Source organism: Mesorhizobium sp. M1169, from assembly GCF_040318345.1.
GTDB lineage: Bacteria > Pseudomonadota > Alphaproteobacteria > Rhizobiales > Rhizobiaceae > Mesorhizobium.
Map to the genome: position 1 here is coordinate 56,146 of NZ_JAMYME010000021.1, position 48,365 is coordinate 104,510.

The window sequence follows — 48,365 nt, forward strand, 5'->3', positions numbered from 1 at the left end:
TCTCGCCGACCTTGGCCAGGCGTTCGCCGAAACCGCGCCAGCCGGCTGTGTCGGCCGGCCTGAACTCGGCGTTCAGGAACGGGCAGATGAGCAGCGTGATGCCGAGCGCGTCGGCCGTCCTGCGCACGCCGTCGAAATCCTTCTCGAGCGCGTCGATCGAGAAATGCCCGGTCGGCATGGCGAGCCCGTTCTTGTCGAGCTCGGCACGGAACGCCTTGGGATCGTTATAGACGCCGCCGAACCCTTCGACTTGGCTGTAACCAAGCTCCCCCAGCATCTTGAGCACGCCCTCCCAGGGCTGGAAATTGCGGGCGCTGTAAAGTTGGAATGACCAGTTCATCGTCTCTGTCCGTTTTCTTGTGGATGGTTAGTTTTGGGGGGATGAGTCTTGGGGGAATGGAAGAGTCTTGGGAGGCTAAATCATGCTCTAGAGGCGGTTGCCTGTGACGGCGTCGAAAAGCGAGGCGCGCATCGGGTCAAAACCGATGCCGACCGCCTCGGCGTTGTTTGGCGTGCGCTCGGCTGTCACCCGCACCGTGAAATTCTGGCCGGCGAGCTTCAGCCAGACCAGCGTGTCGGAACCCATGGGCTCGACGACCTCGACATTTGCCGTGGCTGCGAACGGCCATCCCGTGCCGCTGTTGAACGCCACGTGCTCGGGGCGGATGCCGAACACGGCCGGCCCTGGCACCGGGTCCTTCTCGAAAGCATAGGTGGCAAGCGGTATCCGCACATCCTCGGCGACGAAGTGCCAGTCGCCTGCCGCTTGCTCCAGTCTGCCGTCGAGGAAGTTCATTGCCGGCGAACCGAGGAAGCCGGCGACAAACCGGTTGACCGGCCGGTTATAGATGGTCTGCGGCGCATCGAGCTGCTGGATGACGCCGCCCTTCATCACCGCGATACGGTCGGCCAGCGTCATCGCCTCGATCTGGTCGTGGGTGACGTAGATCATGGTGTTCTCGAGCTTGCGATGCAGCAGCTTGATTTCGACGCGCAATTCCGCGCGCAGCTTGGCGTCGAGGTTGGAGAGCGGTTCGTCGAACAGAAAGACATCGACGTCACGCACAAGTGCGCGCCCGATCGCCACGCGCTGGCGCTGGCCGCCGGACAGCGCCGCCGGCTTGCGATGCAAAAGCGGTTCGATCTGCAGGATCTCGGCAGCCCGGGCGATGCGCTTGGCGATCTCGTCCTTGGCGAGGCCGGCAACGCGCAGCCCGAACGACAGGTTCTTCTCCACCGTCATCTGCGGATAGAGCGCGTAGGACTGGAACACCATGCCGATGCCGCGATCCTTGGGCTCTTCCCAGGTGACGTTCTTGCCCTTGATGAAGATGCGGCCTTCGGAAACGTCGAGCAGCCCGGCAATGCAGTTTAGCAAGGTCGACTTGCCGCAGCCGGACGGGCCGAGCAGCACGATGAATTCGCCTTCGGCAACATCGAGGTTGAGCGTCTGCAGCACCGATATCGCACCGAAATTCAGCGACAGGTTCTGGATCGAGACGCTGGTGCCGTTTGCCGCAATGCTGCCGTTTGCGTTCATCGCCATCATCCTTTCACCGCGCCGGCGGCGATGCCGCGCACAAACAATTTTCCGGACAGGAAATAGACGATCAGCGGCACCAGGCCGGTCAGGATGGTGGCTGCCATGTTGACGTTGTATTCCTTCACGCCTTGCACCGAGTTGACGATGTTGTTGAGCTGCACCGTCATCGGATAGGTGTCGGGGCGGGTGTAGACGACGCCGAACAGGAAGTCGTTCCAGATGCCGGTCACCTGCAGGATGATGGCGACGACGAAGATCGGCAGCGACATCGGCAGCATGATGCGGAAATAAATGCCCCAGAAGCCGGCGCCGTCGACACGCGCTGCCCGGAACAGCTCCTCCGGCATGGAGGTAAAGTAGTTGCGGAACAACAGTGTGAGGATCGGCATGCCGAAGATGGAATGGACGATCACCAGGCCGCTGAGGCTGCCGTAAAGGCCGACTTCGCGCAGGATGATGACGATCGGATAGATCATCACCTGATAGGGGATGAAGGCGCCGACGATCAGGATGATGAAGAAGGTGTCGGCACCTTTGAAGCGCCAGTTGGCAAGCGCATAGCCGTTCACCGAGGCGAGCGCGATCGACAGGATCACCGACGGGATCGTGATGCGCACGGAATTCCAGAAGCCACGCGACAGCCCGTCGCAGTTGAGCCCGGTGCAGGCGCTCGACCAGGCCTTGACCCATGGCTCGAAGGTGATCTCCATCGGCGGCGAGAAGATGTTGCCGAGGCGTATCTCGGGCATGCCTTTGAGCGACGTCACCACCATCACATAGAGCGGCAAAAGATAGTAGAGCGCCACCACGATCAGCGTGCCGTAGAGGAAGATGTTGCGGCGCGAGAATGTGTGGCGCGGCTTCGGCCCGCTCGGCCCGTAGGCTTCGAGCCCGCCGGCGCCGGCAATGGCGGGCAATGAAACGGCTTGGTCAGACACGCTTCTTGCCTCCAAACTCGAGATAGGCCCACGGCACGATGACGATGATCACCGACAGCAGCATCATCGTCGAGGCGGCGAACCCCTGACCGAGGTTCTGGGCGAAGAACATGTAGTCATAGACATATTTGGCCGGGACTTCGGAGGCGATGCCGGGCCCGCCGCTGGTCTGGGCGACAACCAGGTCATAGATCTTGACGATACCGGCAGCGATGATGACAAGCGTGGTGATGAAGACCGGCCGCATCATCGGTATGATGATGAACAGATAGGTCTTCCAGGTCGGTATCCCGTCGACCCGCGCTGCCTTCCAGATATCCTCGTCGATCCCGCGCAGGCCGGCCAGCATCAGGCACATGATGAGCCCGGTGCCCTGCCAGAGAGCGGCGATCAATATGCCGTAGATGACGATGCTGGAATCATAGAGCGGATTGAAGCTGAAGCTCGTCCAGCCGAGGCTGCGCACCACTCCCTGGATCCCGAACTCGGGGTTGAGCAACCACTGCCAGACGAGGCCGGTGACGATGAAGGAGAGGGCGAAGGGATAGAGGAAAATGGTCCGGAACGTGTCCTCGAACCGGATCTTCTGGTCGAGCAGGGCGGCAAGCAGGAAGCCGATCACCAGCGAGAACAGCAGCGACAGCACGCCGTAGATCAGCAGGTTCTCGATCGAGACCAGCCAGCGCGGCACCGACCACAGCCGGTAGTACTGGTCGAGCCCGACGAAATGCAGCCGTGGCAGGAGCTTCGAACTGGTGAAGGAATAAAGCACCGTCCACGCGCTGCCGCCGACAAAGATCACCAGCGCGGTGAGGATCATTGGGATCGAGGCGATTTTCGCATTGAGGTTGCGAAAGAGTTGGCTAGGGCGTTCGCTCTTGCTCATCTGCACAGCCGCTTTGGATCGGGTAAGGGCCGGAGGGTCAAGAGGCCTTGACCCGAGCTCCCGACCCTGCGTTTGCAGGGGCGGGAGTGAGGCGGTCGGTCGATCGCTCAATCGGCCGAACCGACAATGGCGGCGAAGCGCTTCTGCGCATCTTCCACGGTCATGTCCTGCTTGGCGAAGAACTCGGAGAAAAGATCCTCCTTCTGCTTCTGGGTATCCTGCGAAAGCAGCTGGTCGGTCCAGGGCATGATATTGCCCTTGGCGAGAATTTCGAGCCCCTTCTTCATGCAGTCGTTCGCCGCCTTGAGGTCGACGTCGCCGCGCACCGGCAGCGAGCCTTTCTTGAGATTGAAGGCGACCTGCGTCTTGGGATCGAGCAGCGTGTGGGCCAGCACTTCCTGTGCCTTCGATTTTTCGGGATCCTTCAGCAGCGGGAAGTAGAAAGCGTCGCCGCCGGTGGCGATCATCTCGTTGAGACCGAGGCCCGGAAGGCAAGTATAGTCCTTGCCGGCGACCTGACCGGCAACCTGGAACTCGCCCTGCGCCCAGTCACCCATGATCTGGCCGCCCGCCTTGCCGGTGATGACCAGATTGGTGGCCTGGTTCCAGTCCTGCACATTGGTGTTCTTGGCCATCTTGCGGGCATCGTCCGCGGCCTTGAAGACCTTGGCGACCTCGGGCCCGGCGGCGAATTCCGCGTCCTTGTCCTTGTAGACCTTGAGGAAGGCGTCGGTGCCGCCGACCGCCGCAAGCAGCACGTCGAAAGCGCCGGAGGCCTGCCAGGGCTGGCCGCCGACCGCGAGCGGCTGGATGCCTGCTTTTTCAAGCGCGGGCGCCGCAGCGACATATTCATTCCAGTTCTTCGGCACCGGCACGCCGGCCTTTTTGAAGGCCGCATTCGACAGCCACAGCCACTGCCAGGAGTGGATATTGACGGGCACGCAATAGATCTTGCCGTCGAGGGTACAGCCATCGAGCAGGCTCTTCGGCTGCACGATTTCCGTCCACTTTTCCTTGGTGGCGAGATCGGTGAGGTCGCGCATCAGCCCGGCCTGCACCAATTCTTCCGCCTGCCGGCCGTGATTGAACTGGGTCGCGCCCATCGGGTCGCCGCCGGTGATGCGGCTGATCATGATTGGCCGCGCCGTGCCGCCGGAGCCGGCGATGGCGCCGTCAACCCAGTGATTGCCGGTTGCGTCGAAAGCCTTGGCGAGTTCGGCGACCGCTGCCGCCTCGCCGCCGGAGGTCCACCAATGGGTGACTTCCAGATCCGTCGCGGCCGCCGGGCCGGCAAATTGCAGCGCGACCGTCGTAGCCAGCGCAGCAGTCATGAGTTGGTATCGCATTTCGTTCCTCCCAGAATCTGAAACGTTACAGATTTTCGATACGGCAATTGCTTAAGGCGCGCAACCCCTCAGGCGAAGGTGGCATCAAGTTTTTTCGAAGCGCGAATAAAATCGGGCGGCTCGTCGGCCTACCGCATCGCAACAAGAGGGGTTGCACTGCAAAATGCAATGCTGCGACGCCAGAAAACCGGAAAAGCTCCTTCTGTCGCTCTTTTTTGCGCCGACCGGAGTGCCGCTCGTTTTGCGCCTGTCACCAGTGATATCGCCACGGCAGTGACAATCTGTAACGTTTCAGTATATAGCGGTCTCATTCGGTGAAGGCCCGCGGCGTACCCGCGGCCCGCCGATTGCCGGCCTGCCCGGCAACTGCTATGCGCCTGACGGGGCGGGATGAATGAACAGGCATCAAAAAGAGAAGGCCGACGAAGCGTCGGGCCGGGGCCGGCCGACACTGAAGACGCTCGCCTTCATGACCGGGCTGGGCGTCACCACCGTGTCGCGCGCGCTGAAGGATGCGCCCGAGATCGGCGCCGAGACCAGGCGGCGCGTCCAGCTTGTCGCCAAGCAGATCGGTTATCGGCCCAACCGTGCCGGCGTCCGCCTGCGCACCGGCAAGACCAATGTCATCAGCCTGGTGCTCAACACCGAGCACGAGATCATGAGCTTTGTCTCGGATATCATCTACGGCGTTTCCGAAGTCATTGCCGACACGCCCTACCATTTGATCGTGACACCCTACTCGCGCTCGCAGGATCCGCTCGACCCGATCCGCTACCTCGTGGAAACCGGTTCAGCCGACGGCGTCATCATTTCGCGCACGCAGCCGAACGATCCGAGGGCCCGTTATATGCTGGAGCGCGGCATCCCCTTTGCCACGCATGGCCGCACCGATATGGGGCTGATCCATCCCTACCATGATTTCGACAATTACGCTTTCGCAGCCGAGGCAGTGCGCCATCTGGCCGGCCTCGGCCGCCGCCGACTGGCTCTGTTGGCGCCGCCGGTCGAGCTGACCTATCACGGCCACACGCTCGCAGGCTTTGCCGATGCGCTGAGCGAGGTCGGCGCCAGCGAGATTCCGTTCAACACCGTTTCGATCGATCATTCGATCGAGCAGATCAGAATGCGGACCGCGCAGCTGATGCGCCGCGAAAGCCGCCCGGACGGTTTCATCAGCAGCGCCGCCGCCGCGACGCTCGCCATCGTCGCCGGCATCGAAGACGCCGGCCTCAAGCTTGGCCGCGATGTCGATGTGGTGTCCAAACAATCGTCGGAGCTTCTGCACCTGTTTCGCAGCGAATTGCTGGTCGTGAACGAGAACTTCCGGCTGGCCGGCGCCGAGCTCGCCCGCTCGGTGCTGGGCTGGATCGGCGGCGCCGCACCCGGCACCCTGCAAAGCCTGAGCGAGCCGGGCGAAGTGCAGGCCTATCGCCGTCCCGACTAGAGCGGGACATGTTCAAATTGAAACTGGGCTCCATCTATTTGTCTTAGCCACATTTCTGCGACGCCAAATGATTCCACTTGGCTGCAAAATGCGCGCTGCCGACTGGCAGCCTTGGGGCCGGAAGCAGAACGGTCCCGTATTCGTTGGACATTGGCAATAAGCTCCCGTTCCCTTGCCGACACCCTTCATGCGTGAGACACGATATTGTGGTGAGGGACCATTCACATGACTTCATCGCCGTGAACGGAACGAGCGGGCTTGCATAGTCCACCCAAACTCAACTACCGGTATTTCGGGCAATACGATGGGGGAAGTATGAAGCCTTACACACGGTCGATTATCGAACTATTCGATGGCAAGAAGCGATTTCTGATCCCGCTCTATCAGCGTCAGTATGCCTGGAAAGCCACTCCTCAGCTTGATCTGCTGTGGGAAGATATCGAGCGCGCGGTCTCCAGGCTTATGGAGGACCGCTCCACCCTCACTCCGCATTTCATGGGTGCCATCGTCATCGCCCAGATAAAGACCTTTGGGAAACAGGTTCAGGCCTTCGAGATTATCGACGGACAACAGCGGCTGACTACTTTCCAGCTGCTCCTCGCGGCACTTCGAGACGTCGCTAAGTCCCATGGCTCCAGATACGAGGCCGAGGTCCAGAAGTACCTCCTGAACGATGGCGTGATGGAGAGCCCCCACGTCGAGCGGTTCAAGCTCTGGCCGTCGATCACGGACAGGCGGTCGTTCGTCTCTATAGTCGACCCCGCGACCGACCTGGACGCAATCGCTCCGCGGCCGAATGACGAAGACGGTGTGGTCAGGCGATCCGTAGCCGCTCACGTGTACTTCAAAGATCGCATCGAACAGCAGGTGACCGAGGACGGCGAATTCGAGGAGCACCGCCTAGAAATCCTGTTCGAGGCATTGAAGGAAGGATTGGCCGCCGTATCGATCGAACTGGAAAGCGGAGACGATCCCCAGACCATCTTCGAGACACTCAACAGCCGGGGTGTGGACCTCAACCCGGGCGACTTGATGCGCAACTTCATTTTCCAGCGGGCAAAGGGTCTCGGCCAAACCGACCATTCCCTCGTGGTAGACAAGCTCTACGTGAAGCACTGGCTTCCGCTCGACAAGGCTTTCTGGAGCCAACCTGCATCCCGAGGCCGACAAACCCGCACCCGCCTTGACTGGATGCTTTCTGACCACCTTGCAATGCATATCGGCAACCTTGTGTCGATCGAGGGGCTCTTCGAGAGCTATCGCCGATGGATTCTCACCGATCGGCCGTTCCTGAACGTCACGGCGGAACTGGAGTCCATCTCGGCCACCGCCGCTATCGAAAAGCGTCTTTTCGATCGGGGCGTGAACGACCCGATCGGCAACTTTGGGCGCTTCGCCGACGCGTTTGACGTGTCGACTGTCATGCCATTGGTCATCTTCCTTGCCACCGAGCCGAGCGTGGCACCCGAGATCGACCGGGCCCTAGAGATTCTCGAAACCTATATCCTCCGCCGCGACATCTGCGGCCTGACGAACAAGAACTACAACAGGCTGTTCGTTGGCCTGATCGATCGTCTCCGCGAGGCCGACGGCGACAAGATTGATGAGATGTTGACATACCTTTCCAGTCGTCGATCGGACATTGACCGATGGCCGACAGACGAGGAGTGGCGAAACGCATGGCTCGGCCGCAATCAATATAAGGGGGCTCGACAGTCTCGACTGAGATACCTCTTTGAAGCGATCGAGATGGCCAAGCGGTCGGCATTGAACGAGGCCATTGAGATCAAGTCTGCGCTGACGATCGAGCACATCATGCCCCAACGCTGGCGGGAAACGTGGCCAGTCCCAGGGTTCGATCAACTCGACGATGACGATACCGACATCGAATATCTTGCCCGGCAGGCGGAACGCGATTCGGTCATCGATAGGCTCGGCAACTTAACGCTGCTCACGGGCGCGCTGAATTCGGCGGTGTCGAACGGCCCCTAGTCGGTGAAGATGGCTGCGGTACGATCCCACTCCAGCCTCGCACTGAATCGCGATCTTAACCAGTTCGACAGCTGGGATGAGGAATCCATCACCGCGCGCGGGCTATCTCTTTTCGAGAACGCCAGCCGCATCTGGATGGCCCCCGCACTGCAGGTCGATCTAGAAAACGAGAGAACCTCCGGCGCAGCGGGCCTTCCGGCGGACGGCACTGCTTGCCGGTTCACCTACACCGGCCGCCGATATGAAGGTCGGATCGAGAACGGCGTACTTGTCGTCGACGGCGTTGATCGGCAGTTCGGATCGCTTTCCGCAGCATCCCGATTTATCACGCGGACGCATCGCAACGGCTGGAATGACTGGCACTTTCGAGACGATCAGGGCGGGTGGCTCCTGGCGGATGATTGGCGGCGTCACCCGACGGCGGAATAAAACAAGTCAGTGTTCGTGCTGGTTACTCCGGACGAATAAGAGGGAGAAGCCTTTTGAACGACACGACGCATGACCGGATCGCATCGATAGCGGATCAGACGCTTCGCCACTTTGCGGAAACAGCGGAACGGGTACGACAGGCGTTGGCCGAGCCGCGTCCGGACATGGCTAATGCGTTCGCGTCCTTCAACGCCGCCACGGACGACGCAGTGATCAACAAAATGGGTGAGGTAACAGGTTCTCGCGTTCGAGAGCTTCGCTCTCTCCTGTCGGAGCCAGCCGTCGCCCGTGTCGTGGCCGAGGATGAGGATGGCAATCGGCGCGTTTACTTCGTATCGCGTGCGACACCGCACCGGTCCCCGTCGGACGGAAGTCATGCCGTCAGCTACAATGCGATGCCACTCGGCCGACTGGCCGCCCTCAAGATCGGTGGCGAGCTCGAAGCTCCGTCCCGAAATGGACCGATCACGCTGACAGTGATCGAAAAGACTCTCCTGACCCCTAGGGAAATCCGAGGCGAGTGGGATTCTCACAAGTCGGTGGTGGAGGGCGAGCAGTTCGGACCTTTCACTGTCCCTTCTCTACTTGCCCTGCTCAAAGGCCTAGGCGTTCCCGCAGACGAACTGGATGCCCTGGATGCGCTGCTGGCCGAAGACAAGGCCGCCGGCCTCGTTCTGGAAGGGCTGAGGCGCGACGCAATTGCCAAGATGGAACTGCGAGATCTGGCCATCCTTGACGAGTATCAGGATGAAATCTTCCGTCTACCACTCGATACCCACCTTGTCCTTCTGGGCCCTCCCGGAACCGGAAAGACCACGACGCTGATCAAGCGGCTGGGTCAGAAGCTTGACTACCCCAATCTCACGGAAGAGGAGCGCGACGTTATCGCCCGCACCAGCGCCGGGCCGGCTCGTCATCAAGGCAGCTGGATAATGTTCACGCCCACGGCACTGCTCAAGCAATACGTTAAAGAGGCATTTGCCCGCCAAGGCGTAGCGGCTTCCGATGAGCGTATTCAGACTTGGGACGACTATCGTCGCGACCTCGCTCGCAACCATTTTACGATCCTTCGCTCTGGATCCCACGGTCAGTTGGTGATGCGGGATGAGCTAGCATCGCTGGCGCCTGGTACCATCGTGGGACAGCGCCAGTGGTTCGAGGACTTTTTTGACTTCCAGATCAACCTATTTTGGGAAGACCTTCGTAGTCACGCCGATATTCTCGCGCGCGATACTGCGGCTCCCGTCAGGCAGCTTGGACTGCGTGTTCAGGCCGTCCTTCCCTCTTCGTCAAACGGGGCTAATCCGCGGGCGACCGTCGCGCTGAATGATCTGTCTGAGCCTCTATATGCTCTTATCACCCAATTGCGGACCGACACCGATAAGGCTGTTCGGACGGCTATCGCAAAAGCGTTCCAAAGCGAGCCGTCGCTTTTGGAGGGACTGATGACGTTCGTCGCTACACTCGACGCTGTTGATGACCCCGATGATGACGACTTCGATACGGACGAGGACGAGGAGCCCCGCCGCGTTCGCGTTGGTCGTGACGCCGCCGTAGAAGCATTGATCAAAGCTCTAAAGGCGAAAGCGCGCGCCACATCGAGCGGCCGAACGGTTGGCCGACGCTCCCGCAGTGGACGGATAGTCGATTGGTTCGGTGAACGAGGACCTGATCGTGAGGCGTTGCGCAAGATCGGCCTGGATCTGGCAGTTCAGACTTCGCTTCGCCGATGCCTCTCCCCCGTACGGCGGCTTATCAACGCAATGTCGGCCCGCTACCGGCGGTTTCGCCGAGAGCGGCAGGGAGAGATGCGCTGGTACACAGCTGAAGGCTTCCTGCCTCACGAACTGCACCCGCTTGAAGTGGACGTTATTCTGTTGGCGCTTCTTCGGACTGGTGCCGATCTCCTTTCCGATCGGAGGATAGCACGCGCCGTGGAGGAGCCTTCGTACGCTACGCTGAATCTAGTGATGTCGCTCTATCGTACTCAGGTTCTCGTCGACGAGGCTACCGATTTCTCGCCGATCCAACTCGCCTGCATGGGCGCTCTCTGCGACCCGTCGTCCGACTCCTTCGTCGCCTGCGGCGACTTCAACCAGCGGATAACCGACTGGGGCAGCCGAGGGAACGATGATCTCCGGTGGGTGTTCTCGGATTTCGACATCCGGTCCGTCTCCATCTCATACCGCCACAGTCGCCAGCTGAACGAACTGGCGCGAGACATCGCCCACATCTCCGATCCGGATGCGGAGGAGGCACAGCTGCCGGAGCGTGTAAACAACGAAGGCTTCCGCCCCGTCATGGGCACCGGCATGAACAGCATAGGCGATACCGTTGATTGGCTAGCAGACCGGATTGGAGAGATTGAGCGGCTGGCCGACGAGTTTCCTCCGATTGCGATCCTCGTGACGAGTGAAGACGAAGTCATCCCATTCGCCGATGCGCTCAACCGCAAATTGGCCGATACCAACATCCGGGTCGTGCCTTGTCCGTTTGGACAACTCGCGGGCCAAGACAGTGACATCCGCGTTTTTGACGTCCGCCACATCAAAGGCTTGGAGTTCGAAGCAGTGTTTTTTGTCGGAGTTGATCGCCTCGAACGGTCTCAGCCCAACCTGTTTGAGAAGTTTCTCTACGTTGGTGCAACTAGGGCGGCGCTGTTTTTGGGCGTCACAACCGTGGGGGCGGGCCTGCCCGATCGTATTCGGCCCCTTGAGCAAGCATTTGCCGGAAACTGGTCCTGACAACTCGCGAGATACCGACTGGATCGTCGAGGATAATGCTTGCTTTCGGATGACGCCGCTCGCGCCCCACTGCATCTAGGCGATGCTGGACGCGCGAGGCCGATCCAAAGGCCCTGCGCGATGTCGCCCAGTTGTTGGAATAAAGCCAAGCGTCGCCAGTGAAGGCTCCCGCGCAAGAGTGTCCACTTTGGACCTCGGCCAACGCTGCTTTGATGACCGACATGGCGCTAACCCGCCGCTCCGCTCCCCCACGGGCCATGGAAAGCGCCCTGCCCATCGATGCGCTCGAAGCCGTGCGCGCCGAAGAAATCGCGCTGCGCCTGGATCAGGTTCGAAGTGCCGCGGCCCTGCCGGTAACTGTCGAAATAGGCAAGTGCAGATGACAGGGCCGGCACCGGCGAGCCGGCTTCGGCCGCCCTTGCGACGACACGGCGAAGCGACGGATGTGCCTCCTGCATCAATGAGACGAAAGCCGGCGCCATCAACAGGTTGGTGGCTGCGCCGCCGCCGCCGAAGGCCTCCGCCATCGTATCCAGCAATTGCGAGCGGATGATGCAGCCGGCCCGCCAGATCTTGGCGATGACCGGCATCGGCAGGTTCCAGTTGAATTCCTTCGACGCGCCGCTCATCACCGCGAAGCCTTGCGCGTAGGCGGCGATCTTGCCGGCAAACAGCGCCAGCTCGAGATCGGCGAGCAGGGCGTCCCTGTCTCCGGAAATCTTGCTCACGCCGCCGCCATAGACCTTTTCGGCGGCCAGCCGCTCGTCCTTGATCGACGACAGTACGCGTGCCGCCACAGCCGCCTCGATCGCGGTGGCCGGGATGCCGAGCTGCTGCGCCTCGATCACCGACCATTTGCCGGTGCCTTTCTGGCCGGCGCGGTCGAGGATGATGTCGACCACCGGTTTGCCGGTCTTGGGATCGTCGGCGGCCAGCACCTTGGCGGTGATCTCGATCAGGTACGAATTGAGCCTGCCCGCGTTCCACTGGGAAAACACCTCAGCGATCTCTTTCGGCCCCATGCCGAGCCCGTCGCGCAAGATGCCGTAGATCTCGGCGATCATCTGCATGTCGGCATATTCGATGCCGTTGTGGATGGTCTTGACGAAATGGCCGGCGCCGTCGGTGCCAAGCCACGCCGCGCAAGGCTCGCCCTTGAACTTGGCCGAGATCGCGGTCAGCACCTTTTCGACGCGCTTCCAGGACTCTTCGGTGCCGCCGACCATGATAGAGGGACCGTGGCGTGCGCCCTCCTCGCCTCCGGACACGCCCATGCCGATGAAGGTCAGGCCCGAATCGGTAAGCTCGGAGAAGCGCCGCATCGTATCGCGGAAATTGGCATTGCCGGCGTCGATGACGATGTCGTTGGCCGACAGCACGCCGCGCAATGCCGCGATCTGCTCGTCGACCGGCTTGCCGGCCAGCACCATGATGATGATCGGCCGCGGCGGCCGGATCGCGGCGGCCAGTTCTTCGAGGCTGTAGCAGGGCACCACCCTATCCCGAAGCGCGCCGGCATTTTCGACAAAGGCATCGGTGCGCGCCGCGGTGCGATTGAAGACGGCTATGCGGTGCCCCTTCTCGGCGATATTGAGTGCCAGGTTGGAGCCCATCGTGCCAAGGCCGATCAGGCCTATTTCGGCTTTTTCCATCGTTTCTTCCCTGCTTTCGGATCTTGTTGGTTTGAGCCCGCGATTGGGTTGGACGCCCATTCTTGATGGCGATGATTGACGGGGGTTCGCGGCCGCGTCAACCGCCTCGCCGAATTGTCTTGCGTGGACCAGCGCTGTCTTCATGGCCGGATATCGATCGGCGCTTCGATCTTCACCATCTCGAAATCCGAGACCAGGATATCGAGCCGGGCCGTCCACCGGCCGGAGACCGGAATGACGAGATCGTCGACGCGCCAGGTGCCGTCGCCAAGCCTCGTCGCCGGGCGTTTTATCGGCTCGACACCGGAATCAGGCTTTGACAGGACCAGCGTTACCTGCTTGGCGTCGAGCGGGCCGAAATCGCCGGTCATGATGAAGATCGAAGCGGCAACAGGTCCGGTGTGCCCGGGCGCAATGCTGAGATCGGCCATCGCTTGCAGCGTGTGGATATGCACCGACGCCGGCTGTGCCGCGGCGATCGCCAGCGCGCGCGGCGGCGGCGTGAAGCGCCAGCCGGCGGCAACGCCGAAGATCGCCAGCACGATCAGCACCTCGATAAAGATCGAGCGGGCCAGCCGCCGCTGGACTTCCGTTTCGCCCGCCTCAGCCGGGGCCGTAAGCTTGAAGCGATTGACGGCGGCGAGCGTGAACAGAAAGACGAGCAGCACCAGCTTGAACAGCAGCAGCCGGCCATAAGCGGTATGGACCAGCGCCGACGGCGTTTGCACCTGGATGACGGCGAGCACGATGCCGGCTGCCGCAAGCACCGCCACGACGAACAGGATCGCTCGTGAAAACCGGCGCAGCAACGGCCCGGCTTTGTCCGGCTGCCGTTTCAAGGCAAGACCGAGCGGCGCCAGCGCCCCGGACCAAATCGCGATACCAGTGGCGTGCAGAAACACCATCGGCCGGGTCAGCCATTGCGGCTCGGCGGCACTGGCATGCCCGCTGGCGGCAAGTGCTGCGCCAACGCCAACCAGTCCGGCCAAGGCCAGCGGCTTTGCGTCGGCGGGCGGCATGACCAGCGATAATAGGCTCAGGCCGAGCGCCATCAGCGCGATCAGCACCGTCCAGCCGAAGCTGGTGCCAAGCCCGGTCTGCCAGATGACCGGCTGCGCCAGCCGGGCAAGCGGGGCGCCGAGTGCATCCAGCCCCTGGAAACCGAGCGACAAAAGTGCGGCGGCCAGCCCGCACAGGATCGCGGCGACGATCATGTTCTGGCCGGATCGGCCGCCTTGCGCCAGCCAGCCTAGCGCAAAGGCACCGCCGACACCGAAAAACAGGCCGATGTATAGAAAAACCTTGCCGATCCAGATCGCCGTTCGAAGCGCCCGGTCGACAGCTTCGGAGGCGGCCGGCGCAGCACTCGGCGCACCGACCGAGAACAGCACCGAGCCGCCGACCGGATGGCCGTCGGCGGAGATTACCCGCCAGCTCAGCACATGCGTGCCCGACGTCAGCGCCTGCGGATTGTCGATCTCGACGGTCTGGCCACTGAGCCGGAAAGAGCTCAGCGGGATCGACGTCCCGTCGGGCCGCACCAGTGTCAGCACCAGCGGCGAAACCGGCTCGCTGAAGGTCAGCGACATCTGCGACGGGCTCTGCGCCAGCACCGCACCGTCAGCCGGCTCGGCCTTGATCAGCGCCGCGTGGGCGAAGGCTGGATCAGGCATGGCAATTACGGCGAGCAGCACGACGACGGCCAGCAGCCCAGCCACAAGCCGGCCAGAATAGTTGCCGGCCATGCAAGCTTGCCGCAGGAAGGATGCCGCGCTCATCTCACCGCCAAGAGCAGCGGCGCGCTCATCCGCCAAAGCGCGCCGCTGGAGCTCACTTCGGCAGCAGCTTGAGGCCGGGCGCCGGAAATTCCAGCGAGTCCTCAGCCTGCCCGGCCGCCGGAATTTCGATCCAGCGATCTGCAATGCCGTCACATTCCTGCACCACCGGGAAATGCAGCGTCTGGCCTGCCGGCAGGTCGGACGCCAGCGTCGCGCGAAAGACGAATTCGTCGTAGAACTCGTCCGGCAGGCTGCCGGCGCTCCAGTCGATCTCCTTGACGCCGTTGGTCACTGCCTGGCCGTAGAGCTGGTAGGACTTCTCGTATTTGCCGTTCTTGACCTGCAGCGTCCAACCCGGCTTCGGCATCGGTTTGACCGAAAGCACCCCTTCCGGGATCTGCACGCGCACGGCGGTCGTCGCCTTGCCCTCGCAGCCATGCGGCACCCGAAGAACCGCCTTGTAGGTCGAGCCCACCGCCGCCTCCGGCGTTTCGAGCGTGATGTGGGCAAAGGCCGCGCTGGTCCCGAGGACAAGAAGCACGCAGCCGGGCAAAAGAGATTTCTTCATGACGGTACCTCTCGAAGCGGCCAAGTCAGTCGTCGTCCTGGGGCGCCGCGCTGCCGATGCCTTGCACGGCGAATTCAATCTGCAGAGGCCCGGCTTTTTCGAAGGTCAGCGTGGCGGAGAACGTTTCGCCCTCCTTGGGCTGCCGCTTCAAATCCATGAACATCAAATGATAGCCGTTAGGCGCCAGCGCGACCTTGCCGCCAGCCGGGATTTCGAGGCCGCCGGTGACCGGCCGCATGGTCATGACGCCATTGCTGACGCCCATCTCGTGCAGTTCGGCCTTGGCCGAAATGTCGGAGGTGATCGACAGCAGGCGATCCGCCGCACTGCCGGTGTTGGTGATGGTGAAGTAGCCGCCGGCCACCTTGGCGCCGGCTGGCGTGGCGCGCGACCAGGGGTGCCCGATCTCGAGATCGCCAAGCTTGAACTCGTGTGCCAACACCGTCTGGGCGCTGGCGAACAGGAGGGCAAGAACGCAAAGGGCGATGCCGAGACGCTGCTCGAAACGACCCAGTGCGAAGCGCCTGCGGCTGGATGCGGCAGCGCGAAAAGAGTGAGACATGATTGCTCCGTGGACTTTAAGGGGGATCGCGCCGATGGCCGGTCGCGAACGATGTCAATAAACGCGCCGGCAAAGCGTTGCGCGGCGCGAACCAGAACGGATCAGGCCGTCGCCGGTGGTGCACGCGGATTGGATGGAGTGCGGGCGCGGGCGAAATCGCGATGCCGGAAGGCCGGCAGGATAAAGGCGATGGTTTCGACGGAAAGGCTGCGAGCCAGGCTCCCGGCGGCATCGGGTGGCGCGTAGACCGCCGAAACGAGGTTGCAGCCAAGCATGCAGCAAGCCGGCATGTGCTGCTGATGCGGATCGCCGGCGGGGAGTTGCGCCGCACCGTCATGGGTGCAGATCGTGTTGCCGAAAGCATCGAATTGCGAGGCGTTCGGCGCGACGCCGGACGCAAACGCGCCGAACATCGACTGGAGCATGAAAAGCCAGGCCGCGGCGAACGCGACCGGCATGCTCCATCGTCTCCGGCGTATGGTCAAGAACCAGCCTCTTCACGCAGCAACGTCAGCTCTCTAGCACGGAGCCGGCGGCCGGAAAATCGCCAAAACGTTGCTGCGGCAACGCAACACAATCACGCGCGTTGCGGCTGCCTGCCCTCGGGAATCGACGTCAGCAGCGTGTGGCGGGCCGATTTCAGGTGCTTGCGGCAGGCGGCGTCGACCTTGGCGAGATCGCGCGATTTGAGCGCGGCGATATAGGCGAGATGCTCCTGGACCGCGACTTCGTTGCGCTCGCGCTCCTGCGCCTTGTTCCACTGGTAGTGGTAGTGGAAGATCATGGCGATGACGTCGTAGAAATCGACGATGAAGCGGTTGTGCGACGCCCGATGGATCAGCCGGTGAAAGCGCTCGTCAAGCTCGGAGAATTCGTTGAAGCGCACGGCGATCTCGCGCTTCAGCCGGTGATGCTCGTCTTCCAGGCGGTCGAGGTCGGCCCACACCGGGCTGTCCTCGGGCAGAGCGGCAAAGGCTGCGGCCGAGCGCAGTTCGAACATCTCGCGGATTTCGGTCAACTCCAGCGCGAAGGCGCGGGTAAAGCCTTTCAGCACCCAGTGGCTGTTGCGGCGCTTCTCGATCAGCCCGAAGCGCGAGAAGCGGATCAGGAATTCGCGCACGCTGGTGGTGCCGACGCCGATCTCACGCGCCAGTTCGAGCTCGTTGATCTGCATGCCGGCTTCGGCACCGCTGGCAAGCAGCCGCCGCATGAAGGAGCGCTCGATGATCTCGGCCAGCGTGTCGGTTTCTTCCTCGGGGAAGAAATCGTCCGGTCGCGGTTCGCGCAGGACCGTCTTGCTGCGCTTGTTCCAATCGATCAGCCCGGTTTCTTCCATGCGCGCAAGGATAGTGCGGACCGTCGTGCGGCTGACGCCGAGCAGCGTACCCAGCTCCGGCTCCGAAGGCAGGCTCCTGGTTTCGTCGAGCAGCCTCAGACCGCGATTATAGGCGTCCTTGTAAACGTTGTTGCTCTTCGACATCCCCTGCCCCGTGGCGCATCGGCGTTTGCGGCCAGTGTGAAGCGTTTCTCGCGCATGAAACCGGTACCTTTTCGGAAAACATCATGCGCAACGCTAGTTTTGGTTGTAGAGCCTACTTCTCGCATCCAAAGACGCGTCGCGCTCTGGCGAAAAAACAATTGACGCAAAAATGTTTTTTCACGATAAAAGACATTATATGTTAAGAGCCGCGTGTCAATCCGCTCGCGCACCCAGGAACACACCCAGGAAGCTCCCGTGAACGCCGCAAACAGCATTCTTCTGTCTCCCGCCGACAATGTCGCGGTCGCCAATGGCCGCATCGAGATCGGCACCGTGCTGCCGGGCGGCGCCGTCGCCGCCGCAGTGATCGAGCCGGGCCACAAAGTGGCGATCAAGCCGATTGCGGCCGGCGAGGCCGTGGTCAAATACGCCCAGGCGATCGGCCGCGCCACGCAAGACATCGCGCCCGGCGAGCATGTCCATTCGCACAATCTGGTCTTCGAAAGCGGGCGTTTGCCGGTGGTGCCGCCGAGCGAGGCAGTGCATGCGACCGAGGCCGACCGCGCCCGCACCTTCATGGGCTACCGCCGCGCCGACGGCCGCGCCGGCACGCGCAACTTCATTGGCATTCTCGCCAGCGTCAATTGCTCGGCCACCGTCTGCCACGCCATCGCCGACGCGGCGAACCGCACGCTTTTGCCGCAATATCCCGGCATTGACGGCTTCGTCCCGATCGTCCACGGCCAGGGCTGCGGCATGAGCGCCACCGGCGACGGCATGATGGTGCTACACCGCACGCTGGCCGGCTACGCCCGTCATCCGAATTTTGGTGGTGTGCTGATGGTCGGGCTCGGCTGCGAGGTCAACCAGCTCACCCTCTACGGCCAGAAGGGCGTTGCCGCGGGAAAACGTCATTTCAACATCCAGGAAGCCGGCGGCTCGCGCAAATCGGTCGAGAAGGCGCTGGTCGTGCTGGCCGAGATCGCCGAGGAGGTCGGCAAGCTTCAGCGTGAGCCGATCCCGGTCAGCGAGATCGTCGTCGGCCTGCAATGCGGCGGCTCCGACGGCATGTCCGGCATCACCGCCAATCCGGCGCTGGGTGCCGCGGTCGACATTTTGGCCGGCGTCGGCGGTGTCGGCATCCTCTCCGAGACGACGGAGATCTACGGCGCCGAGCACCTGCTCGCTTATCGCGCCGCAACCCCCGAGATCGCCGCCAAGCTCGACGGTTATGTGAAATGGTGGGAAGACCACGTCGCCAAGCATGGCGCATCGATCGACAACAATCCCTCACCGGGTAACAAGCGCGGCGGCCTGACCACCATCCTGGAAAAGTCGCTCGGCGCGGTCGCCAAGGGCGGCCAGACGCCGCTCAACGGCGTCTTCGGCTATGCCGAAAAGGTCACCGGGCACGGGCTGGTGTTCATGGACACGCCCGGCTACGACCCGGTCTCGGCCACCGGCCAGGTGGCGGGCGGCGCCAACGTCATCGTCTTCACCACAGGCCGCGGCTCCTGCTTCGGCTGCCGGCCGACGCCGTCGATCAAGGTCGCCAGCAACTCGACCATGTATCACACGATGGAGGAGGACATGGACGTGAATTGCGGCGTCATTGCCTCGGGCGAAAAGACCATCGCCGGCATGGGCCGCGAGATCTTCGAACTGATCGTCGAGACGGCTTCGGGCCGCAAGACCAAGAGCGAAGAGTTCGGCTACGGCGACAACGAGTTCGTGCCGTGGCACCTCGGAGCGACGCTCTAAGCCGGTCGCAAACACCTGACGTGATTGCCAGGTGTCACAGTTCGTACACCCCGAAAAAGAATGAACATTCCATATTGACTGTATGATGGAATTAATATTCCATGTGACATATTGGAGGAGATTGGCAGCGGAGTTCCGAGGGAGCAAGTTTTCCCGCCCAGCCATTCGAGCGGCCATCAAACATCGCTTGCGCCGACCGAGGTGATGCACTATCAAAATGCGGTAAATGTTTTTTATTGATAAAGTTCCGTTTGGGCCGCGCCATCCGAATGGAGCTTCCGTAACATTCACCGGGCGACTTAGGGAGGACTCCTAATGAAATTCGTGACCAGCATTCTCAATCGCCGCGCCTTCGTGGCACTCGCAGCCGCCTCGATGCTTGCCGGCGTGATGCACTCGGCCCCGGCATCCGCGGCCGACGCGACCATTCCGATCATCGTCAAGGACACCACGTCCTTCTACTGGCAGATCGTTCTGGCGGGAGCCCGCAAGGCCGGCAAGGACCTCGGCGTCAACGTGCCGGAGCTTGGCGCCCAGGCCGAGACCGACGTCAACGGCCAGATCTCGATCCTTGAAAATGCCGTCGCCGGCAACCCGGCGGCCGTCGTCATTGCGCCGACCGAAGCCAAGGCGCTCGGCAAGCCGATCGACGAGGCCGCCACCAAGGTCAAGATCATCGGTATCGACTCTGGCGCCGACTCCAAGGCCTTCACCTCGTTCCTGACCACCGACAACATCCAGGGCGGCCGCGTTGCCGCTGACGGCCTTGCCGCAGCCATCGGCGAAGCCAATGGCGGCAAGGTCGAGGGCGACGTCGCCCTGATCACCGCTCTTCCGGGCGCCGGCTCGCTCGAACAGCGCGCCCAGGGTTTTAAGGAACAGCTCGCTGCCAAATATCCGGGCCTCAAGCTGGTCGCCGACAAATACGCCGACGGCCAGGCCACCACCGGCCTCAACATCGCCACCGACCTGATCACCGCCAACCCCAACCTCAAGGGCATCTTCGCCTCCAACCTGATCATGGCGCAGGGCGTCGGCCAGGCGATCGCCGAGAACAGTCTTGCCGGCAAGGTCGGGCTGGTCGGTTTCGACAGCGACGAGAAGCTGATCAAGTTCCTCAACGACGGCGTCATTTCGGCTCTCGTCGTCCAGGATCCGTACCGGATGGGCTATGACGGCATCAAGACGGCGCTCGCCGCCTCGAAGGGCGAGAAGGTCGAGGCCAATGTCGACACGGGCGCCAATTTGGTCACCAAGGCCAACATGAAGGATCCGAAGATCGACGCGCTGCTCAACCCGAAGCTCGACTGAGCATAGCCTCAGGTGAACTGTTTCCGGGGCCTTTTCGCCCCGGAAGCATCCCACTCGTGCCAATCGCGAGGCCAATCTTTGGGGGCCAATCTGGGAGGATTGTCATGATGTCGACGGCGCAGGAACTCCATCCGGCCCCAACGCTGGAACCGGGCAGGACCATCCTCGAACTCCGCGGGCTGGAAAAGCGCTATCCCGGCACCCATGCGCTGAAGCCGGTCGATCTCGCCTTCAAGGCCGGCGAGATCCACGCCATCGTCGGCGAGAACGGCGCCGGCAAATCCACCCTGATCAAGCTTCTGACCGGCGTCATGCCGCGCACCTCCGGCGACGTCATCTGGGAGGGCAAGCCTGCCGCATTGGCAACGCCGCATGAGGCGATGGCGCTCGGCATCAATGCCGTGCATCAGGAAGTCGTCCTGTGCCGCCATCTCACCGTCGCCGCCAACATGTTCCTCGGCGAGGAGGATTCCCGCTTCGGCATCCTGCAGCAGCGGGCGATGGTCAGGCAGGCGCAGAAGATCATCGACGATCTCGGCTTCGACCTGCCGGCCCATGTCATGCTGGGTGACCTGACCATAGGCCAGCAGCAGTTGATCGCCGCCGCCCGCGCCACAGTGCGCGGCACCAAATTCCTGATCTTCGACGAGCCGACCGCCTATCTTACCCGCAAGGAGGCCGACCAGCTGTTCACGCTGATCCGCCGGCTGAAGGGCGAAGGCGTCACCATCATCTACATCAGCCATCGCATGGAAGAAGTGTTCGAGCTCGCCGACCGCGTCTCGGTGCTGCGCGACGGCACGCTGGTCGGCACCAGGGACATTGCCGAGACCAATGACGCCGAGCTGGTCAAGATGATGATCAACCGCTCGATCGAGCAGGTCTACCACAAGGAGCATTTCACCCCCGGCGCGACCATCGTCGAAACCAGGAACCTGTCCGGCAAGGGTTTCGAAAATGTCTCGATGTCCGTCCGCGCCGGCGAGATCGTCGGCCTCTACGGCCTGATCGGCGCCGGGCGCAGCGAGTTCGTCACCACGCTCTATGGCCGCCACCGCAAATCGGCCGGCCAGATCCTCTGGGAGGGCAAGGAGGTCAAGGTCAATTCCGAACATGACGCGATCAGGCTCGGCATGGCGCTGGCCCCGGAAAGCCGCCGCGACCAGGGCCTCTGCCTCAACCTGCCGGTCGGACTCAACCTCAATCTGCCGATCTACAAGCGCATCTCCAGCAATCTGCTGATCTCCCGCGCGCAGGAAAAGGCGCAAGCCGATCGCCAGATCGCCGACCTGCGCATCAAGACGCCGACGCGCGGCGCGCTGGCCTCCAGCCTGTCCGGCGGTAACCAGCAGAAGATCGTCATCGGCAAATGGCTCGCCCATGGCGCCAAGCTATTCATCTTCGACGAGCCGACTGTCGGCGTCGACGTGGGCACCAAGGCCGAGATCTACCGCCTGTTCGGCGCGCTGTTGTCCAAGGGAGCCGGCATCATCCTGATCTCGTCCTACCTGCCCGAGGTTTATGAACTCGCCGACACGCTGCACGTGTTCCGGCGCGGCAAGCTGGTGGCCACGCACGGCTTTCGTACCGCTGACCACGAGGAGATCCTCACCCAGGCGCTGGCCGAGAAACAAGAAAAACCGGGAGGACGGATATGAGCACCGAGGCGATCGCTGCCGAAAGGCCGAAACGCAACTACAACGCCCTGTTCGGGCTGACACTGCTGGCGCTGCTGGTTCTTTTATGGATCATCCTGTCGGTGGCGACGCCGAGCTTCGCCTCGGCCAACAACATCTCGAACCTGTTGCGGCAAGGGTCGATGATCGCCATCCTGGCGGTCGGCCAGACCTTCGTCATCATCACCGGCGGCATCGATCTTTCCGTCGGCGCCGTGGTCGGCTTCGCCACTGTCATCGTCGCGATGCTGATCAACGCCGGGACACCGGTTTTCCTCGCCATCCTGATCACCTTGCTGGTCGGCGTCGCCATCGGCATGTTCCATGGGTTCGGCATCGTCAAGATGGGCCTGCCGCCCTTCATCATCACCCTGGCGACGCTGACCTCGCTGCGCGGCATCGGTCTGTTGATGACCAACGGCAACTCGATCTCGATCAACAACGACGCCTTCCAGACGTTCTCGCGCAGTTCCTTCGCCGGCGTCCCCAATCTGTTCTGGATGGTGATCCTGGTCGGTATCCCAGCCTACATCTTCCTGCACCACAGCCGCTGGGGCCGCTATCTGTTCTCGGTCGGCTCCAACGCCGAGGCGTCGCGCCTGTCAGGCGTCAACGTCCAGCGCACCATCTACATGGCCTACACGCTGTCGGGGCTGTGTGCGGCCTTCGTCGGCGTGCTGCTTGCCTCGCGCATCGGCATCGGCAATCCGACGCAGGCCGAGGGCTGGGAATTGCAGGCGATCGCCTCCTCGGTGATCGGCGGCACCTCGCTGTTCGGCGCTGTCGGCTCCGTGCACGGACCGCTGCTCGGCGCCTTCATCCTTGCCACCATCAACAACGGCGCCAATCTGCTCAACGTCAACGCCTTCTGGCAGCGCATCATCACCGGCGTGCTGATCATCGTCATCGTCTATTTCGACGGGCTGCGCCGCCGCGGCAAATAGACTGCCTCCCAACAACCGCCGGCCTCGCGACAGCAGGGCCGGCGGTGCCATGAACCGACTGGATTGAAGCATGAAAGCCGTCGTCTGCCGCTCGCCCGGCGAACTTGTCCTCGAAGATCGTCCGGCGCCTGGCGCGCCCCCCGCCGGCTGGGCGCTGGTCGCCGTCAGCCATGTCGGCATCTGCGGCACCGACTATCACATCTTCGAAGGCAAGCACCCGTTCCTCGCCTATCCCCGCATCATGGGCCACGAGGTTTCTGGCACCGTGATCGAGGTTGGCGAGGACGTCGATCTCGCCGTCGGCGAAGCGGTGATCGTCAATCCCTATCTCGCCTGCGGCAAATGCATCGCCTGCCGGCAAGGCAAGCCGAATTGCTGTGTCATGATCGAGGTGCTCGGCGTCCACCGCGACGGCGCCATGTGCGAGCAGATCCTGGTGCCGGCGCAAAATCTTTATCCGGCAAACGGCCTGTCGCTGGCCGATGCTGCCGCCGTCGAATTCCTGGCGATCGGCGCCCATGCCGTGCGGCGCTCGCTCGCTGATCCAGGTGCGCGCACACTGGTCATCGGTGCAGGCCCGATCGGGCTCGGCACGGCGCTGTTCGCCCGCATCGCCGGGCTAGACGTGATGCTGCTCGACATGAGTGCGGAGAGGCTGGGTTTCGCCGAAAGCGAACTCGGCTTCGCGACCCTCGACGGCTCGCGGGGCGCTGCTGCCGACCTGGTGCGGGAAGCAACCGGCGGCGACGGCTTCGACGTGGTTTTCGATGCCACCGGCAACACCCGGTCGGTGCAGTCGGCCTTCGCCCATGTCGCGCACGGCGGGGCGCTGGTCCTGGTCAGCGTCGTCAAGGACGACATCGCCTTTTCCGATCCCGAATTCCACAAGCGCGAGATGATGCTGATCGGCAGCCGCAACGCCCTGCGTGCCGATTTCGACCATGTCGCCGCCTCGATCCGCAACGGCGCGCTGCCGCTGGCAAAGCTGGTCACCCACCGCACCACGCTTGGCGAGACGCCGCACGACCTCGCCCGCTGGGCGCATGAGAAGTCCGGCCTGATCAAGGCCGTCATTCAAGTCGGATGATGCCAGGGCTGCCGCATCTCAGAGCGCCGACAATTTGAGCTCGATCCGCTCGGCCGGGAAGCGCGACTCCGAAAACTGTATCGGCTGACCGTCGGGCGTGACGTTGACGGCGACCGTCACTAGCACGATGGCGCCGGGCTGCAGGTCGAGGTCAGCAAGGTCGGCGGCATCGGCATGGCGCGCCGACAGCACGGTCGATTGCCTGAGATAGTCGTCGATGCCGAAACGTGCCAGCGATGCGGTGATCGAACCGGTTTCCGCCATGGCGGCATCGATGCCGGCAAAGCGCCTGGCATCGAACCAGCCGGCCGCGCGGGATACCGGCATTCCATCGGCTTCGCCGCGCGTTTCCAGGCGTATCACATCGGCCCCCGTCGCAAGGCCTAAGCCCTCTGCGACACGACGGTTGGCCGGCTCGATCGATGACGCGAGCAAGGTGATATGCCGCTCGGACGCCTGTCCTTGCAATCCCTCGGAAAAGCGGGTGCGGGCGCCGATCGGATAAGACAGCAGCTTGCGCGGCAGCACGAAGGTGCCGCGCCCCTGCTCCGCCCTGAGCACACCCTCCTGCACCAGCGCTGCGATAGCGCTACGCACCGTGTGGCGGTTGACGCCATAGCGTCCGGCCAACGCGATCTCCGGCGGCAGCGCGGCATTCTCGGGAAAATCGCCGGCGGCGATCGAATGCAGGATCTGGTCGGCGATCTGCCGCCACAGCGCGACACCGCTGCGCCGCTCGATGCTGTTGGCTCGTCCGATCATCTCCCGCCCCAATTCCTCGCGCCGATCTTTCGGTCCGTGTCACGTGCCCGTCATGGACACGCGCTAGATAATGGATATAATTTGTATAGTTGTCTATATCAATAGACAAATGAAGGCAGACGAGGAGCACCGGCCATGCGAGGACGGGAAGCGCGAGAGCAGGCCGAGCGCAAGGCCGTGATGGCGACGCTGGCGCAATCGGCCGGCGACGACATCGTCCGCCTCTGGGACGAAGCCGGCCTGCCTTGCGAAGCGGAACTTCTGCGTGGCCCCGAAACCGGCCTGGTTACGGTACGCGGCCGCATCGGCGGCGGTGGTGCCCCTTTCAATGTCGGCGAGGCGACGGTCACCCGTGCCACGGTGCGGCTTGCGTCCGGCCATGTCGGCCACTGCTACGCGCTCGGCCGCGACAAGCAGAAGGCAAGGCTGGCGGCAATCGCCGATGCGCTGTGGCAGGACCCGGCCCACCGCAATGAGGTCGAGACCAGGATCGTTGCGCCCTTGCAGGCGGCACTGGCCAAGGCGTGAACAGCGCCGCGCCGAGACGGCGGCGACCAAGGTCGATTTCTTCACCATGGTGCGCGGAGAAGACTGATGGATATCGCCACTCAATCCATTGAAGGCGGCTTCGCCGATCCGGTATTCAATGCCCAGACCGTATTCCGTGCCGTCATGGACGCGATGGCGCGGCCGGGCAGCGTCCAGCCCTTGCCGGCCCTTGCCCACCCACCGGCGCCGCTGTCGGCCACCGCCGGCGCCGTTGCGCTGGCGCTGTGCGACAACGACACGCCGCTCTGGCTCGACCCGGCTTTGCAGGTGTCGGCGGTGAAATCCTGGCTTGGCTTCCATACCGGCGCGCCGCTGGCCAACACCCCGGCCGACGCGCATTTCGCGCTGATCGCCACGCCGGCCGAGATGATGGCGCTCGACGGGTTTTCGCAAGGCACCCAGGATTATCCCGATCGTTCGACGACGCTGATCCTCGAGGTCGGCGATCTCGTCTCCGGCGCTCCGCTGCTGCTCGAAGGCCCGGGCATCGAGAAGACGGCGACGATCGCGCCGGCGCAAATGCCGCGCCATTTCGTCGAGCAATGGAAGCAGAACAACCAGCGTTTTCCGCGTGGCGTCGATATCATCCTCGCCACGTTCGACGCAATTGCCTGCCTGCCGCGCACGACGCGCATCAAGATGATGGAGGCGTAGCATGTATGTTGCGGTAAAGGGTGGCGAGACGGCCATTCGCAATGCTCACAAACTGCTCGCCGACCGCCGGCGCGGCGACCGTTCGGTGCCCGCACTTCGTCTAGACCAGATCGTCGAGCAGCTGGCGCTCGGCGTCGATCGGGTGATGAGCGAAGGTTCGCTCTACGACAGGGAACTGGCGGCATTGGCGATCGTCCAGGCGCGCGGCGACATGATCGAGGCGATCTTCCTGGTTCGCGCCTATCGCACCACGCTGCCGCGTTTCGGCTACACCAGGGCGATCGACACCGGCACGATGCTGGTCGAGCGGCGAGTGTCGGCGACCTACAAGGATCTGCCCGGCGGCCAGTTGCTCGGCCCGACTTTCGACTACACCCACCGGCTGCTCGATCCCGAACTTGCTACCGGCGGCGATGTCGCCGAGCCGGAACAGCGTGCAGGCGAAGCAGAGGCGATGCCGCGCGTCTCGGCCATCCTCGCCCGCGAAGGCCTGATCGAGCCCGACGGCGACATGCTTGGGGATCATACCCCCGGCGACATCACCCGCGAGCCGCTGGAATTCCCGATGGCGCGGGACATCCGCCTGCAGGCGCTGTCGCGCGGCGACGAGGGGTTTCTGCTGGCGCTTGGCTATTCAACCCAGCGCGGCTACGCGCGCAACCACCCGTTTGTCGGCGAGGTTCGCATCGGCGAGGTCGAACTGGAGCTCGAGGTGCCGGAGCTGCCCTTTGCCGTGCCGCTCGGCAGCATCCGCGTCACCGAGTGCCAGATGGTCAACCAGTTCAAGGGCTCGGCAAAGGCGCCGCCGCAATTCACCCGCGGCTATGGCCTCGTCTTCGGCCAGAGCGAGCGCAAGGCCATGGCCATGGCGCTATGCGACCGCGCGCTGCGCGCCTCGGAGTTGGGTGAGGATGTCATCGCCGCAGCGCAGGATGAGGAGTTCGTCATCTCGCATTCCGACAATGTCCAGGCGACCGGCTTCGTCGAGCATCTGAAGCTGCCGCATTATGTCGACTTCCAGGCCGAGCTCGACCTCGTGCGCCGCATGCGCACCGAGCACGACGCCCGCGAAAATGCCGGCAAGGCCGAAGAAAAGAAGGAGGCAGCGGAATGAGTGCACAACCAGCGGACATCGCCACCTACAACTTCGCCTATCTTGACGAGCAGACCAAGCGGATGATCCGCCGCGCCATCCTCAAGGGCATTGCCATCCCCGGCTACCAGGTGCCGTTTGCCTCGCGCGAAATGCCGATGCCCTATGGCTGGGGCACCGGCGGCGTGCAGGTCACCGCTTCGATCATTGGCCCGGACGATGTGCTCAAGGTCATCGACCAGGGCGCCGACGACACCACCAATGCGGTTTCGATCCGCGCCTTCTTCAAGAAGGTCGCCAATGTCGCCGTCACCACCGAGACGGCCAAGGCGACCATCATCCAGACGCGCCACCGCATTCCCGAATATCCGCTGAGTGCCGGCCAGGTGCTGGTCTATCAGGTGCCCATCCCCGAACCGCTGCGCTTCCTCGAACCACGCGAGACGGAGACGCGCAAGATGCATGCGTTGGAGGAATACGGTCTGATGCATGTAAAACTCTACGAAGACATCGCCAGGCATGGCCGCATCGCCACCACCTACGCCTACCCGGTCAAGGTTGAGGGCCGCTATGTGATGGATCCCTCGCCGACGCCGAAATTCGACAATCCGAAGATGCACCGTTCGCCGGCTTTGCAATTGTTCGGCGCCGGCCGCGAAAAGCGCATCTACGCGCTGCCGCCCTTCACCGATGTGGTCAGCCTCGATTTCGAGGACCATCCGTTCGAGGTGCAGACCTTCGACCAGCCCTGCGCGCTGTGCGCGGCCGAGAACGTCTATCTCGACGAGGTCATCCTCGACGACCATGGCGGCCACATGTTCGTCTGCTCCGATACCGATCATTGCGAGAGGCGGCGCAACGCCCCTACCTCCCCCTTGTGGGGAGGTCGCGCCGAAGGCGCGGGTGGGGGTACTGCCACCGCCTCACCCCCCACCCCGGCGCTACGCGCCGACCCTCCCCACGAGGGGGAGGGTAAGGAGAAGCAATGACAGACGAACCGCTGCTGCGCGTTTCGGCGCTGTCCAAATTCTACGGCTCGCGCGTCGGCTGCGAGAACGTCACTTTCGACCTCTGGTCGGGCGAAGTGCTGGCGGTGGTCGGCGAATCCGGTTCCGGCAAGACGACTTTGCTCAACTGCCTGTCAACTCGACTGCTGCCCAGCTCCGGCACCGCCAGCTACCGGATGCGCGACGGCCAGTTTCGCGAACTTTACCGCATGAGCGAGGCCGAGCGCCGCTTCCTGATGCGCACCGATTGGGGTTTTGTCCATCAGAACCCGGCCGACGGGCTGCGCATGACGGTGTCGGCCGGCGCCAATGTCGGCGAGCGGCTGATGGCGGTCGGCGACCGCCACTATGGAAAAATCCGCGCCACCGCGGTCGACTGGTTGTCGCGTGTCGAGATCGACGAAGACCGCATCGACGACGAGCCGCGCGCCTTTTCCGGAGGCATGCGCCAGCGCCTGCAGATCGCCCGCAACCTCGTCACCGGGCCGCGGCTGGTGTTCATGGACGAGCCAACCGGCGGCCTCGACGTCTCGGTGCAGGCGCGCCTGCTCGATCTGTTGCGCGGCCTAGTCACCGATCTCGGCCTGGCGGCCATCGTCGTCACCCACGATCTCGCCGTAGCACGTCTGCTGTCGCAGCGCATAATGGTGATGAAGGACGGCCGCGTCGTCGAAAGCGGCCTCACCGACCGCGTCCTCGACGATCCGCGCGCGCCCTACACCCAGTTGCTTGTGTCCTCGATCCTGCAGGTGTGACCATGGGACGCATTTGCCTGGCACCTACCCCCACCCCGCTGCTTCGCAGCGACCCTCCCCACAAGGGGGAGGGTAAAACGCCGGCGCCCTACCTCCCCCTTGTGGGGAGGTCGGACCGAAGGTGGGGGTACTCCGGCCCGCAGACAAATGACGATTGGAGAACCCTCTGATGGCAACCCCGCTCGTTGTCTCCGATGTCGCGAAGAGCTTCACCATGCATCTGCGCGACGGCATCAAACTGCCGGTGGTCGCCGGTGTCTCGTTCGCGATCAGGGCCGGCGAATGCGCCGTGCTCGGCGGCCCGTCCGGCGCCGGCAAGAGCTCGATCCTGAAGATGCTTTACGGCAATTATGCCGCCGACGAAGGCCAGATCATCGTCCAGCACGAGGGCGGGCTGATCGATCTCGCAACCGCCAGCCCGCGCACCGTGCTTGCCGTGCGCCGGCTTACCATCGGCTATGTCAGCCAGTTCCTGCGCACCGTGCCGCGTGTCTCTGCGCTCGATGTCGTGGCCGAACCGCTGGTCGAGCGCGGCGAGGAGCGCGAGGTCGCGCACGGCAAGGCACGCGCCTTGCTGGCGCAGCTCAACCTGCCGGAGAAGCTCTGGGCGCTGCCGCCGGCGACGTTCTCCGGCGGTGAACAGCAGCGCGTCAACATCGCGCGCGGCTTCATCACCGAGCACCCGATCCTGCTGCTCGACGAGCCGACCGCTTCGCTCGACGCCAGGAACCGCGACGTGGTGATTTCCCTGATCGCCACCAAGAAGGCGGCGGGCGTCGCTTTGCTCGGCATCTTCCACGATCACGACGTGCGTGAGGCGGTGGCCGACCGTATCATCGACGTGACCGCCTTCGCCGCCGGAAAAATTGCCGCATGACCAGGAAACTGTCGGAGGCGCCGCTGATCCACGAGACGGCGGAAGTCGAGAACTCGACGCTTGGCCGCTGGACCGAGATCGCCGAGCGCTGCCGGGTTTCCGAAAGCACGCTCGGCGACTATTCCTACATGATGCAGGACTGCGGCGTCTGGTGCGCAACGATCGGCAAATTCGCCAACATCGCCGCAAGCGTGCGCATCAACGCTACCAACCATCCGACCTGGCGGCCGACGCTGCACCATTTCACCTATCGCGCCTCGGATTATTGGGACGACGCCGAGCACGAGAGCGAATTCTTCGCCAAGCGCCGCGCCAAACGCGTCACCATCGGCCACGACACCTGGCTCGGCCACGGCTCGACCATCCTGCCCGGCGTCACCGTCGGCGATGGCGCTGCGGTCGGTGCCGGCGCGGTGGTGTCGAAGGACGTCGCGCCCTACACCGTCGTCGCCGGCGTGCCGGCCAAGCCGATCCGCGAACGCTTCGACCGCCGCACCGCGGAGCGCTACCAGGCGCTCGCCTGGTGGGACTGGGACCATGCAAGGCTGCGCGCCGCGCTCGACGATTTTCGGGAATTGTCGGCGGAGGCGTTTCTGGAGAAATATGGCGGCTGAGGGTCGTGAATGGTGAATGGTGAATGTGAATGGGGGCAGCGGACAGGTTTCGAGGCTCAGGGAAGCCTCTCTTGCCACCATTCACCATTCACCATTCACCATTCACTATTCACCATTCACCATTCGAGCTTCTCGCGCCGAGTTGATCCCGCCCCGCTCCAGGCTGTGGGCAGTAACAAAACTGACATCGTTCCGACACCGCAGGTTCATGCGGCTGCGCTAGCCAGGGTAAACAGACCTTCAATTGCGATTGGACTGGAGCCTGCACCATGTCAGCTACGCTCGAAATCCGCGGCGTCACCCGCCGGTTCGGCAAGAACACCGCCGTCAGCAATGTTCACATCGCGATTCCGCAAGGCCAGATGGTCGGCATCATTGGCCGCTCCGGCGCCGGCAAATCGACGCTGCTGCGCATGATCAACCGCCTCATCGATCCCAGCCAGGGATCCATCCTGTTCGACGGCGTCGAGGTCTCCGGGTTGCGCGGCTCGCCGCTCCGGCGATGGCAGCGCGACTGCGCCATGATCTTCCAGCAGTTCAATCTCGTGCCGCGCCTCGATGTGCTGACCAATGTGCTGCTCGGCCGGCTCAACCACCGCTCGACGCTGTCCAACCTATTTGGCATGTTCTCCCGCGGTGAATGCGCCGAGGCGGTTGCAGCCCTCGAGCGCCTCGACATCGCCCGCACCGCCCTGCAGCCGGCCGGCACGCTTTCCGGCGGCCAGCAGCAGCGCGTTGCGATTGCGCGCGCCATGATGCAGCAGCCGAAGGTGTTGCTGGCGGATGAGCCGATTGCCTCGCTCGATCCGCTCAACGCCAAGGTGGTGATGGATTCGCTGCAGGATATCAATTTGCGCGAGGGCATCACCGTCATCACAAATCTGCATACGCTGGATACGGCCCGCACCTACTGCAACCGCATCATCGGCATGGCCGCCGGCAAGGTCGTCTTCGACGGCCCGCCTGAAGCCCTCAACCGCGAGGCCGTGCGCATGGTCTACGGCGCCGACAGCAATGGCGGCGAAATCTCCGAGGCCATCACCTCCACCAGTGTCGCCATCAAACAGAAAATCGCTGCATCCGCCGGACCGCTCGAGCCCGCATTCCCGGGATATTGAGAACGGCCCGATCGCCCGCCCGCGTCAAAGGCACCTGTCAAAAAATTCGAACGCTACCGGCGCGAGGCCGGGACCAACAGGAGAGAGATAATGTTCAGGAAGATGGTTTTTGGCGCCGTTTCATTGCTCGCCATCGCGGCAAGCGCCGCTCACGCCCAGGATATCAAGGAATTCCGCATCGGCATCCTTGGCGGTGAAAACGAAGCGGACCGGCTGCGCAACTTTCAGTGCCTCGCCGATCACCTGAAGTCCGAATTCGGCTTCGAGAAGGTCTCGCTGTTCCCGGCCGCCGACTATGACGGCGTTATCCAGGGCCTGCTCGGCGGCACGCTCGATTTCGCAGAGCTTGGCGCGTCGGGCTATGCCAGCGTCTACCTCAAGGATCCGAACGCCGTGACCCCGATCCTCACCACCCAGCAGACCGACGGCGCGACCGGCTATTATTCGATCGGCCTTGCGCTGAAGTCGTCCGGCATCACCGACATCAAGTCGGCCAAGGGCAAGAAGCTCGGCTATGCCGACCCGGATTCGACCTCCGGCTACCTGATCCCGCTGACCCAGATCCCGAAGGACACCGGCGCTTCGAACGAAACCTTCTTCGCCTCGACCCAGTTCAATGGCGGCCACGAGAACAACCTTCTCGCGGTTCGCGACGGCAAGGTCGATGTTGCGGTTGACGACTCCTCGGGCATCGGCGACTTCAAGAACGGCTACACCTCCGGCACCTTCCACAAGGAAGTCGCCAAGGGCGCCGTGGACCCCAACGATTTCGTTGAAGTCTGGCGCTCCGGCTTGATCCCGAACGGCCCGCTGGTCGTGCGCACCGCACTCGGCGGCGACATGAGCGCCAAGCTCGCCAACTTCTTCACCGGCCTGCCGGCCAAGGACAAGCCTTGCTTCGAGGCCATCGAAGGCGGCGATTTCACCGGCTATGTTCCGGTGAAGCCGGACTTCTACAGCGTCATCGTCGAAGCCCGCAAAGCCGCGATCGGCGGCTGACGACAATTTCGAAAAGGACGGTGTCCATTAGAGCGACGTGCGTCCACTTGGACGCACAAAGTACGCTCTAACACTTAGATGCCGCATCGTGCTTTCCGAAAGTCGACTTTCGGGCCGATGCGGTCGCCGCCCTTTTTGTGTGTCCGCTCGTGACCCCGTATGACCTTCGCCGCTACAATTCGTTCAGACGCGGTCCGGCAGGCAGCAGACGCCTGGCGACGCCAGACGTCCTTGCGACGGTTCTACACGGCGCTCGGCATCGGCTCACTGCTTGTCGCCATGTGCACAGCCATGTGGTTCGCCGACGAGGCCAATGCCGGACATTTCTTCGATCGGCTGCCGCACATACTGGATTTCCTTAGTTGGCTTGTTCCCAAGGACTGGAACGACGTCTGGCGGGCGCTGTTCGACATCGCATCGCCGCATGACAAGGGCAGCCAAGAGTTCAACTTCCCGCTTGGCCGCGTCTATCTCTGGGGCGGCTTTTATCTACCCGAATATTTCGAGCTGATGCTCACCACGCTTAACGTGGCGCTGGTTTCCACTTTCATCGGCTTTGTCTTTGCGGTGCCCTTTTCCTTCATCGCCGCGCGCAACTTGACGCCGAGTCCGGTGCTCAGGCTCGTCGTCAAGCGCTTCATGGAACTGCTTCGCGCCTTCCCCGAGATCGTCATTGCCGGCCTGTTCGCAGCTATCCTCTCGACTGGCCCGGTCGCAGCCATTGTCGCCATCGGCCTGCATTCCATCGGCGCCCTCGGCAAGCTCTTCTACGAGATCAACGAAAACATCGACATGCGCGCCGAAGAAGGCCTGCGCGCGGTCGGCGCCAACTGGTTCGAGCGCGTGCGCTTTGCCGGCCTGCCGCAAGTGCTGCCCAATTTCATGTCCTACACGCTGCTCAGGATCGAGATCAATGTGCGTATCTCGACCATCATCGGCGCGGTCGGCGGTGGCGGCATCGGCGAGGAACTGAAGCTCTCCATCTCGCGCGGCTTCGGCGCCAAGACGCTGGCATTGGTGCTGCTGCTGTTCACGACGATCTTCCTCGTCGACCAGTTTTCCGCCTGGCTTCGTCGCAAGCTCGTCGGCGAGCAGGCATTCATGATGGGTGCCTGACCATGATCCCAAAAAGTGGATTCCGGTTTTTGGAAAAGATCATGGCAAATCAACAAGAAGACTGCCCATGGCCGCATTGACCGCCGATGAAATGCGGTCGATCGAGGAGCGCTTTCCCCAAGTGTTCCGGCGGCCCTTGTACAAACGCTTCGGCCCGCTGGTCCTGTTCACCGGCATCCTGCTCTATCTCCTCTACGCCTTGTGGTTCTTCAGCCTGCCGCAAGTGCTGAGGGAATCGCACTGGGAGCGCCTGCCGCTCTTCCTGACGCAATGGATCAGCTACGATCTGCAGCCGGAATTCCGTCTCGACCAGCCTCGCATCACACCCAGATACCCGCGTTTTTCGGCGCTCGGCGAAGACCCGCATCCCGATTGGGTCATCACCAACGCCAACGGCTCCTACACCGTCCTGATCGACGGCCGGGCCAAATCGGTCACCTTCGACAAGGCCGAAGCGACGCTTGTCGCCAATGGCCAGGCGGTGCCGATGTCGTTGACCAGCGGCAAACCGGTAATATCCGGCCCGGTGCCGGAGTGGATCACCGCGCATGACGATGAGATCGTCGCCAGGATGGGCTTTGCCGGCGAGGTCCGCATAACCGTCGATCGCGTCAAGATCCGCAAACGCTTCCTCGGCTGGGCGAATTTCGTCTTCGACACACGCTCGCCCTTCTTCGGCAAGTCGCCCGGCGAGGTGGTCTCGTTGCTGATGTCCGGACCCCAGCTCAAGCCGGGCACATCAAACATTGCGCTGGCCGCCGACAATATCTGGAACAACGCCCAATGGCAGCATGGCGACGTCTGGACGAAGCTGTTCCAGACCATCGTCATGGCGTTTCTCGGCACCTTGCTCGGCGGCATCGTTGCCTTCCCGCTCGCCTTCTTCGCCGCCCGCAACATCACCCCGAGCGGCCTGCTTAGCCAGGTGCTAAAGCGGTTCTTCGATTTCATGCGTTCGGTCGACATGCTGATCTGGGCGCTGTTCTTCACCCGCGCCTTCGGCCCGGGCCCGCTTGCCGGCAGCGCCGCGATTTTCTTCACCGAGATCGGCACGCTCGGCAAAGTCTATTCGGAGGGCCTCGAAAACATCGACGACAAGCCACGCGAGGGCATCCAGTCGACCGGCGCCAACGGCTTGCTGGTGCAGCGCTATGGCGTGCTGCCGGAAGTGATCCCGGTCTTCATCAGCCAGACACTCTATCAGTGGGAATCCAACACCAGGGGCGCGACGATCATCGGCGCCGTCGGTGCCGGTGGCATCGGCCTGAAGCTCTGGGAGGCGATGCGCACCAATTCCAACTGGGCCAATGTCTTCTATATGGTGCTCTTGGTCCTGCTCGTCGTTTTCATCTTCGACAACATTTCCAATTTCCTGCGCCGCCGCTTGAGCAGGACGATCCACGACTACAACCGGATCCAGGCCGGCCAGGGCTGACAGAGGCGTTGCGCAGGCGTGCGGTTAGGGCGCCTTCCTCCATCCATTCCTGATATGCCTGTAGCCGTCGCGGTAGACGGCTTCCGGGCCTTCGGAAAAGTCGCGCCACACCTTGGTGGCCGCGGCCAGATCCTTCAGCGAGCGGCCGAACGCCTCGATCGTCAGCCAATCGTCATAACCGCTCTTGCGGATGGCAGAGAACGTCTCTTTCCAAGGGACGTGGCCGCGGCCCGGCACGCCGCGATCGTTCTCCGAAATGTGGATATGGACGATGTTCTTGCGGTTGCGCGTATAGGCCCCGATCGGGTCAGCCTCTTCGATGTTGGCATGGAACGTGTCGTACATCGCCTTGATGTGCGGCCGGTCGATCGTGTCGATATGCGCCGACAAATCGTCCATCGTGTTGAGCAGATAGCATTCGAAGCGGTTGAGCGCCTCCAGCCCGATGGTGACACCCTTGTTGCCGGCATGGTCACCGATGACGCGCTGCGAAGCGACCGAACGTTTTTTCTCGGCCGCCGTCGGCCCGCTGCCGGAGAAGACCCCGAGTGTCGAATGGAGCGGGCCGCTCAACGTGTTCGCGCCAAGCGCCTGAGCGCAGTCGATCGTCGATTTCATGTAGTCGATACCGGCCTTGCGCGTCGAGGCATCCGGCGAGATCAAATTCATCGCCGGATCGCCCATCGCCGAGACGGCGGTACGTTGCAGCCCGATGCGGTCGAGCAACTCACCGAGCTTCTTGTAGTCGTCCGGCGTGCCGGAGAAGACCGGTATCTCGACGCCGTCGAAGCCGGTCGCCTTGATATCCCTCAACAACGGCTCGTGTTTTTTCGTGACACTGGTCGTCCACAACAACATGCACATGCCGATTTTCATCGACGCCCCTCCCCTTTTTACGGCCGGGCTTGCTCCTCCGGCGACTTCGCCACAAGCCCCCACATCCGGCCGCTTCGCGGCCACCTTCTCCCCGCCGGGGAAAAGAGGTGAACGCCAGCGCCAACGATCTCCTCTCCCCACGAGGACAGGTCGGATTGCCCCGAATTGCCTTGCAATTCGGGTGGCAATCCGGGTGACGGGGACTTCCCATTAACCGGGCGCAGCGATTAAAGCTTCGTCCACGCTCCGTTCTTCTTCGACGACTTCACGCAGGCCTCGATGAAGGCCATGCCCTCGACGCCGTCCTGCACGGTCGGGAAGACGACATCCTTGGCCGGCTTCCCGCCCTTCCGGCGCGCTGCACGAATAGCCCGCGCGGCTTCCTGATAGATGTTGGCGAAACCTTCGAGATAGCCTTCCGGATGCCCTGGCGGAACGCGGCTGACGCGCCCGGCGACGGGGAGCGCGCCGGCGCCATTACGGGTAATCAACTGCTTCGGCTGGCCGAACGGCGTGTACCAGAGATAGTTCGGGTCGGCCTGCACCCATTCGAGGCCGCCCTTCGAGCCGTAGATGCGCAATTTCAACCCGTTCTCGTGGCCGGGCGCCACCTGGCTTGCCCAGATCATTCCCTTGGCCGGGTGCGACCCGCCGACCGGCTTGAAGCGCAGCAGCACATTGATGTTGTCGTCGAGCAGCCTCCCCGGCACGAAGGCATCGAGATCGGCCGACAACGAATCGAGCTCCAGCCCGGAGACGAAACGGGCAAGGTTGTAGGCGTGCGTGCCGATATCGCCCAGCGCACCGCCGGCACCGGCCTGCTTGGGGTCTGAGCGCCACGCAGCCTGCTTCTGGCCGGTGGCGGCCAGATCTTCGGTCAGCCAGTCCTGCGGATATTCCGACTGCATGATGCGGATATCGCCGAGCTGTCCTTTGGCCACCATCTCGCGTGCCTGCCGCACCATCGGATAGGCGGTGTAGTTATGCGTCAGCACAAACACCTTGCCGGTCTTTTCGACCAGAGCCGCAAGCTTCTTTGCCTCGGCCAGCGTCGTCGCCAGCGGCTTGTCGCAGATGACGTGGATGCCGGCCTCGAGAAAAGCCTTGGCGGCCGGCACGTGCACATTGTTCGGCGTGACGATGGCCACCACCTCGATGCCATCCGGCCGCTTGGCCTCGGCCTTGGCCATCTCGGCATAGGAGCCGTAGCTGCGTGCCGGATCGAGCCCAAGCTCGGCCGCCGAGGCCTTGGCGCGCTCCGGATTCGACGACAAGGCGCCGGCAACCAGCACGAACTCGTTATCAATGCGCGCCGCGATGCGGTGCACCGCGCCGATAAAGGCGCCTTGTCCGCCGCCAACCATGCCGTAGCGGATCGGACCGCCTCCCGTTTCCGTCTTCGATGCGCCAACCATGATTTTCTCCCTCGTCACTGAAATATCCCTCCCTTGAGGGGAAGGTGGCCCGCAGGGCCGGGTGGGGTTGGTTCATGCCGAGCTCTACGCCCGGCGACCCCACCCCGATCCGCTGCGTGGATCGACCCTCCCTTCGAGGGGGGAGGGATATCTGTGCTAGATCCCCATCATGCCGCGCAGCACCTTTTTATCGGTCGTGCCGCCGGCGAAGTCGTCGAATGCTTTTTCCGTCACCCTGATGATGTGGTGCTGGATGAAGGGAGCGCCTTCGGCCGCACCATCCTCCGGGTGCTTGAGGCAGCATTCCCATTCCAGCACCGCCCATGAATCGTAATTGTATTGGGTGAGCTTGGAGAAGATGCCGCTGAAATCCACCTGCCCGTCACCGAGCGAGCGGAAACGCCCGGCACGGTTGGTCCAGCTCTGGTAACCGGAATAGACACCTTGCCGCCCGGTCGGATTGAACTCGGCATCCTTGACGTGGAACGCCTTGATCCGCTCGTGGTAGATGTCGATGAATTCGAGATAGTCGAGCTGCTGCAGCAGGAAGTGCGACGGGTCGTAGTTGATGTTGCAGCGCTTATGGCCGCCGACCGCATCGAGGAACATCTCGAATGTCGCGCCGTCGAACACGTCCTCGCCTGGATGGATTTCGTAGCCGACATCGACGCCGTTCTCGTCATAAACGTCGAGGATCGGCTTCCAGCGCTTGCCGAGTTCGGCAAACGCTTCCTCGATCAATCCCGCCGGCCGCTGCGGCCAGGGGTAGAGGTATGGGAAGGCCAACGCGCCGCAAAACGACACCGACGCCTTGAGCCCGAGATTCTTCGACGCCTTGGCGGCGAACTTCATCTGTTCGACCGCCCATTGCTGCCTGGCTTTTGGATTGTTGTGCACCGCAGCCGGCGCGAAGCCGTCGAACTGCGCGTCATAGGCGGGATGCACCGCCACCAGTTGCCCCTGCAGATGCGTCGACAGTTCGGTGATCTCGACGCCGGCATCGGCGCAGATGCCCTTCACCTCGTCGCAATAGGCCTTGGAGGAGGCTGCCTTCTCGAGATCGAACAATCGGGCGTCCCATGTCGGGATCTGCACGCCCTTGTAGCCCAGACCAGCCGCCCATTTGGTGATCGAGGCCAGCGAATTGAACGGCGCGGCGTCGCCCGCAAACTGCGCCAGGAACAGACCAGGCCCCTTCATCGTCGTCGGCATCGGCATCTCCCTATGTTTCACGACCAAGCATAGCGCCGATTGAAAACAGGGCCAGCGTCTTTGGTCTCTTTGCACAGCGCGCTCAGCGCCGCTATTCTGGTATTACCAAATGCCGAAATCTGGTCAAGCCATTTGACGCGCTGCCGCGGTCCTGCAACCATGCCGAGTTAGGCCACATGTTTAAGTATAATCAATAGCATAGACAGGAGCCAACGCTTGATGGCAGCACTTCTTGCCGTCCAGATGAAATTACTGTAGACCTCCCATCAGGCCCAATTGGTCGAACCAGTTTGCAAAAAATGCTGGGACGCCTTGGGGAAGAATCATGCGGCACGCTTCGGCAGAGTGCGCCGCAGGCGAACTGGTACAGGCGATTCTGGGAAGGATAGACCATGCATCTTTCGACGCACAATTGGATGCGGGCGGAGCCGCTGGAAACGACGCTCAAGCGCATCAAGAAATTCGGCTACGAGTCGATCGAGATTTCCGGCGAACCCGATCAGTACAAGCCCAAGGAGACGCGCGCACTGTTGAACGAGTACGGCATTCGCTGCTGGGGAGCGGTGACGCTGATGCTGGGCGAGCGCAATCTCGCCGCCAAGGACCAGGGCCAACGCGAGCGCTCGGTGCAGTATGTCAAGGACGTGCTGACCATGGTCAGCGAACTTGATGGCGAGATCATCACGCTGGTTCCGGCCACCGTCGGCAAGGTGGTGCCGGACGGCACCGAGGAAGAGGAGTGGAAATGGGTGGTCGACGCCACCCGGGAATGCTTCACCCACGCCAAGAAGGTCGGCGTCAAGATCGCGGTCGAGCCGCTCAACCGCTTCGAGACCTATCTGTTCAACCGCGGCGCCCAGGCACTGGCGCTGGCCGATGCGGTCAGCCCCGAATGCGGCGTCTGCCTCGACGCCTACCACATCCACATGGAAGAATTTAACGTCTACGACGCCATCCGGCAGGTCGGCAAGCGCCTGTACGACTTCCATGTCGCCGACAACAACCGCTTCGCCGCCGGCCTCGGGCAGATCGACTGGCCGAAGATCGTCGGCACGCTGAAGGAGATCGGCTATGACGGCGCGCTGACCAATGAATTCGTCGCCCCCGTCGACCGCACGCCGGCTGCCCCCTATCCCGACATGGTCGAACGCAACCCCGTCGACATCTCGCCGGAGCAGCTGAAATTCATTCAGGACCACGGCTCCAGCGTGCTCACGGAGAAATTCTACACCGACCAGATGCGCATCAACGCGGAAACGCTGCTGCCGCTGATCAAGTAGCCGAGCCGTTTGGAAAGAGCCCTTCCGCCTCACCGCGGCCGGGCCGAGGATGAACATGCGCATCAAGACGGTCCAAGCCTGGTGGGTCCGCATACCGATCGAAGCCGCGAAGCAGCACCGCAGCGACTTCGGTCAGGTGGCGACGTTCGACGCCGCCATCCTGCGCATCGAAACCGACGACGGGCTGGTCGGCTGGGGCGAAGGCAAGAATGCCGCCGGCAGCGCCGGCAGTTACGGCGCCCTTGTCCATTTGCTGAACTACGAGGTCGGCCCGCAGCTGGTCGGCCGCGACCCGGCTGACATCGGCGTCATCTGGGAGATGCTCTATAATGGCACGCGCCACGACAGCGCCGCTCGCGCCGGCCACGCCATGCCGCAATTGGCGCGACGCGGCATGAGCATCGCCGCTATCAGCGCCGTCGACATCGCATTGTGGGACATTCTTGGCAAATCGCTCGGCGTTCCGGTCTGGCGGCTGCTCGGCGGCCGCAAGCTGGACCGCATGCCGGCCTATGCTTCCGGCGGCTGGGCTACTGCGGAAGCCATCGGCGACCAGCTGCAGTCCTACATCACCAAGGGCGGTTTCAAGGCGCTGAAGATGCGCGTCGGCGCCATGGACGGCGCCCCACATATCTCGGCCGCTCGCGTCCGTGCCGCCAGACAGGCGCTCGGTCCCGATATCGACCTGATGGTCGACGCGCACGGCACCTACACGGTGGCCGAAGCCAAGCGCTTTATCCATCTCGCCGGCGACCTCGATCTCGCCTGGTTCGAGGAGCCGGTGATCGCCGACGACAAGCCCGGCATGGCCGAGGTGCGCGCCTGCGGTTCGATCCCGATCGCCACCGGCGAAAGTGAGGCGACGCGCTATGCCTTCCGCGACCTCGCCGTGCTCAAATCCGCCGATATATTCCAGCCGGATCCGGCCTTTTGCGGTGGCATCAGCGAGGCGATGAAGATCGGCACCATCGCCAGCGCCTTCAATCTGCGCTTTGCGCCGCATCTTTGGGCCGGCGCGCCCTGCTTCTTTGCCGGGCTGCATGTCTGCGCTGCTTCACCGGCGAGCTTCACCGTCGAATATTCGCTCGGCGCCAACCCGATGATCCACGATCTGATCGAAGAGACTGTCGAAGCAAAGGACGGTATGGTAGCGATCCCTGATAGACCCGGGCTGGGATTCACCATTTCGGAGCGGTTCCTGGAGGCGCACGCGCAACACGGCTGACATGAAAGAAAAGAACCTTCTCGCGGAACTCGCCGCCTATCTGTTCTCCCATTCGGACAAGGAGACGGGCCGCACGCCGTCGGAGCGCGAACTGGCAGAGCATTTCAGCGTCAGCCGCGGCCAGATCCGCGAGGCGCTGGCCATTCTCGAGGCCATGCGCATCGTCGAGCGACGGGCGAAATCCGGGATCTACATCGATACGAAGCAGGCGAGCGTCGAGGCGATGGCGCTGTTCGCCCGCGCCGGCCTGCCGCTCGATCCCGTCCAGATCTACGAGACGGTCGAGTTGCGCAAGATCCACGAGATCAAGGCCGCCGAACTTGCCTGTTCACGCGCCACCGAGGAGAATTTCGAGCGGCTGCGCGAGATCCTGAAGGCCTCCGAGGATCGCATCGCCGCCGGTGAAGGGCTTGCCCGGGAAGACCGCGAGTTCCACCTCGAGATCGTGCGGGCGACCAAGAACAGCGTCTTCCACAATATCTGCAGCGTCTACTACATGATGGGTGAACTGCGCCTGCCGATCTATTTCAACGATCCCGAACGCAGCGTGCGCTCCCATGCCGAGCATATCCAGATCTACGAGGCGCTGCTGCGCCGCGACGGCAATCTCGCCCAGGCGCTGATGAGCGCCCACCTGCAAGGCGCGGAAAGCTACTGGAAGGGGCTGATCGAGGGGCGTGGGGCGGAACCGGAAAGCCCTGCGCTCGAAAAGGCCTGAAATGCCCAAGATCCTGTCAACACACAGACTGCACCCTCGTGCCGCTTCCATGCTGACTGGGGCCGGCGAACTCGTCGTTGCTTCCGCCCTCGATGCGGCCACGCTGGCCGCCGAGGCAAGGAACGCCGATGTCATCATCGTTCGCGCTCCCTTGCCTGCGGCGCTTTTCGAAGGCGCGAAGAAGCTCAGGGCCGCGATCCGCCACGGCGCCGGGCTGGACATGGTACCGATGGAAGCGGCCAATGCGGCCGGCGTGCTGGTGGCGAATGTGCCGGGGGTGAACGCGCGATCTGTCGCCGAATATGTGATGTTCGCGGCGCTGGCGCTGCTTAGGCGCTTCCGTGTGTTGGACCGCGACTTGCGTGCGAAGGGCTGGCTGGCGGGCCGCGAACACACGGTGGTAGCCAGCGAGCTAGCGGGCAAGACGATCGGCATTGTCGGCCTCGGCGCGATCGGTCAGGCGGTTGGCCACATCGCCGCCCATGGGTTCGATCTGAATGTGGTGGCGACGACGCGCAGCATGCGGCCGGCGCCGGACAGGGTCGGCTTCCTGTCGATCGATGCACTCATCGAGCAGAGCGACATCATCGTTCTGTGCTGCCCGCTGACGCCCGAAACACGGGGGCTGATCAGCCGCGAGCGCATTGAGCGGATGAAGCCGGATGCGCTGCTGATCAATGTTTCGCGCGGGCCGGTGATCGATGACGACGCGCTGATCGAGGCCTTGCAGAAGGGCCGCATCGGCGGCGCTGCGCTCGATGTTTTTGCTACACAACCGCTACCGCCCAACCATCCTTATTTCGGCTTCGACAACGTCATCGTCACCCCGCACATGGCTGGGATTACCGAGCAGTCGATGATGCGCATGGGCGTCGGCGCGGCTGGCGAAGCCTTGCTGGTGCTGGCCAACAGATTGCCGGTCAATCTGCGCAACCCCGAAGTGGTCGAGCACTACCGGCGGCGGTTCCCTGCCGATTTCTGAAAGCGCCCCAATTTTCCCGAATTCGCCGGCGATGGTGCCGGCATGGCAAGCGTCACAAAATTCCTGCTGACCGCCGGCTTCTGCGTGGCGACGGCGCAACCCTTCGCCAACGAACAGGGCAGCTACGTGTTCTGCGACAACGGCATACGCTGCCTGGCGGCGCCCTGTCCATCGAACAGCGCACTCGACCTTGCTGCTGGGAAGCTCATCAAAGGCGTTTCAATCGACATCGATCGCCTGCCGCAACAAGACAAGGCGCTCGATCTTTCAGACAAGCTCTATGCCGGCAAGGTCGTTGTTGTCGGCTCGATCGAGAACCGTACCCGGACCTTCAACGGCAAGCGGTACACCCTGCCTTGGCTGGTCGCCACCAGCATCGAACGCGCCGCCAAGGACAGCGAACGCGGCCACTGCTCGTCGCGCTGACACGCGCTGTGCGATCAATTTGCAAGCAGCCCCTCCACGCCGGCTGCGATGCGCAGCAGGTGGTGGTCATGGCCATTGCGCGCCACCAGCATCAGCCCGGCCGGACGCGTCATTCCCGGCATCGGCAGCGAGATGGCTGATAGATCGAACTGGTTGGCGACCTGCGTGTTGCGCAGCAGAAGGCCTTCCATCCTGTTGCACAGCGCCTCGTCGCTGGTCATCGACACGATCGTCGGCGCCGTCCCCGGTGTGGTCGGCAGGGCCAGCACGTCGACCGACGCCAGCCGGTCATCCATCGCGGCGGCCAGCGCCGTGCGGCGGCGCATTGCCCTGATATAGACCGTGGCCGGAATGGCGGCGGCGCGCGACAATGGCCCGCTTACCCGCGGATCGACCGGCCTCGTCGCTCCCGCCGCCAGCCAGTCGGCATGGATCTCCGCCCCTTCCATCGCCGCGATAGACGCGCGTTGGGTTGCCACGCGCAGATCGGCAAGCAGGTCGTCGATCGACAGCTCCACAAGCCGTGCGCCGCTAAGCTCCATCTTGCGCAGACACCGGTCGAACGTCGTCGCGACCTCTTCGTGCGTATCATCGAACAGCACGCCGCGCGCAATACCGATGCGCAGGCCGTCCAGCGGCAGCGGCAACAGTGCCGCCAGGTTTTCGCCCGACATCACTGCATCGGCCGCCGCACATTCGGCGACGGTGCGGGCCAGCGGACCGATCGAGTCCAGCGTGGCTGACAGCGGAAACGCACCCGCAAGCGGCACGCGCCGCGCAGTCGGCTTGAAACCGACGACGCCATTCAGCGATGCCGGAATGCGCACCGAACCACCGGTATCGGAACCGATGGAGATTTCGCTGGTGCCTTCGCCCACCGAAACGCCGGCGCCTGAGGAGGAGCCGCCCGGAATACGGCTGGCATCGCTAGCATTGCCGGGCGTGCCATAATGTGGATTGACGCCGATCGCAGTAAAGGCGAACTCGGTCATGTTGGTCTTGCCGAGGATGATTGCACCGGCCTGGCGCAACTTTTGCACGACAATGGCATCCCGCAGCGCCGGCGCTGCGTTGGCGAGCAGCAGAGAGCCCGCCGTGGTCGGCTCGCCGGCGACATCGAACAGATCCTTGATCGAGACGATCGCCCCATCGAGCGGCCCGAGCGTGACGCCGGCTTTTCGCCGCGCATCGGTGGCGTCCGCCGCCGCCCGGGCGGCTTCCGGGTAGAGCTTTACGAAAACCCTCTCATCGTCGACGCGAGCGGCAAGAGACGAAAGAATTGCTTCGAGGTGATCGCGGGCTGATTGCATTTTTCGGTGTCGGACTCCGCGCGCTTGCAACGTCTTAAGGTAGCAGCCAGAAACTGGCCGCAGGAGACATAGCCCGGCACGGTCGGATTTGCACCTGTCGAACCGAAGGAGGAAGGCGCGATGCTCTACCAAGGCAGCTGCCACTGCGGCAAGGTCGCGTTCGAGGTCGAAGGCGAGCTGACCGGAGCCGTTCGGTGCAATTGCTCGATCTGCTCGCGCAAGGGTGCACTGCTATGGGCAGTTCCGCATGAGAGCATGCGGGTGCTTGCCTGGGGCGATGATCTCGGCCGCTACAGCTTCGGCAACCATGTCATCGCCCACCGCTTCTGCCGCAGCTGCGGCATTCACCCCTTCGCCGAGGATGTCGGCGAAGGGAGCGGGCGAAGTGCCTATATCAATATTAATTGCATCGAGGCGTTGGACGTCGCCGCCGTGCCGGTCTTCGACTTCGACGGCCGTTCCGTTTAGGCCTTGGGGTCGTCGATCGGCTTGGGGCCAAGGAAGAACGCCGCCAGTGCCGCAAGCAACGTCGCCGCCGCGCAATAGGCGAAGGCGGTGGCAACGCCGGTATTGTCGACAAGCAGGCCGCCGAAGACGGCGCCCAACGCAATGGCGACCTGGAACGTCATAACCATGAGCCCACCGGCGCTTTCCGCCTGATCGGGGGCGGCCCGCACCAGCCAGGTCTGCAGCCCGACTGGGACGGCGCCGAAGGCAAAGCCCCAGCTGGCCACTGCTATTGCAGCCACGACGGGTGAACCTCCGACCACCAGCAGCAGGAGCGCCGAAAACGCGATCAGCAGGGGCGCCAGGCTGACGGCTGCCTTGAGGCTGCGTTCGGCAATGAAGCCGCCGGCAAAATTGCCGAAGAAGCCACCAATGCCGTAGGCGAGCAGCACAAGCGAGATCGTCTCGATGTCCAGCGCGGGCACCTTCTCGAGAAACGGGCGGACATAGGTGAAGCCGGCAAAATGTCCCGAGGCGACCAGTAGTACCACCAGCAGTGCCACCCTGATCATCGGCCGCTTCATCACCTCCAGCAGCGTGCGAAAACCTGCCGTACCTGCAGGCGGCAGCTTCGGAATGGTAGCCACCTGCACCAGCAGCGCCAGCGCTCCGACCACGGCGGCGATCATGAACGCCGTCCGCCAGCCCCAGATGTCGCCGACATAGGCGCCGACCGGAGCCGCGCAGACCGTCGCCACCGAAACGCCGGTGAGAATGATCGACATGGCGCGCGGCATCAGCCGCATCGGAACGAGCCGCATCGCCATGGCTGCCGACATCGACCAGAAGCCGCCAAGACTGATCCCGAGCATGATGCGGGCAATCAGAAGAACGGGAAGCGAGGACGCAAACGCCGCCACCAGGTTTGACAGCACAAGCAGCACCGTCAGCGCCCACATGACCAACCTGCGGTCCAGCCGCTTGGTGACAATGGCCATGGTCGGCGCCGCAATCGCGCCGATGACGGCGGTTGCCGTTACCGCCTGCCCGGCGGCGCCTTCGGTGATGCCGAGATCCTGCGCAAGCGGCGTCAGCAGGCTGGCAGGCAGAAATTCCGCGGTCACCAGGCCGAAGACTCCGAGCGCCAGGGAGACCACTGCCCCCCATGCGGGCTCGGATCGTTCGCCGGTTTCCGATGGGTCGAGAACGGCGTCCATGACGCCTGTCGCGGGTTCGGTCATGAGGGATCTCCGATCTGGTTGCAGCGCAGCATCTGGCTGCAGTGCAACATAGGGAGTGACTGTCTGGAGTTTCCATGCTAGAAACACCATTATGCTTGACCGTTCGTCCAAAATCCCCGTCACCGGTGATCCGCTGACAGACATATTGCGCGGATTGCGCCTCGAAGGCGTCGATTACGGCCGTTGCGAGATGAAGGAACCCTGGGGCATCCATTTTCCGGCTCAGGCGGCGGCACGGTTTCATTTCATCGGCCGCAAAGGCTGCTGGTTGCTGCAGCCGTCCGGCGAATGGGTGGAACTGAAGGCTGGCGACGCGGTATTGTTGCCGCGCGGCTCAGCCCACACGCTGGCGAGCGAGCCGGGTACCGAGGCGGCGCCGATCCACGGCTATGAGGTCGAGGAAATCTGCAAGGGTGTCTATTGCATGTCGAATGACGGCATGCCCGGCTGCCGTCCGGGGACCTTGCTGTTTTTCGGCAGCATGTATTTCAATCTCGATGGCTTGCACCCCTTGCTCGGCATGATGCCGGACGTGATGCGCGCACATGAGTTGGAGGCCTATGAGCCAGGTATCCCGCATTTGCTGGAAGCGATGGCCCGCGAGGTGACGATGGAGCGCGTCGGCTCCGGCGGCATCCTGGCGCGGCTGGCCGATGTGCTCGCCGCGACCGTCATCCGCTCATGGGTCGAGCGCGGCTGCGGCGACTCTTCCGGTTGGATTGCGGCGGTCAGGGACCGCGAGATCGGCCGGGTGCTGGCCGCGATCCATCTGGAACCGAACCGCGACTGGACGGTGGAAGCTCTGGCGAAGATGATGGGTGCCTCGCGATCAGGTTTCGCCGAGCGCTTCGCAACCATTGTCGGCGAAACACCGGCAAAGTACGTCACGCAGGTGCGGATGCACCAGGCGAGGCAATGGCTGGTCCGCGACCGGCTCAAGATTTCCGTCGTCGCGGCTCGTCTCGGCTACGAATCCGACGCCTCCTTCAGCCGCGCCTTCAAACGGGTCATCGGATCGCCGCCTAGCCATTTCCGGGCCGAGGAACAGGCTGATATCCGCCAGGCCGGCTAAACGTTGGCCGGGTTATTGCTCGGTGATGCAGGCCGAGCCGGCGCTGCTCTTGCAATATTTGCCGGAAGCCCCGCACCTGCCATCCGAGACTTCCACGACGGTGCCGCTCAACAACAGCTTGCAGTCGCTGGTGGACAGATTGACCGTGCCGTTGAGATCCTTGATCTTCTTGGCGTCGACCTTCGCGCCGGCGACAACTTTCTTGGCTGCCTGCGCCTCGCCCAGATGCGCCGCCGACAATCCCATACCGGCGACGAGTAGGATCGTCGCAAAACCGCGAAATAGAGTTCCCATAGCCAACCCTCCGTTTTGGGCCTCCAAATTGGGCTTGCAAAGCCCGTTTGGGACCAAAGGATCAGCCTATTCGACAAATCGGAGCATCCGCATCCCCCGTATGGGGGATGACGGGAAGACTCGAGCATTTAGCAGCCAAGGGAATCACTCGACGTCGCACAAATGCGGCTAAAACACATGGTTTAGAGCGGTATGCACGGCTCGATTTGAACGCATCCGTCCTAGCTGCAGCAAAGAGGCTTGTACTTAGCCGGCGTGACGCAGGCTTATTCCGCTGCCCTTGTCGAACAGCACCACCTTGTCCGGGTTCCAGGCAAAGCGCACCGGCTGCTCTATCTGCACGTCGGTCCTGGCCGGCACGGTGGCGCGCAGCATGGTGTCGCCGACCCGCAGCGTCAGGATCTTTTCGACGCCATGGTTCTCGACATCGTGGACCCGCGCCTCGACCGGCGCGCCGGTCTCGAGATAGACGTCTTCAGGGCGAATTCCGAAGACGAGCGGGCGACCGTCGGTCGCCGCGCCCGTCTTTTGCGGGCGGGGGGGCGGGGGGGGGCGGGGGGGGGGGGGGGGGGGGGGGGGGGGGGGGGGGGGGGGGGGGGGGGGGGGTCGGGGGGGGGGGGGGGGGGGGGGGGGGGGGGGGGGGGGGGGGGGGCGGGGGGGGCGGGGGGGGGGGGGGGGGGGGGGGGGGGGGGGGGGGGGGGGGGGGGGGGGGGGGGGGGGGTGGGGGGGGGGGGGGGGGGGGGGGGG

44 protein-coding genes and 2 pseudogenes (1 of these 46 running past the window's edge) are annotated in these 48,365 nt (G+C 63.2%); 27 read left to right on the top strand and 19 right to left on the bottom strand.

Annotated features, from left to right (window positions below; all coding sequences use genetic code 11):
- The 5 genes from NKH41_RS20345 to NKH41_RS20365 all read right to left on the bottom strand — a co-directional run.
- A protein-coding gene (locus tag NKH41_RS20345) for a sugar phosphate isomerase/epimerase family protein (RefSeq protein ID WP_352767005.1) crosses the window boundary here: on the bottom strand, positions 1–340 show its start. The gene continues 407 nt to the left of window position 1, outside the view; 340 of the gene's 747 nt are visible here — the first part of the coding sequence; it begins with the start codon at positions 338–340; the stop codon falls past the left edge of the window.
- An 87-nt stretch (positions 341–427) separates the two neighbouring features.
- Entirely contained in the window at positions 428–1,540 is a 1,113-nt protein-coding gene (locus NKH41_RS20350; protein ID WP_352539434.1) for an ABC transporter ATP-binding protein, read from the bottom strand.
- A gap of 5 nt (positions 1,541–1,545) precedes the next feature.
- Positions 1,546–2,481 carry a carbohydrate ABC transporter permease gene (locus tag NKH41_RS20355; RefSeq protein ID WP_352644084.1) on the bottom strand — a complete coding sequence of 312 codons (936 nt, stop codon included), beginning with the start codon at positions 2,479–2,481 and terminating at the stop codon, positions 1,546–1,548.
- Positions 2,474–3,367: a carbohydrate ABC transporter permease gene (locus NKH41_RS20360; protein ID WP_352767003.1), complete on the bottom strand. Its 894-nt coding sequence runs from the start codon at positions 3,365–3,367 to the stop codon at positions 2,474–2,476. Before NKH41_RS20360 ends, NKH41_RS20355 begins: the two co-directional genes overlap by 8 nt.
- A gap of 107 nt (positions 3,368–3,474) precedes the next feature.
- Entirely contained in the window at positions 3,475–4,713 is a 1,239-nt protein-coding gene (locus NKH41_RS20365) for an ABC transporter substrate-binding protein (RefSeq protein WP_352767001.1), read from the bottom strand.
- Positions 4,714–5,107: 394 nt separating this feature from the next.
- Between NKH41_RS20365 and NKH41_RS20370 the strand changes: the two genes are divergently transcribed.
- The 4 genes from NKH41_RS20370 to NKH41_RS20385 all read left to right on the top strand — a co-directional run bounded on the left by NKH41_RS20370 (position 5,108) and on the right by NKH41_RS20385 (position 11,322).
- Entirely contained in the window at positions 5,108–6,157 is a 1,050-nt protein-coding gene (locus NKH41_RS20370; RefSeq protein WP_352766999.1) for a LacI family transcriptional regulator, read from the top strand.
- A gap of 315 nt (positions 6,158–6,472) precedes the next feature.
- On the top strand, positions 6,473–8,149 hold the full coding sequence (locus NKH41_RS20375) for a DUF262 domain-containing protein (protein WP_352766997.1): 1,677 nt from the start codon (positions 6,473–6,475) through the stop codon (positions 8,147–8,149).
- Positions 8,150–8,152: 3 nt separating this feature from the next.
- Complete coding sequence (locus NKH41_RS20380) at positions 8,153–8,578, top strand: DUF4357 domain-containing protein (protein WP_352766995.1); 426 nt, start codon at positions 8,153–8,155, stop codon at positions 8,576–8,578.
- 53 nt (positions 8,579–8,631) lie between these two features.
- Positions 8,632–11,322, top strand: coding sequence for an ATP-binding domain-containing protein (locus NKH41_RS20385; protein WP_352766993.1), 2,691 nt, complete (start codon positions 8,632–8,634; stop codon positions 11,320–11,322).
- A 227-nt stretch (positions 11,323–11,549) separates the two neighbouring features.
- Here NKH41_RS20385 and gnd read toward each other — a convergent pair whose 3' ends face one another.
- The 6 genes from gnd to NKH41_RS20415 form a co-directional block, all read right to left on the bottom strand.
- On the bottom strand, positions 11,550–12,974 hold the full coding sequence (gene gnd / locus NKH41_RS20390; protein WP_352766991.1) for an NADP-dependent phosphogluconate dehydrogenase: 1,425 nt from the start codon (positions 12,972–12,974) through the stop codon (positions 11,550–11,552).
- A gap of 140 nt (positions 12,975–13,114) precedes the next feature.
- Complete coding sequence (locus tag NKH41_RS20395; RefSeq protein WP_352933524.1) at positions 13,115–14,752, bottom strand: copper resistance CopC/CopD family protein; 1,638 nt, start codon at positions 14,750–14,752, stop codon at positions 13,115–13,117.
- A gap of 52 nt (positions 14,753–14,804) precedes the next feature.
- Complete coding sequence (locus NKH41_RS20400; protein ID WP_352766988.1) at positions 14,805–15,320, bottom strand: YcnI family copper-binding membrane protein; 516 nt, start codon at positions 15,318–15,320, stop codon at positions 14,805–14,807.
- A 25-nt stretch (positions 15,321–15,345) separates the two neighbouring features.
- Positions 15,346–15,882 (bottom strand): copper chaperone PCu(A)C, encoded by a 537-nt coding sequence (locus NKH41_RS20405; protein WP_352766987.1) that lies wholly within the window; start codon positions 15,880–15,882, stop codon positions 15,346–15,348.
- Positions 15,883–15,983: 101 nt separating this feature from the next.
- A complete protein-coding gene (locus NKH41_RS20410) occupies positions 15,984–16,340 on the bottom strand; it encodes a DUF2946 family protein (protein ID WP_352766986.1) in 357 nt (118 codons plus the stop codon).
- Between the two features lie 119 nt (positions 16,341–16,459).
- A complete protein-coding gene (locus NKH41_RS20415; RefSeq protein ID WP_352766985.1) occupies positions 16,460–17,362 on the bottom strand; it encodes a GntR family transcriptional regulator in 903 nt (300 codons plus the stop codon).
- A 255-nt stretch (positions 17,363–17,617) separates the two neighbouring features.
- Here NKH41_RS20415 and NKH41_RS20420 point away from each other — a divergent pair, with 255 nt between their 5' ends.
- The 5 genes from NKH41_RS20420 (at position 17,618) to NKH41_RS20440 (ending at position 24,141) form a co-directional block, all read left to right on the top strand.
- On the top strand, positions 17,618–19,123 hold the full coding sequence (locus tag NKH41_RS20420; protein WP_352577423.1) for a UxaA family hydrolase: 1,506 nt from the start codon (positions 17,618–17,620) through the stop codon (positions 19,121–19,123).
- 315 nt (positions 19,124–19,438) lie between these two features.
- Complete coding sequence (locus NKH41_RS20425; RefSeq protein ID WP_023675208.1) at positions 19,439–20,434, top strand: ABC transporter substrate-binding protein; 996 nt, start codon at positions 19,439–19,441, stop codon at positions 20,432–20,434.
- 104 nt (positions 20,435–20,538) lie between these two features.
- Positions 20,539–22,092, top strand: a complete 1,554-nt coding sequence (locus NKH41_RS20430) for a sugar ABC transporter ATP-binding protein (RefSeq protein ID WP_352766984.1) — start codon at positions 20,539–20,541, stop codon at positions 22,090–22,092.
- Complete coding sequence (locus NKH41_RS20435; protein ID WP_352448376.1) at positions 22,089–23,054, top strand: ABC transporter permease; 966 nt, start codon at positions 22,089–22,091, stop codon at positions 23,052–23,054. Before NKH41_RS20430 ends, NKH41_RS20435 begins: the two co-directional genes overlap by 4 nt.
- Positions 23,055–23,124: 70 nt before the next feature.
- The gene (locus tag NKH41_RS20440) at positions 23,125–24,141 is read left to right on the top strand and encodes a zinc-binding alcohol dehydrogenase family protein (RefSeq protein WP_352613111.1); all 1,017 of its coding nucleotides are present in this window, start codon (positions 23,125–23,127) and stop codon (positions 24,139–24,141) included.
- Between the two features lie 18 nt (positions 24,142–24,159).
- On the opposite strand, the gene phnF is transcribed toward NKH41_RS20440, so the two are convergent.
- On the bottom strand, positions 24,160–24,903 hold the full coding sequence (phnF, locus tag NKH41_RS20445) for a phosphonate metabolism transcriptional regulator PhnF (protein ID WP_352766983.1): 744 nt from the start codon (positions 24,901–24,903) through the stop codon (positions 24,160–24,162).
- Between the two features lie 135 nt (positions 24,904–25,038).
- On the opposite strand from phnF, the pseudogene phnG reads away from it, so the two are divergent.
- The 11 genes and pseudogenes from phnG to phnE (NKH41_RS20500) all read left to right on the top strand — a co-directional run bounded on the left by phnG (position 25,039) and on the right by phnE (NKH41_RS20500) (position 35,120).
- A pseudogene (phnG, locus tag NKH41_RS20450) lies at positions 25,039–25,498 on the top strand (phosphonate C-P lyase system protein PhnG).
- Positions 25,498–26,106 carry a phosphonate C-P lyase system protein PhnH gene (phnH, locus tag NKH41_RS20455; RefSeq protein WP_352766982.1) on the top strand — a complete coding sequence of 203 codons (609 nt, stop codon included), beginning with the start codon at positions 25,498–25,500 and terminating at the stop codon, positions 26,104–26,106. Before phnG ends, phnH begins: the two are co-directional and overlap by 1 nt.
- A gap of 1 nt (position 26,107) precedes the next feature.
- The gene (locus NKH41_RS20460) at positions 26,108–27,220 is read left to right on the top strand and encodes a carbon-phosphorus lyase complex subunit (RefSeq protein WP_352766981.1); all 1,113 of its coding nucleotides are present in this window, start codon (positions 26,108–26,110) and stop codon (positions 27,218–27,220) included.
- Positions 27,217–28,188 (top strand): alpha-D-ribose 1-methylphosphonate 5-phosphate C-P-lyase PhnJ, encoded by a 972-nt coding sequence (locus NKH41_RS20465; protein ID WP_352766980.1) that lies wholly within the window; start codon positions 27,217–27,219, stop codon positions 28,186–28,188. Before NKH41_RS20460 ends, NKH41_RS20465 begins: the two co-directional genes overlap by 4 nt.
- Positions 28,185–28,961, top strand: coding sequence for a phosphonate C-P lyase system protein PhnK (phnK, locus tag NKH41_RS20470; protein WP_352685857.1), 777 nt, complete (start codon positions 28,185–28,187; stop codon positions 28,959–28,961). Before NKH41_RS20465 ends, phnK begins: the two co-directional genes overlap by 4 nt.
- Before the next feature lie 169 nt (positions 28,962–29,130).
- Complete coding sequence (phnL, locus tag NKH41_RS20475) at positions 29,131–29,838, top strand: phosphonate C-P lyase system protein PhnL (protein ID WP_352685856.1); 708 nt, start codon at positions 29,131–29,133, stop codon at positions 29,836–29,838.
- Positions 29,835–30,452: a DapH/DapD/GlmU-related protein gene (locus NKH41_RS20480; RefSeq protein WP_352474087.1), complete on the top strand. Its 618-nt coding sequence runs from the start codon at positions 29,835–29,837 to the stop codon at positions 30,450–30,452. The genes phnL and NKH41_RS20480 overlap by 4 nt, the downstream gene beginning before the upstream one ends.
- 269 nt (positions 30,453–30,721) lie before the next feature.
- Complete coding sequence (gene phnC, locus NKH41_RS20485) at positions 30,722–31,570, top strand: phosphonate ABC transporter ATP-binding protein (RefSeq protein ID WP_352644070.1); 849 nt, start codon at positions 30,722–30,724, stop codon at positions 31,568–31,570.
- Positions 31,571–31,660: 90 nt separating this feature from the next.
- Positions 31,661–32,569, top strand: coding sequence for a phosphonate ABC transporter substrate-binding protein (phnD, locus tag NKH41_RS20490; RefSeq protein ID WP_352474085.1), 909 nt, complete (start codon positions 31,661–31,663; stop codon positions 32,567–32,569).
- A gap of 159 nt (positions 32,570–32,728) precedes the next feature.
- Positions 32,729–33,685, top strand: a complete 957-nt coding sequence (gene phnE / locus NKH41_RS20495) for a phosphonate ABC transporter, permease protein PhnE (RefSeq protein ID WP_352766978.1) — start codon at positions 32,729–32,731, stop codon at positions 33,683–33,685.
- Between the two features lie 67 nt (positions 33,686–33,752).
- Entirely contained in the window at positions 33,753–35,120 is a 1,368-nt protein-coding gene (phnE, locus tag NKH41_RS20500; protein WP_352766976.1) for a phosphonate ABC transporter, permease protein PhnE, read from the top strand.
- A 24-nt stretch (positions 35,121–35,144) separates the two neighbouring features.
- Here phnE (NKH41_RS20500) and NKH41_RS20505 read toward each other — a convergent pair whose 3' ends face one another.
- The 3 genes from NKH41_RS20505 to NKH41_RS20515 all read right to left on the bottom strand — a co-directional run bounded on the left by NKH41_RS20505 (position 35,145) and on the right by NKH41_RS20515 (position 38,623).
- Positions 35,145–35,996 (bottom strand): sugar phosphate isomerase/epimerase family protein, encoded by an 852-nt coding sequence (locus NKH41_RS20505; protein WP_352766974.1) that lies wholly within the window; start codon positions 35,994–35,996, stop codon positions 35,145–35,147.
- 227 nt (positions 35,997–36,223) lie between these two features.
- On the bottom strand, positions 36,224–37,411 hold the full coding sequence (locus NKH41_RS20510) for a Gfo/Idh/MocA family protein (protein WP_352766973.1): 1,188 nt from the start codon (positions 37,409–37,411) through the stop codon (positions 36,224–36,226).
- 156 nt (positions 37,412–37,567) lie between these two features.
- A complete protein-coding gene (locus tag NKH41_RS20515) occupies positions 37,568–38,623 on the bottom strand; it encodes a sugar phosphate isomerase/epimerase family protein (RefSeq protein WP_352766971.1) in 1,056 nt (351 codons plus the stop codon).
- A gap of 392 nt (positions 38,624–39,015) precedes the next feature.
- Here NKH41_RS20515 and NKH41_RS20520 point away from each other — a divergent pair, with 392 nt between their 5' ends.
- The 5 genes from NKH41_RS20520 to NKH41_RS20540 are packed head-to-tail and all read left to right on the top strand — an operon-like array spanning position 39,016 to position 43,254.
- A complete protein-coding gene (locus tag NKH41_RS20520; RefSeq protein ID WP_352448392.1) occupies positions 39,016–39,903 on the top strand; it encodes a sugar phosphate isomerase/epimerase family protein in 888 nt (295 codons plus the stop codon).
- A 55-nt stretch (positions 39,904–39,958) separates the two neighbouring features.
- Positions 39,959–41,128: a mandelate racemase/muconate lactonizing enzyme family protein gene (locus NKH41_RS20525; protein WP_023675189.1), complete on the top strand. Its 1,170-nt coding sequence runs from the start codon at positions 39,959–39,961 to the stop codon at positions 41,126–41,128.
- Between the two features lies 1 nt (position 41,129).
- Positions 41,130–41,846 carry a FadR/GntR family transcriptional regulator gene (locus NKH41_RS20530; RefSeq protein ID WP_292661187.1) on the top strand — a complete coding sequence of 239 codons (717 nt, stop codon included), beginning with the start codon at positions 41,130–41,132 and terminating at the stop codon, positions 41,844–41,846.
- A 1-nt stretch (position 41,847) separates the two neighbouring features.
- Positions 41,848–42,828, top strand: coding sequence for a hydroxyacid dehydrogenase (locus NKH41_RS20535; protein ID WP_352448395.1), 981 nt, complete (start codon positions 41,848–41,850; stop codon positions 42,826–42,828).
- Positions 42,829–42,870: 42 nt separating this feature from the next.
- A complete protein-coding gene (locus NKH41_RS20540; protein ID WP_352613141.1) occupies positions 42,871–43,254 on the top strand; it encodes a hypothetical protein in 384 nt (127 codons plus the stop codon).
- Between the two features lie 14 nt (positions 43,255–43,268).
- On the opposite strand, the gene NKH41_RS20545 is transcribed toward NKH41_RS20540, so the two are convergent.
- Positions 43,269–44,564 (bottom strand): amidase, encoded by a 1,296-nt coding sequence (locus tag NKH41_RS20545; RefSeq protein WP_352613143.1) that lies wholly within the window; start codon positions 44,562–44,564, stop codon positions 43,269–43,271.
- Between the two features lie 120 nt (positions 44,565–44,684).
- On the opposite strand from NKH41_RS20545, the gene NKH41_RS20550 reads away from it, so the two are divergent.
- Complete coding sequence (locus tag NKH41_RS20550; protein ID WP_023675184.1) at positions 44,685–45,032, top strand: GFA family protein; 348 nt, start codon at positions 44,685–44,687, stop codon at positions 45,030–45,032.
- On the opposite strand, the gene NKH41_RS20555 is transcribed toward NKH41_RS20550, so the two are convergent.
- Entirely contained in the window at positions 45,029–46,252 is a 1,224-nt protein-coding gene (locus NKH41_RS20555; protein WP_352448398.1) for an MFS transporter, read from the bottom strand. The two genes, NKH41_RS20550 and NKH41_RS20555, sit on opposite strands and share 4 nt — an antisense overlap.
- 91 nt (positions 46,253–46,343) lie before the next feature.
- Between NKH41_RS20555 and NKH41_RS20560 the strand changes: the two genes are divergently transcribed.
- Positions 46,344–47,324 carry an AraC family transcriptional regulator gene (locus tag NKH41_RS20560; protein ID WP_352474069.1) on the top strand — a complete coding sequence of 327 codons (981 nt, stop codon included), beginning with the start codon at positions 46,344–46,346 and terminating at the stop codon, positions 47,322–47,324.
- A gap of 12 nt (positions 47,325–47,336) precedes the next feature.
- On the opposite strand, the gene NKH41_RS20565 is transcribed toward NKH41_RS20560, so the two are convergent.
- Together NKH41_RS20565 and NKH41_RS20570 are read right to left on the bottom strand one after the other, a co-directional pair.
- Positions 47,337–47,618 (bottom strand): hypothetical protein, encoded by a 282-nt coding sequence (locus tag NKH41_RS20565; protein WP_352474067.1) that lies wholly within the window; start codon positions 47,616–47,618, stop codon positions 47,337–47,339.
- Positions 47,619–47,864: 246 nt separating this feature from the next.
- Positions 47,865–48,140 (bottom strand): annotated as a pseudogene (locus tag NKH41_RS20570) (TOBE domain-containing protein); the annotation flags it as partial.
- Positions 48,141–48,365: the final 225 nt, after the last annotated feature.

Bases quoted from the DNA above. Each gene is read 5' to 3' on its own strand.
- NKH41_RS20480 (WP_352474087.1), top strand. From the start codon at position 29,835: ATGACCAGGAAACTGTCGGAGGCGCCGCTGATCCACGAGACGGCGGAA.
- NKH41_RS20545 (WP_352613143.1), bottom strand. From the start codon at position 44,564: ATGCAATCAGCCCGCGATCACCTCGAAGCAATTCTTTCGTCTCTTGCC.
- NKH41_RS20370 (WP_352766999.1), top strand. From the start codon at position 5,108: ATGAACAGGCATCAAAAAGAGAAGGCCGACGAAGCGTCGGGCCGGGGC.
- NKH41_RS20540 (WP_352613141.1), top strand. From the start codon at position 42,871: ATGGCAAGCGTCACAAAATTCCTGCTGACCGCCGGCTTCTGCGTGGCG.
- NKH41_RS20555 (WP_352448398.1), bottom strand. From the start codon at position 46,252: ATGACCGAACCCGCGACAGGCGTCATGGACGCCGTTCTCGACCCATCG.
- NKH41_RS20395 (WP_352933524.1), bottom strand. From the start codon at position 14,752: ATGAGCGCGGCATCCTTCCTGCGGCAAGCTTGCATGGCCGGCAACTAT.
- phnC (WP_352644070.1), top strand. From the start codon at position 30,722: ATGTCAGCTACGCTCGAAATCCGCGGCGTCACCCGCCGGTTCGGCAAG.
- NKH41_RS20510 (WP_352766973.1), bottom strand. From the start codon at position 37,411: ATGGTTGGCGCATCGAAGACGGAAACGGGAGGCGGTCCGATCCGCTAC.
- NKH41_RS20350 (WP_352539434.1), bottom strand. From the start codon at position 1,540: ATGAACGCAAACGGCAGCATTGCGGCAAACGGCACCAGCGTCTCGATC.
- NKH41_RS20430 (WP_352766984.1), top strand. From the start codon at position 20,539: ATGATGTCGACGGCGCAGGAACTCCATCCGGCCCCAACGCTGGAACCG.
- NKH41_RS20535 (WP_352448395.1), top strand. From the start codon at position 41,848: ATGCCCAAGATCCTGTCAACACACAGACTGCACCCTCGTGCCGCTTCC.
- NKH41_RS20405 (WP_352766987.1), bottom strand. From the start codon at position 15,882: ATGTCTCACTCTTTTCGCGCTGCCGCATCCAGCCGCAGGCGCTTCGCA.
- NKH41_RS20515 (WP_352766971.1), bottom strand. From the start codon at position 38,623: ATGCCGACGACGATGAAGGGGCCTGGTCTGTTCCTGGCGCAGTTTGCG.
- NKH41_RS20425 (WP_023675208.1), top strand. From the start codon at position 19,439: ATGAAATTCGTGACCAGCATTCTCAATCGCCGCGCCTTCGTGGCACTC.
- NKH41_RS20365 (WP_352767001.1), bottom strand. From the start codon at position 4,713: ATGCGATACCAACTCATGACTGCTGCGCTGGCTACGACGGTCGCGCTG.
- NKH41_RS20505 (WP_352766974.1), bottom strand. From the start codon at position 35,996: ATGAAAATCGGCATGTGCATGTTGTTGTGGACGACCAGTGTCACGAAA.
- NKH41_RS20565 (WP_352474067.1), bottom strand. From the start codon at position 47,618: ATGGGAACTCTATTTCGCGGTTTTGCGACGATCCTACTCGTCGCCGGT.
- phnE (WP_352766976.1), top strand. From the start codon at position 33,753: ATGGCCGCATTGACCGCCGATGAAATGCGGTCGATCGAGGAGCGCTTT.
- NKH41_RS20525 (WP_023675189.1), top strand. From the start codon at position 39,959: ATGCGCATCAAGACGGTCCAAGCCTGGTGGGTCCGCATACCGATCGAA.
- NKH41_RS20415 (WP_352766985.1), bottom strand. From the start codon at position 17,362: ATGTCGAAGAGCAACAACGTTTACAAGGACGCCTATAATCGCGGTCTG.
- NKH41_RS20560 (WP_352474069.1), top strand. From the start codon at position 46,344: ATGCTTGACCGTTCGTCCAAAATCCCCGTCACCGGTGATCCGCTGACA.
- phnD (WP_352474085.1), top strand. From the start codon at position 31,661: ATGTTCAGGAAGATGGTTTTTGGCGCCGTTTCATTGCTCGCCATCGCG.
- NKH41_RS20530 (WP_292661187.1), top strand. From the start codon at position 41,130: ATGAAAGAAAAGAACCTTCTCGCGGAACTCGCCGCCTATCTGTTCTCC.
- phnH (WP_352766982.1), top strand. From the start codon at position 25,498: ATGGATATCGCCACTCAATCCATTGAAGGCGGCTTCGCCGATCCGGTA.
- phnF (WP_352766983.1), bottom strand. From the start codon at position 24,903: ATGATCGGACGAGCCAACAGCATCGAGCGGCGCAGCGGTGTCGCGCTG.
- phnL (WP_352685856.1), top strand. From the start codon at position 29,131: ATGGCAACCCCGCTCGTTGTCTCCGATGTCGCGAAGAGCTTCACCATG.
- NKH41_RS20410 (WP_352766986.1), bottom strand. From the start codon at position 16,340: ATGCCGGTCGCGTTCGCCGCGGCCTGGCTTTTCATGCTCCAGTCGATG.
- NKH41_RS20400 (WP_352766988.1), bottom strand. From the start codon at position 15,320: ATGAAGAAATCTCTTTTGCCCGGCTGCGTGCTTCTTGTCCTCGGGACC.
- NKH41_RS20360 (WP_352767003.1), bottom strand. From the start codon at position 3,367: ATGAGCAAGAGCGAACGCCCTAGCCAACTCTTTCGCAACCTCAATGCG.
- NKH41_RS20550 (WP_023675184.1), top strand. From the start codon at position 44,685: ATGCTCTACCAAGGCAGCTGCCACTGCGGCAAGGTCGCGTTCGAGGTC.
- NKH41_RS20465 (WP_352766980.1), top strand. From the start codon at position 27,217: ATGAGTGCACAACCAGCGGACATCGCCACCTACAACTTCGCCTATCTT.
- phnK (WP_352685857.1), top strand. From the start codon at position 28,185: ATGACAGACGAACCGCTGCTGCGCGTTTCGGCGCTGTCCAAATTCTAC.
- NKH41_RS20375 (WP_352766997.1), top strand. From the start codon at position 6,473: ATGAAGCCTTACACACGGTCGATTATCGAACTATTCGATGGCAAGAAG.
- NKH41_RS20440 (WP_352613111.1), top strand. From the start codon at position 23,125: ATGAAAGCCGTCGTCTGCCGCTCGCCCGGCGAACTTGTCCTCGAAGAT.
- NKH41_RS20460 (WP_352766981.1), top strand. From the start codon at position 26,108: ATGTATGTTGCGGTAAAGGGTGGCGAGACGGCCATTCGCAATGCTCAC.
- gnd (WP_352766991.1), bottom strand. From the start codon at position 12,974: ATGGAAAAAGCCGAAATAGGCCTGATCGGCCTTGGCACGATGGGCTCC.
- phnE (WP_352766978.1), top strand. From the start codon at position 32,729: ATGACCTTCGCCGCTACAATTCGTTCAGACGCGGTCCGGCAGGCAGCA.
- NKH41_RS20435 (WP_352448376.1), top strand. From the start codon at position 22,089: ATGAGCACCGAGGCGATCGCTGCCGAAAGGCCGAAACGCAACTACAAC.
- NKH41_RS20520 (WP_352448392.1), top strand. From the start codon at position 39,016: ATGCATCTTTCGACGCACAATTGGATGCGGGCGGAGCCGCTGGAAACG.